The following is a 57,671-nucleotide window of genomic DNA, read 5'->3' on the forward strand; positions in this document are numbered from 1 at the left end:
GCCGTGATATAATATCAATTATTTTCTTTATTTTAGTTAAAGCTAACACACTAAAAATCAAAACAATGAAAAATCAAGACTTACCGAAAGGAAAAAAACTGAACAAAAAGCAATTAAGAAGCATCACAGGAGGATTAATGGACTGTATTGATCCCATGACCGGAGGATGTAGAAAAATCTCAATCGGCTGCGCACAATTACAATGCAGACCTATCATAGATCCTTTATAAAGAATCAAAAAAGCCGTTCACTCCTGAGCGGTTTTTTTATTTCGGTCATCAAATACAATTTTTGAATATTTTTTCTTCGACAAGTGAAATATATTAATATTTTTCATATCTTAGTTTTCAACTAACACACTAAAAATCAAAACAATGAAAAACCTATTTTTAACAAGTGGGAAAAAACTAAGCAAAAAACAATTAAAAACGATCGCAGGAGGCCTACTGAACTGCATGCAACCGGTTCTTTGCCCGAATCAGCCATGCGAACCTTCTTCAGATCCTTATGGATGTACCATCATTTCTAAGGTTTGTGCACAAAAAGAATGCAGACCGCAGCTTTAAGTTTAAAATTAATCAAGAATTAATTCAATTGAAAGCTATGAAAAATCTAATTTTAAACAGCGGAAAAAAGCTAAGTAAAAAAGAGCTTAAAACTATTTCCGGAGGTATGATCAATTGTATGGAACCTATTGTTTGTACAGAGTTTCCATGTGAACCTATTCCACCGGATGATCCAAGAGCATGTACAAAAATCTCTGTAGGCTGTGCACAAAAAATATGCAGACCACAACCGGAACCTGTATTTGAACCATAATCTTTATTATCCCGTTTACAAAAAACTAATTAAAATAAATCAAAGACTATGAAAAATCAAAATTTAAGCAACGGAAAAAAACTCAACAAAAGAGAACTAAGAACAATCGTTGGTGGAAAAGAAATGTGTATTGATCCTGCTACAGGAGAATGCAGAAAATACGGAAGAGGATGTGCTGAACAGCAGTGCCAGCTGATCATCATAGATCCTATCGAGCGAATGTTCTAAGGTCAAGAAATATTTTTAAAGAACCACTCTCCTGCAGGGTGGTTTTTTATGCAAAAAACGCTCCCCATATTTCGTGGAAGCGTTTTTCATTTATAACTAACTTTAATATATTCTTATACGTTGAATCTGAAGTGCATGATGTCACCATCCTGTACAATGTATTCTTTACCTTCTACAGAAAGTTTTCCCGCTTCTTTAATTTTCACCTCAGAACCGTACGTTAAATAATCATTGTACTTGATTACTTCTGCACGGATGAATCCTTTTTCAAAGTCTGTGTGGATCACTCCGGCAGCCTGTGGAGCTGTCCATCCCTGACCAATTGTCCAGGCTCTTACTTCTTTTACACCCGCTGTAAAATACGTCTGAAGCTTTAACAGATCGTAAGCTTTTCTGATCAAACGGTTTACTCCTGGCTCTTCAAGACCTAATTCTTCAAGGAAAATCTCTCTTTCTTCAAATGTTTCAAGCTCATTGATATCTGCCTCGATCTGTGCTGCCAAAACAACAACTTCTGCTCCTTCATTCTTAGCCATCGTTTCGATTTTCTCTATCCATTCGTTTCCGTTTTTGATCGAGTTTTCGTCTACGTTGCACACATATAATACCGGCTTTTTCGTTAAAAGCTGAATATCATCAATGATAGGCTGCGTTAAATCATTAACAGGAAATTCTCTTGCATTCTTTCCATCTTCAATGAACTTTTCTAAGTTTTGAAGGGTTTCATATACAAGGATATCGTCTTTCTTTCCAGACTTGATGAATTTTTTAGCTTTGTCAACTGCTTTTCCTACTGTTTCAAGGTCTTTCAGCTGTAACTCGATGTCGATAATTTCCTTATCTCTCATCGGATCTACAGAACCTTCAACGTGGATGATGTTACCGTTGTCAAAACATCTTAAAACGTGGATAATGGCTTCACACTCGCGGATATTCGCCAGAAACTGGTTTCCCAATCCTTCTCCTTTGCTAGCCCCTTTTACAAGACCTGCAATGTCAACGATTTCAACTACCGCAGGAAGTACTCTCTCCGGATTAACTAATTTCTCAAGCTCGAATAATCTCTGATCCGGTACCGATACCGTTCCTAAGTTCGGTTCTATGGTACAGAAAGGATAGTTCGCAGACTGTGCTTTAGCATTGCTTAAGCAGTTAAAAAGAGTTGATTTACCTACATTCGGAAGGCCTACAATTCCACATTTCATATTGTAAAATTCAAAGTTTAATGTTCAATGATACGATTTCAGTTCAAGGTTCTGGTCTTATACCTAAGGTTTCCCCTTATCAACTTTGGACCATTGAACTTTCAGCCTGCAAAGGTAGTGAATTTATGGGGAGATTCATAATAAAAAAATCTGCCAGTAATTCTGACAGATTTTTAATAATTTTAGTTCACCCATTGGTTTTTATGGATTCTCACCGGTCGCTTCCTGAGCCAGAGGAACGTCATTCGGTGCATTCTGTAATGTTTTATCTAAAGTAAATAACGATTCATCCGTAGCTCTGTCTCCCCCTGCAATTCTCAATTTATCAATCAGGTTGGCCGCCAGCGTTTCTTCTTCGATCTGTTCCTGAACAAACCACTGCATGAAATTCCAGGTTGCCCAGTCTTTTTCTTCTAACGCCATATCTACAATTTTATAAATCGCAGTGGTATTATCTACTTCATGCTTAAAGACGCCATCGAAACAGGCCGTTAAAGAATCCGGATCAGCCGGAGGAGCCGGAATGGTATCTACTTTCGGTTTTCCGCCTCTGTTCAGTACATATTCCATGAATTTGATGGAATGGTTTCTTTCTTCCTGCGAATGTCTGTAAAGGAAGTTGGCAATTCCTCCATATCCTTTGTCATCTGCCCATATTCCATAAGATAGAAAAACATGTGACGCGTGAATCTCTTTGTTCATCTGATCACTCAATGCTTTTTCAATAGTCGCTGAAAGTCTGTTGGTATTCATAATGCTATATTTTTGTGATTATGGAAATAATAATGCAAAAATGGTTCCGCCCGTGTTTCTTTTTTCTCCCAATAAATTTTAGACTGTTTTTAATCTGTTGATTTATATGCGATTAGATGTTTAATTTATAGTTATTCTAAAATAAATTGATCTCATTTCTTGAATGGGATTTGTATTTTTTTGATAAGCGCAAGTACGCAAATTATTTTCTGATTCGACTGTTTTAATACACTAATACTTTATCTCCATGAAAATTTTATATTGCCAGATGAATGTTTTATTCAAAGAAAAAACCAGTCCATTGTTTGAACTGGTTTAATTGTTTTTTTATTATACGTAAACGGTTTTTATTCGTTTTTTCCAGGCTGTTAAATCTAATTGACAATCGCGGACAATCACAAGGCGAATACTAACTTCCAGCCTCCTTCTTCCCTCTTCCAGCCTTTTAAAATTATTTTACCTTCTTCGCCATATAGTCGCTCTCATTTCCTAGCCTGTCAACTGCTTTGATGGCTACTGCATTTAGTTTTTTGCCGTCTTTAGATTTTGGGATGTCTTTTGAAAGGGTATCTAAAGTAAGGATTTCTGTTTCCCAAATTCCATTGTATTGGGTGAAAAGTACCCATTGAAATACATCACCGATATTCTTGGTGCTCCAGCTTGTTCTGGCTGAGCTTCCGCTGTCTGTGACAAATATCGTTGGGGTTTGTAATGGAATGGCTTTGATCCAGGATGTTTTTGGAATCAGTGCTTTTTCTTTGTAAGGTCCGTTTTTCAGGACAGGAAGCATATTTGGATTTTTTGTAAGCCCTGCAATACTCCAATGGATTTCTCCGGCATCATTCTTTAAAATCTGTCTGGACACTTCAATCTGATTTTTAATTTCCGTAGGTCGGTCCGATACTTTGATCTCCACTGTATTAAGTCCCGGCCACAAGTGACGGTTCATTGTATTTTCAGATTTCCACCAGTTTAACAGAGCTTCAAAACCCTGCCCTTTTGAATCGATCGGCCAGTAAAGCTGCGGTGAGAAATAATCTACCCAGCCTTTATTCAGCCATAATTTAGCATCAGCATACAATTCGTCGTACTGGGATGAACCAACGATTCCTTCGGGATATCCGGGTTTCCAGATTCCAAACGGACTGATTCCAAATCGTACATAATTTTTCTCTGCATGGATCTCTTTATAAATCCTTTCAACAAATTTATTCACGTTATCTCTTCTCCAGTCTGCTCTGGACAAGGTTCCGCCGCTTCTCAGATATTCATTCCAGCTTGCATTATCCGGAAAATCCGCGCCTCTGTTGTAAGTGGCATATGGATAGAAATAGTCATCGAAATGAACGGCATCAATGTCATATCTTTTCACAATATCTTTTACGACATTGGAAACGTGGCCCTGCGTTTTTGGATTGGCAGGATCGAACCAATACATTCCATTCCTTAATTTAATAACGACATCGGACAGCTTGTTCGCCATAGAAAGACTGTTGACAGCGCCTCCGTTTGAATGGTGAGCACGATAAGGATTTAACCAGACATGAAGTTCCAGGCCTCTTTTATGGGCTTCTTCGATCCAAAACTGAAGGGGATCATAATTTGGATAAGGAGCAGTTCCGGTCTGGCCGGTCAGAAAGTAAGACCAGGGTTCAATATTACTCGTATACAAAGCATCTGCAGAAGGTCTGATCTGGAAGATGGCTGCATTGAAATTATTGTCTTTCAGCATATCGAGCATGCTTATAGCTTCTGCTTTCTGCTGATCCACAGATAAGTCATTTCTTGAAGGCCAGTTGATATTGGCTACACTTGCAATCCATGCGCCACGAAATTCTCTTTTAACTTCGGGAAGAACGGTTCTGAAGTTTTCTTCCGCGGGAGAAATTGGAGTTCCTGGTTTTACTGTGGAAACCGGCTCTTTCGGTTTTGATATATTGGTATTGGGTTTTGCTGTATTCTTTGTTGGGGTTGCTTTTACGGTATTGTTCTGGACGGAGCAGCTGGCATATGATGCAAAAACTCCGGCTAAAACAGTAAGCTTTATGATATTCATTCTCATCGTCTGCAAACTACTTTTAAAATTTATTTTTTCTAAGAGATTATTATGCCAAAATAAACATTTTAAGACATAGTATAATAAAAAAGCCCCGAAAAATTCGAGGCTTTTCTAATATATAAGAATTTCTTATGCTTTCGCTGATCTGTCCATTCTTTTTCTTTCTTCTTCAGAAAGAACTTTCTTTCTCATTCTGATAAAGTTTGGAGTCACCTCAATTGCTTCATCACCCTGGATATATTCCATACATTCTTCAAGAGAGAATAAGATTTTCGGTGCAACACCTGTATCTTTATCTTTACCTGAAGCTCTCATGTTGTTTAACTGTTTTGCTTCAACGATGTTTACTACAAGGTCACCCGGCTTGTTTTGTTCACCGATGATCATACCAGCGTAAATTTCCTCACCCGGATCTACATAGAACTTACCTCTATCCTGTAATTTAGCGATAGAATATTCTGTAGCAGGACCTTGAGTTTTGCTGATCAATACTCCATTACTTCTTCCAGGAATCGCACCTTTGAAAGGCTTGTATTCTGTGAAACGGTGCGCCATAATAGCTTCACCAGCAGTAGCGGTCAACATTTGAGAACGCAATCCGATCAAACCTCTTGAAGGAATTTCGAATTCCATATGCTGCATTTCTCCTTTAGTTTCCATAATGTGAAGGTCACCTTTTCTCTGAGTAGCCAAGTCGATTACTCTTGAAGCAAATTCTTCAGGAACGTCTACTACCAAAGATTCATAAGGCTCACATTTTTCTCCATCGATTTCTCTAAGGATAACCTGTGGCTGACCAATTGTCATTTCATACCCTTCTCTTCTCATCGTTTCAATTAAAACAGACAAGTGAAGAATACCTCTACCGAATACTAAGAATGTGTTGGCATCATCAGTTTGTTCAACTCTTAATGCTAAGTTTTTCTCTAATTCTTTTGTTAATCTTTCTTTCAGGTGGTTAGAAGTAACATATTTACCGTCTTTACCGAAGAAAGGTGAATTGTTGATAGAGAACGTCATGTTCAATGTAGGCTCATCAATTGCAGTTCTTGGCAATGGTTCAGGATTTTCAAGATCTACGAATGAATCACCGATCTGGAAAGCATCAAAACCTACAACAGCACAGATATCACCTGCTTTTACTTCTGTAACTTTTTTCTTCCCTAATCCTTCAAAAACGTAAAGTTCTTTTACTTTTCCTTTTAAAACTTTACCATCTGCCTGAGCTAATCCGATCCACTGAGCTTCTTTGATTTCTCCTCTGATCACTTTTCCAATTGCAATTCTTCCTAAGAAAGAAGAAAAGTCAAGAGAAACGATCTGCATCTGTAAGTTTCCTTCCTCTACTTTAGGTTCCGGAACATATTGCAGGATACCATCTAATAATGGGAAAATATCCTCTGTCTGCTCTAATGAAGTGTTGAACCAACCTTGCTTGGAAGAACCGTAGAATGTTGGGAAATCAAGCTGCTCTTCAGTAGCCTCAAGATTGAAGAATAAATCAAATACCTGGTCATGAACTTCTTCAGGACGACAGTTTGGCTTGTCTACTTTATTGATTACCACTAATGGTCTAAGTCCTAATTCCAATGCTTTCTGAAGTACGAATCTTGTCTGAGGCATCGGCCCTTCAAAGGCATCCACCAACAAAATAACTCCATCCGCCATTTTTAAAACTCTCTCTACTTCCCCACCGAAATCGGCGTGACCGGGAGTGTCGATTACGTTAATTTTAACGTCTTTATAAGTAACAGAAATATTTTTAGATAGAATGGTAATACCTCTTTCTCTTTCAAGATCGTTATTATCCATTATTAATTCTCCACTTTCCTGATTTTCTCTGAAAATGTTTGTAGCATGAATAATCTTGTCAACCAAAGTCGTCTTCCCGTGGTCAACGTGTGCGATAATCGCAATATTTCTAATGTTTTGCATGAATGATTTTTACGGGTGCAAAAATAGTGATTTCTAATGAATAATAAGCAAGAATATAAATTAATTAACAAATTCATAATGAGCACATTCACCAGTTTACCCTGTTAAAGCTTTAAAATTGAAGATTTTAGAATTCCATTTAAATTGAAGATTAAGAATCTACCATTAGGTTTAAATGATTAATCTTATGAATATTTTTCCAAAAAATAAATACATATGGCCTGAATTAAAATAATTCCGCCCAATTTCAATAAAAAAGATTTTTTTGAAATTTTGTGCCTGAAAACAAGCATTCCTAAAATTGCTCCAACTGTTCCTGCAAGAAAAGTAAATCCTAAAAGTGTGCTTTCAGGAATTCTTCTTTTATGTTTGATGGAAAGTCTTTTGTCCCAGCCAAAAATGATGAAAGTAACCACGCTTGCGATAAGTAGAATGTAGATCATGGTACAAAAATAGTGAATTGGGTGATCTTTAGCCACCATAAAAAAAGCTGCTTTCATAAAAAAGCAGCTCTCCGTATTTGTATTGTATCTAACAATTATTTTTTAGCTTTCACGTCAACAGCGATCTCGATATCTTTGCTGATCATCCATTCTGCAGGATCTGCTTCTGAAGTACCGAATTTAATTCCCCAATCTGCTCTGTTTACCGTAAATTTAGCATTTACAGATGCTGTATTTTCCGTTACATCTACTTTAGCAGGGAAAGTTACATTGACTGTTTTTCCTGATAGTGTAAGGTTTCCGCTTACTGTTTTGTTAGCTCCTGCAACAGCATCTTTAGGTGCATCTTTCAAGTCTGTTACGCTTGTAATTTTGAAATCTGAAGTAGGATTCTTTGCGGTATCAAAGAAATCAGGATTTTTTAGGTGAGCTTCAAGTTCTGAAGGCTTTTTATCTTTTTCTGTTACTGAAGCTGGATCTACTTTGATAGAATTCATATCGATCACAAAGTTTCCGGCAGTTAACTGACCTCCTTCAATGCTCAGATCTCCTGATTTTACGTTAAGAGTTCCCCAACGAGGTGCCATACCTCCTTTGTGGAAAGCTTTCCAGTTTACTACAGAAGTAGCAACATCAACCGGCAAAACTTCACCTTTGCTTTCTGCCACTTTCTGTTCCGTAGCTGTAGCCGTAGTCTCTGCTGATTTTTCTTTATTACATGATGCTGCAAGCAATCCAACTGCTACCAATGCAATTACACTAAGTTTTTTCATATTGTTTATTTGTTTAGAAAATTGTTTAAAACTTTAAATTTAAGAATTTCAAATATAAAAAACGTTATTAACTGTCATCTTAACATACATCAAGAAATGAAAAATTTCAGATTTTACTATGCACAGCTAGCATATGAAGGGGAAACAACCGATTTAAGAATTCAAAATTCATTAACTTTATGCAGGTAAGACTCTCATGACAACTCACATGGAGATTACAATTTTGAGCCGGTTCCTATTAGAAAGTGAACTATATCGAAAATGTTGGTAGAGAAATTACTCATCATTAAATCAAATCAAAAAATATGAATCAACAGTTATTTGAAAAAGTAGATCAGTACATCGGTAATTTGTTTGCCCAGGAAGACAATGTTCTTCAGGAAACTATTCAGTCTTTGGATGATGCTTCTATCCCCCAAATCAGTGTAACGCCCACTCAGGGTAAGTTTTTACAGTTGATGCTGCTTAGCTGTAAAGCCAAACGAGTTCTGGAATTGGGTACTTTAGCAGCCTACAGCACGATATGGATGGCGAGGTCAATTCCTGCAGATGGTAAAATAATTACAGTAGAATTTGATCCTCATCATGCCCAGGTTGCCAGCCGGAATATTGCAAAAGCCGGGTTTTCAGATAAAATAGATCTGCGAACCGGCAAAGCGATGGATGTATTAAATGAACTTATTTCCAAAGGCGAAGAAGCTTTTGATTTTATTTTTATTGATGCTGACAAACCTCCCTATACCGAATATTTTGAATTAGCGTTGCAGCTTTCACATCCGGGAACGATTATTATTTGTGACAATGTCATCCGGGAAGGCAAAGTCCTGGATGAAAATACCACCGACGAAAGAGTGAAAGGAGTACAGCGGTTTAATCAAATGCTGGCCAACAACCCAAAAGTTACCGCTACGATTATGCAAACCGTCGGTGCAAAAGAATATGACGGAATGGCAATCGCTATTGTCAATTAAATTTCAGTCAGTTCATTTTCTTTAACGAAGAATAAACATTTAAGGCGGGATAACTCGCCTTTTTTTCATTCTAAAGACTTATTTTAGCCTTCCGAAAACAAAATAATGACGACCGTAACATTTATACAGCAACAGCTTAATATATCAGAAAAAAGCATCAACAATACCCTGCAATTATTGGCCGAAGACTGCACAATTCCATTCATTTCCCGCTACAGAAAGGATAAAACCGGGAATCTGGATGAAGTTCAGATCGAACAGATCTCAAAAATCAGCAAACAGTTTGAAGAAATTGTGAAGCGGAAGGAAAGTATTTTGAAATCCATTGAAGAGCAAAATGCATTGACTCCTGAACTGAAACAGAGAATTGAAGAAAGCTTTGATCTTCTTGAGCTGGAAGATTTATACCTGCCATTCAAAAAGCGCAGAAAAACAAAAGCAGATGCTGCCAAAGAAAAAGGACTGGAACCTTTAGCCAGAATCATTATGAGTCAGAAAAGCAATGACCTGCAGTTTCTGGCTTCCAAATATCTTAACAGTGACGTTCCTTCTGAGGAAGAAGCTCTTCAGGGTGCAAGAGATATCATGGCAGAATGGATTAATGAAAATATGTACGTCCGTAAAAACCTTCGCCGTCTGTTTCAGCGCAAAGCAATGATCACATCCAAAGCGGTGAAAGCCAAAAAAGAGGAAGAGGATGCACAAAAATTCACTCATTATTTCGAATGGGAAGAAAATCTCAACAGAACCCCGTCTCACAGACTTCTGGCGATGCTCAGAGCTGAATCTGAAGGTTTTGTAAAGGTTAATATTGGCATTGATAAGGATGAAGCGGTTGATTTCATTGAAAAAGCCATCATTAAATCTAATAATGAAAGTTCAGACCAGATCGCTCTGGCGATTAAAGACAGCTACAAACGACTTCTGGAACCTGCTATTTCCAACGAAGCTCTGCAGGAAGCCAAAGAAAAGGCAGATAAAAAAGCCATTGAAATATTTTCTGAAAACCTGAGTCAGCTGCTTCTTGCTCCGCCTTTGGGAGAAAAAAGAATTCTGGCGATTGATCCGGGATACAAAAGCGGGTGTAAAGTGGTATGCATTGATGAAAAAGGTGACTTATTGCATAATGAAACCCTCTACCCTCATGCTCCTCAGAACGAAAGCGGAATGGCGATGAAAAAGATCCGTTCTATGGTGAACGCCTACAATATTGAAGCGATTTCCATAGGAAACGGGACAGCCAGCCGGGAAACTGAGTTTTTCATCAAGAAAATAGCTTTTGATAAGCCATTACAGGTATTTGTAGTTTCTGAAGCAGGAGCATCGGTATACTCTGCAAGTAAAATTGCGAGGGATGAATTTCCATCTTATGATGTCACGGTTCGTGGTGCGGTTTCTATCGGAAGAAGACTGGCAGATCCGTTGGCAGAATTGGTAAAAATTGATGCGAAATCTATCGGTGTGGGCCAGTATCAGCATGATGTTGATCAGACTCAATTGAAAAACGAACTGGATTCAACGGTGATGAAATGTGTCAACTCTGTTGGAATCAATTTAAATACAGCCAGTAAATCTTTATTAAGTTACGTTTCCGGAATCGGGGAGAAAATGGCGGAGAATATTGTCAATTACCGCACGGAAAATGGTGCTTTTGAGGACAGAAAACAGCTTAAAAAAGTTCCGAGACTTGGCGAAAAAGCCTACCAACAGGCTGCAGCTTTTGTAAGAATTACCAATGCTAAAAATCCGCTTGATAATTCTGCTGTGCATCCGGAAGCTTATGGAATCGTGGAAAAAATGGCAAAAGATTTAGGTATCAAAACCAATGAACTGATTGCCAGCAAAGAAAAGACAGCCTTAGTGAAGCCTGAGAATTATGTTACGGAAGAAATAGGAATTTTAGGGATCAAAGATATTTTAAAAGAGCTGGAGAAACCTGGATTAGATCCAAGAAAAGCGGCTAAAGTATTTGAATTTGATCCTAATGTAAAAAGCATCAGAGATCTGAAAGCCGGAATGATCCTTCCCGGAATTGTCAATAATATTACGGCTTTCGGATGTTTTGTAGACATGGGAATCAAGGAAAGCGGACTGGTTCATATTTCCCAATTAAAAGACGGGTTTGTATCTGATGTGAATGAGGTGGTAAAACTCCACCAGCATGTCCGCGTAAAAGTGACGGAAGTAGATGAAGCCAGAAAAAGAGTTCAGCTAAGCATGATTTTATAATAATGCTGAAATCTGTTCATCACTATTAATCAAACAAAATAACACTACATTTTGAGCTATAAAAATTTAATTTTTGATTTAGACGGAACGTTTTGGGACCCCAGAGCAACGATCATCAAAATATGGAATGAGGTTTTAAATAAATATCAATTGATTCAAAAGGACCTGAAACCTGAGGATATGGATCAGTATATGGGATTATTGGCTGATAACATTTTAAAAGCGATCATTCCCGGTATTTCAGATCAAAAGGTTTATGAAGTATTATCTGAAATCGTAAGCATTGAAAATAAGGTGTTGCGCGTTGAAGGTGGTATTCTTTATGAAGGAGTTGGTGAAACCTTAAAGAATTTAGCAAAAACCCACAGCCTTTTTATTGTCAGCAACTGCCAGGACGGATATATTGAATCTTTTTTAGAGTACTATCAATTCAATAATCTCTTTGTGGATATTGAATCTTATGGCCGGACTAAAAAACCGAAATCAGAAAACATTCGACTGCTCATGGAAAGGAATCATTTAAGCATTGAAAACTCCGCTTATATTGGCGATACACAAACCGATTATGACTCTGCCACCTCCAATAATCTGCCTTTTATTTTCTGTGAATATGGTTTTGGAAAGCTGAGTGCAGGTAATTATAAGCCTGCTGTTTCGAAGTTTTCGGATCTTAAGAACTTTGTTTAAATATCATCAAAACTACATACAAATAAGGCTGCCCAAAAGGACAGCCTTATTTCTTTTAGATTTTTTAGAATTGTTCTACAGGAGGAAAGCCTGATAAATTCATGTAATTATTACGAAACACTCTAAGTGCTGTAGATGCATTTAAGAATCTGTATTCATTTCGGTAACCGTTCAATATCGTATTCCCTATAATTTCATAGGTCTCCTGAAAAGTCAGCTGTTGAGGATTAGTTCCTGCCGGTTCTACAAATTCAACAAAAATACCATATCTCATAGCATCACCGCTGCCTATCATTCTATTATATCTTAATGAAATCTCTTTATTTTTTGTCCCCCTTAAGGTAATCCCTGTTAAAAGATCTTCCAGACCTGAATTCTTCATTCCGGGATTTTCAATGGTGTTAAAATTGGCTGACAATAAATAATTATGAGCTTCAATCATAATTCCCGCTTCCTGAGTCGTTTTAATATTGTTATTACTAACTTCCACTCCTTTGGTGTCGGAAATATAGATTCCCGCATACGAGATATCATTGATAACATTATTGGAAACCACACCCAGATCTACAAATCTTATATTAATCCCGTGCTGGCCGGCATTTCTCACTACATTTCCGGAAACTACCACATTTTTTGCATAAAGCTGGGGAACCGCTGGTGATGTTGTATTATTAATTAAAATACCATCTCCACCTTCACCTGTGTTTTCAACAATGTTATTGGAGATTACAATATTATTACTGACATAACCTGCCTTATCTGAATTTTGAAGCTTAATTCCTACTTTCACGGTATTCCTCACTCTGTTTCCTGTCACCGTAAGGTTTGAAATACCAGAATCAAGGTACATCCCGTGCTCTAGCATAGTGCTTTCAATGTCGTTATCTGAAATACTTACAACATTAGAATTTTCTGCTATGTAAATACCCTGTGACGAATTTTCAAAATGGTTTTTAAAAATTGTGATATTTTTCCCAGCTACAACAATGCCCATATTATCTTTTCTGTAACCTTGTGTTGCCCAACCAAGGGGAAATTCATTTTTAACCCTGTTGAATCTAAAAATGAAATGCTCCACTCCCTCCCATCCTGACACGGCAGAATAAGTGAAATCTTTAAACATATTCTTTTCGATAATAAGATTTGTAGATTTGTGAGCCATAATACCTACATTTCTGGAACTGGGACTGCCTACATATTCATCTCCCTCTCCTTCTAAACTGAAACCTTCAATAGAGATATTGCTTTTATCCTCGCAGTTAAAAATTTCTTTGCTTTTTTCTTTCTGCTTTATCGTACACTTATTTGACAGGATTTTTTGGTTGCTCTGAAGATAAAGTGTCCCATCAATCTCAATGTACATTTCATCAAAGAATGTATTATATCCCAGAGCTAAGGCTTTGTTGATACGTTCTGTAACTGTTGGTGCCAGGATTCCGGCTTCTTTAATATTCCACCATAATACATTGACATATCCGGACCATTGTCTTTCATAAAAATCATTGTCTTTTTTTCGGTGGATAACCCCATCCTCAACGGCAGTCCCAATTTTTTTGTAAACAACAGCCTCGTGGGTGTAATTATCTACCAACTGCACAACGTCTTCGTTAGGATAACTATTACCCGGTGTGAAAAAAGCATTTGCGTAAATCATAAAATTTTGTTTTTTGGTTAAATTAATTGGTAAAATATTTCTTCTTTAATTTTACTAATGCAAATGTAGACGCGCGATACGACAGAAGTTGACGTGTTTTATTGAAGTATTATTGTTATTTTTGATTGGTCAGAAAAATTCAGGAAATAAGAAACCTTCTCTACCCACAAAAAACAAAGGCTGTACAGTAATCTGTACAGCCTTTTATATTTTCAGGATATTCTAAAACACAATTAAAAAATCGGTTAATAAAGTCTGATGTCTGATGTCTGAAATCTTGACTCTCTATTTATACTCCTTAGAATCCCTCTTCGGCTCTCTGGCTTCCGGCCATTTTACCGTTTCCCCTTTATCGTCCTTAGGCATTACTCTCCTTTCTCTGCTGGTAAATTCAGGATCTTCTGATGCCATATACGCTAATGCAGCCGTTAAAACCACATTGTTTTTCACCTCATCAAAAACTATTTTGTCATACGTATCTTTCGTCGTGTGCCATGTATACCCGAAATATCCCCAGTTCAATGAGCTTAAAGAAAATCCTGGAACTCCGGCCGCTACGAATGATGCATGGTCAGAACCACCGCCGCCGGGCATTCCGGGGAAATCTGTTTTAATGTGATCTCTCACGGTTTTAGGAACTCCATTCAGCCATTTTCCGATATAGCTGTAAGCATCTACGAATCCCTGACCGCTGATATTGATGACACGCCCCGTTCCGTTATCCTGATTAAATACAGCCTGTGTACCTTTCATAATCTGTGGATTATCAGCCACGAAACCTCTGGAACCGTTCAGCCCCTGCTCCTCACTTCCCCAAAGTCCTACAACGATGGTTCTTTTATTGTTCGGATAATATTTTTTCAGGATTCTCATCGTTTCAAGCATCGTAAGCGTACCCGTTCCGTTGTCTGTAGCCCCTTGTGCTCCGTCCCACGAATCAAGGTGGGCAGAAAGGATCACATATTCTTCAGGCTTTTCTTTTCCTTTAATGATCCCGATGGTATTAAAATTTTTCGCATCAGGAAGTATTTTAGACTGAGCTTCTACCTTAATCTTAGGCTTTGCTCCTTTTTCTGCCATTCTGTAAAGCATCCCGTAATCTTCCACATCGATATCAATCATTGGAATCTTTGACGTCTTAGCTCCGAAAATTCTGTTTGCTCCCATAATTCCGGTCCAGTTAGAAATAGCAATTCCAGCGGCTCCTGCTTTTTCTAAAGCTTCCGGAAGTGTATTGTTATCATAGCCAATATTTTTCACATAGTCACGGAAGTCTTTTCCGGCCTGTTCTTTTTCTGCTTTCAGTTTTTCGTACAGTTCCGGAGTTGCAAATTCTTTGATCTGCTCATCAGAACGTCCGATTTTCTGATATTGGGCCATAAGCACGATTTTTCCTTTTGCGGAAGGAAGCCACGCATCAAATTCAGCTTTAGAAGAAACCTTTGGAAGTACGATCACCTCAGCTTCAACGGCTTTTTTCGTTGCCGGACTCCATGCAAGCTGTGTTGCTGCCAGTGATTTCACACGTGGATATGTCATATCTACATGCGTAATCCCACGCTGCCATCCTTTCCATGTTCCGAACTGCTGAAGGTTGGATTCTATTCCCCATGAACGGAGTTTAGCCGCAGACCATTCATTGGCAGCCAACATTTCAGGAGTTCCTACAAGTCGCGGTCCGATACCGTCCAGAAGCTCATAGGCCATATTTTCCAGCTGAGAACTGGTGTTAATTTCATCTACAAAGCTTTTTACGATAGGGTCAAGTTTTTCTTTCGGATCTACCTTCACCTGAGCCCATGAAAATTGGGCAGCCAGCACAACTGCCGGTACAGCAAAAAATTTATTTATCTTCATAACATATATTGAATGCTTAAAGATAAAGGAATTTGTGGGAATAACGAAGGGAATTTGATGAGTTGATGGGATGATTTGGCGATTTAATAATGGGATGATGAGATGATGTGTTGGAGTAAGAAAGGAAAGGACGATCTGTATATTTGATCAAAAATTGATTATTAAAGGATGAAACGGATCAGATGTGAAGGTTGGGGAGAAAATAGGATGCTTATTTTTTGACGCAAAGTTTTATTATAACATCGCGTATTTTAAGAAAAACAAAGGCAAAAATAAATCTTCGATTGATTCGATGAAGCTGTTGAATAACACGTACACTTCATCAGCGACGCAGTCGGCCTCTTTGCTTTCCTTGAACTAAAAAGCACTTTTTATAGACCTTTGCATGAAAAAATTTCATAAGACTGCAAGCTATAAATGTTTTTGTCTGATCCCAGGTTTTTATTGGCTATGAAGACCTGATGAATGAAAAAATAAGGCATAAAAAAACCGGCTCAGTGAGCCGGTTTGGGAACGAATTATTTTTTAGCTTCTTCTACAGAAACTTTTCTGAATTCTTTGAACAATTTGCTAAGTTCTAAAGCTGATTTACGAGCTCTTGTACCTGCAGCTTTGTTTCCTTTTTCTGCTTGTTGGTTAGCCTCACTTGCAAACGCTTCGAATTCAGCGTTGATTTTTTCAATTAGTTCTTTCATTATTTTTAAAATTTAGGGTGCAAATATAGGTTTTATGGTAATTCCAGCCTAGCTTCGGCTAGAAAATTTTGACCTAAAATGCTATTTTTTTCTTCTTTTCCTCCACCGAACTGTCATTTTTTACATTTATGTTAAAAATTCATGTCTTTTATTAGGGTTAGCCGCTCTATAAAAGGATTATTCAAGCATTATATCATCCATTCGTCTTGTACATTTATTCTTATTCCAAAATTCTATGACTGTCATATATCCTTCATTGCAGCTGAATGGTGTTTTAGCTTCGTAAAATAAGATATTTTTAAGCCCCAAAATCTTACAAAATCGTCTGCTTCCTGAAATTGATGCTTCCCAGATAATAAAACAGCAGACTGAACAGCAATAGCGGCCCCAGCATGGTTAACCAGTTGATTTTGCTTCGTTCATTGTAATATTCCAATTGAAATTGTTTCCAGTTGATGCTTCCCGTCGGTTCGTTGGCAAATATTTTGGGATAAAACAAAAGCCTTTTGCCTTCATGGAAATGTTCCGCAGCCTGTGTAAACCTCAGCTGATCAGCCAATCCAGATCCTGTAAGATCACTGAGCTGAAACTGCATATGAATTCCGGGAACAAAATAAGAAAGTGTACGGCTCATTTTCTCTCTTTTCCAAAGCTTTGCTTTCAACTGAGCAGACTGACTTTTAGATTCATCATCTCCCATCTGCTGCATGGCATAATACCAAAGCCAGTTGAAACTTTCTTTCGGATATCCATAGGATTTGAACTGCGGATAATGTCTGTAAAATTTGTCTATAGTCGGTTTCTGATCCGTATCCCATTTTTCGTGATAAGCTTCCCTTTGTTCAATTGCCGTATCCAATGCTTCCGGTAAGGGATATTTGCTTAAAATAAAATGATTGAGAACGGCAGGAAGGATAACTGTAAGGACAATCCAGAAACACAAAAGCCCTGCAGCACCTGCTCTGGAACTTTTATTCCAGGAAACCACCCAGAAACTTAAAGCAAACCAAACGATAATATAAAAAAGCGAGACCAGAACAAAACCTGCTAATGCTCCATTAATCCTCAAATCCAGGATAGGAATGGCCAGAATAATCAGAAACAGTAAAACTCCGGTAATCACTGCAAAACGCACCATGAATTTTTTAAATAAAATCCTGAAAGGTGTTTGCGACTGTACGGACAGCAGAATCCAGGTGCTTTCCTCTTTCTCTTCAGACAGCAGATTATAACAGTAAGAAATAATCACCAGCGGAAACAGGAAAATAATTACAAATCCCAGATCCAGACTGCCCAGAAGCAGACTTACAGGATTCTGAAGATCCGTATCATACTTCTGCCCTTCCAGATTTCTGATGGTTAAGCTCTGTATGGAAGGATTGACATCTCTTTGCCCTATTGAAAGCGCATTCAGATTGTCTGTTGTATTAACCAATCCAAATTTCAGATAATATAATAAGAGTCCGAGGTCCTTTTCTATATAGCCCGTATATCTTTCAATATGTTCTTTCTGATAGATAGCCGTATGCTCAATATTGGCTTTCTGCTTCTCTATAAACTGCCTTCCCACAAAAATACTGACCAGTCCTGACAAAAGCAGGAACAGCATCCCCAGATAGGCAGACTGGGAACGGATGAAGTTCTTAAATAATAAAAGATACATGATTAATTTATTTTTATTGTTTTAGACATAAAATGAAGGACGAAAAGAAGCCCCAATGCCCACACCAGAAGGGAAAGCACAGAAGCCAATTCATTTTGAAACAGAGCTCTCTGTCCTATAAACCTATATTGAAAATCAGGAAGTTCTTTCCAGTGATCTTTGCTGATCGTGTAGGGTTTATCATTTTCCTGCTGCTTTTTATTGCTGATATTTTCCATCTGCAGTTTGTTCATGAGTTGCGCCAGTTGGTACCTGTACGCTTCCACCTGCTCCTGATAATTGATATAGGAATTAAAATCTGAGCCAGTCAATGCTGTCGAAAGGTCTTTAACCGCCTGAAAAGGATTCACAAAAGCCAGAGAACGGTTAATGCTGTTCTGCTCCTCATAAATATCAAGCTGCTTTTGCCAGTGTCTGTTATAAATTCCTGAGCTGATCTTTTCTCCTTCCGCCATGATATAGCCGCTGTAATTAAACGGCAATTCTTCCACTGTTTTCACCTGATAAGCCTGCAGAAGAGAATCTTTTATTCCTTTGTAATAACTGTCATTCGGATTGTGGCTGTCTCCGGTTTTTACCAGTTCATTTTCCACTTTGGTATCAAAATCGATCTTCGATGGCGCAGGATGCAGATACGCACCGAAAGCCTGTGCCGTTCTGGGAATAATCACGATAAACAGCAGCCACAAGCCGATCAGCTTAACTAAAGAAGATCTTGAAGTTCTGCTTACTGCGGATATCATTACACAAACGCTGCAGACAATAAAAAAGTAGATCAGATACGTTCCGCCGATCCAGAACAGACGAAGAAATTCATCAACCGCGCTTTTAAAACCTGTCAGAGAAAACCACATGACCGCAGACAGGATCATCACCGGAACAAAAACCAGTCCCACCAGACAAAGCAGTCCCAGTATTTTTCCGGCCAGCAGCTCTTTCCATAGTACGCCCTGGCTGATCAGTACTTTTAATGTATTATTTTCCCGTTCGGCCGAAATGCAGCTGAATCCGAGGAAAAATATAAACAGTGGAATCAGGGTTTGCAGGATCATTGCCGTACTTACCTCTCCGAAACGCAGCATTCCAGATGAAAATCCGGCTTCAGAAAAATTAACGGTATTCTGCTTGTGGGCTTCCAGAAATACTGAGTTTCCCATGTATCGTTCCAAACCGTAATCGAAAAAGCTTAAAGGATATCTTGCCCTGAAGATCAGATACCCGTAATGCGCCATTCTGTGAGGATGTTTATCCGGTTTGTTTTCCCATTGATGCCGTACATCAACCTGATGTTTTACCCTGGTATCTTCCTGCACTTTATAGTCCTGCCACCCCGTATAGGCAGCAAATACAAACAAGAGACTGAGGATCAACAGAAGAACAATGACCGCCTTATTCTGTAATGACTGTTTCCAAAGCTGTATTGAAATCAGACGGATAATATGTATTCTCATAATCTTAAGATTTAAAATTTATAAACTGCCGTAAGCACTGCGTTTCTTGGAGCTCCAGGAAACAGACGGAGATAATTCTGCGCGCCCAGCCAGTAAGTCGTGTTAAAAAGGTTATTGATATTGAGCGAAATGCTCACAGGTCCCTGTTTCGGAGTATAGTAAACAGCGGCATCAAAGATTGTATATTCAGGAACCAGGAAGGAACGGTTATACATCGGGACTTTGTTTCCACTGTACTGAAAGCCTAATCCCACCGCGATATCCTTCAGAAAAGAAGTCTCGCTAAAGCTGTATTTTTGCCAGATATTGGCACTGTGGAATGGAGTATTCTGTTTTCTGGCGCCTATCAATGCAGGATTGATATCGTCAATAATTCTCGCATCATTGTATCCGTAGGACGCAAACACCTGCCATGCCCGCGAAATATTTCCTATAATGTCCATCTCAAAACCGCGGCTTCGTTCCTGTCCTCTGGTTATCAGACGGTCCGGTTCAGCAGGATCATTGGCATTCAGAAGGATATTCCGCTGACGGATTTCGTAGAATGCGACATCAACATGAATTTTTTTATTAAAGAAATCTGCTTTCATTCCGACCTCTCTGGACTGACTTCTCAAAGGTTCAAAAGCTCTGCCTTCAGGAATAACTACCGGAGCCAGTGAAGCCGTATTCGACTGTGGCTGGAATCCTTCGATATAAGAAGCGTAAACATTGATCTGTTCATTCACATTATAGGTCAGACCAACTCTCGGGATCAGCTTACTGTCTTTGACTACGATTTCATTATTCTCTTTATAACGGGTAATATCCTGAAACCACTCCTGTCTGAGGCTTAGAAACAGATTAAAACGGTTCCATTTCATCTGATCCTGAATGTAAATTCCATGAGAACGTATCAAAGCCGGTGGCAGTGCAGCCTTTGAAAATATATATTCATCCGGATTTTTGATACTGTAGACCGGATTGGCCAGATTGAAATGCTCTACATTGGGTTTAGGCATGGTAATCCCGTTGACCGTCACCATCTGATAGTCACTGGCATTCTGTGGATTATAGGAAGAAGCTGTTTTCCCATTGGTCAGAAGATATCCTCTTGCCGTGTTCTGTGCTCCGCCTTTGTACTTATGCGTGCTGATGAAATCATAGCCAGCCAGAACTTTGTGTTCAATAGGTCCTGATTTAAGATTAAACACCAGATAAGCATTGAGATTATCCGTATTCCAGAACTGATTTCTCTGAACCATCTGCATTCCCGCCAGCGTTGGGATAGGCTTGTTATTGGCATCTACAGCAAAAGCATTTGTGGTTCTATGTTCCTGAAGGTCCTCTTTCCAGGTCTGCTTCATATACGATGCATTAATGCTGATTTTATCGGTAATCCGGTGTGTAAAATTGGACATAATGATCAGTTCCTTTGATTTAAAATAATCATTAATGGCTCCAAGATTAAAGCTGATCGGAGTGCTCCGGAGATCCGTCATCCCATTTACCGCTCCGAAAATAGGCTGACCTCTGTCTATTTTACCATTCAGGTCGCTGTAAATCATTTCTACGTTGATTGCGGTCCTGTCATTCGGGATATAGGAAATTGAAGGAGACAACAGAACACTCTTCTGGGACTGAATATCCCTGAAACTCTGAGCCTGCGCATACCCTGCATTCAACCTGTATAAAAGTGTTTTCTCTTTGTTCAATGGTCCGGTAAAATCGAGTGAGCTTCTTATCGTGCTAAAACTTCCTACACTCATGGTTACTTCCCGGCCTGGGGTTTTCAATGGCTTTTTAGTCACCAAAACGATGCTTCCTCCCGGATCCACACTGGAAAGAACGGCACTGGCCGGACCTTTTATAACTTCTATCTTTTCAAGGTTCGTCGTAATCGGCTGCATAAAATAATACTGCCTGGTCCGCATTCCATTGATGATCGTACCTTCTTCGTTCTGTGCAATCCCACGTATACTGAACTGGTTGTAATAGCTCACAGGCGTTACACTGCTGGCCATTTTCACGGCATCACCCAATTGAAAAGCCTGTCGGTCTTTGATCAGCTCCTTACTCACCGTAGAAATTGAAAAGGGAATATCTTTGTTCTGAACTCCAATTTTAGTGGCTGAGAAAGAATAATCACTCTGGTATTTTTTTGCTGCCCTGCCTAAAATTTCCACTTCCTGAATAGTTCCTACCTTATAGAGATGGATGACCAGTTTTTTGGTTAAAAACGTACTGTCCGCTTCAATCTGTTCGGTATAGGTATCATAAGATTCAGCATTGACACTGATTTCATAGGTTCCTTTTCTGACATCCGGTATGCTGAAATTCCCGTTGTCGGATGTCGTTTCATATCTGTTTTCATTATTTTTAATAATGATTCTGGCATTTTTAAGCCTCTGATGATAATCGCCAATCAATTCCCCGGACAATGTTTCCTGCGCACAGACCTTCACACTGGCGACGGCCAGTGCTGCTGTGATATACAAATATTTCATTCCGCGGTTCTTAAATGGTTTCCAGATAAATTTTCTGCAGCTCATCTGCAGTAACAGATTGAGCATCAAGAATGTGAACTAATCTCCCTTCTTTCATAATGCCGATTCGTGTTCCCACATTTACTGCATTGAAAATATCATGGGTAGCCATCATGATCGTTTTACCCTTTGCAGCAAGTTCTTTACATATTCTGGTGAATTCTGCAGTGGCTTTCGGATCAAGTCCTGAAGTAGGTTCATCCATTAAGATAAGGTCTGCACTTTTAGCAACAGCAATGGCAATGGCCACTTTCTGACGCATCCCCTTGGAATAGGCAGCCAGTTTTTTGTGATGTGCCTCCTTCTGAAGACTTGTCTTGTCCAACAATATTACCAGTTCTTCTCTGGAATACCTGAAACCTGCCATCTGACTGAAGAAATCTAAGTTTTCAATTCCTGTAAGATTAGGATACAGCTGCACGACTTCCGGAATGTAGGCTGTGAACTTTTTGGTGGTTTCTCCATTAACCTCCACCGGAACTCCTTTAATGAGAGCCTGTCCGGAACTTGCTTTTAAGAAACCTAAGAATATATTGATCGTTGTGGTTTTGCCAGCTCCGTTTTGTCCGAGCAGACAGAAAATTTCTCCTTTTTGTACGGATATATTGAGTCCGCTTAGCGCAGTGACATTATTGTACTGCTTACTAAGCTCAATAGCTTGTAATATTGACATGAAAATGTATTATGTAATTAAATAATTAAAAAAAGTTCAGCCCGCAAAAGCAGGCATTGGATATTTAAAATTATAATACAGCCGGTGGGCCTCTGTCTGAAAGGGAAAAAAGAGTGTAAGAAAATAGAAATTCGGGAGAAGAGAAGATCTTTCCCGTAATTTTTGATACAGAAAAAACAGTGGTGTAAATCTTTCCGAGTCCACCTTCACCCAACAGTTTATGGTGGCAGATAGGACACTTGGTATCGCATGACGAAAATGCCTTTTTGAAAATCTTTACATGCTCTCTTTTGGACTGCTGAAAAGTATTTCCTGCATTCTGACTGTGAAGAAAATGATGGTGAAGATATTCCGCCGGAGAAACAGCAAAAGCATACACAGCAATGAAAATTGCCGTCAGAAAGTGTTTAAAATGCCTTGTGACTCTCAATGGATAGATTTGCTGATTGAACTTGAATGCTGCGAAATTAAAAAATATTTAATTAACATCGGGTTTAAGTGACATCAATTTCAAAACTTTTCCGGGAAAGATTTTCTTTTCTGTTAAATTGTTCTCTAAATCTACAATTGATGTAAGAAATAAAAGACCTGAATTGTTCTACTCTGTAGAAATACCTTTAATCTTTCCGAAATATGATCAGACCACTCTGTTTTATTTTATTTTTCATTCCGTTGTATATCTTTTCACAGAATAAGATCAGCTATAAAGTGTATTATGACGAAAACCTCGAACAGAATGGTTTAAAAATTCAGGTAGATTATACTCAGAAAAAATCTTCGGAAACGACATATTTCTATTACCGTAATGAAAACTGGGGTGAGAAAAACCTGTATAATAGTGTAAATCTGCTGAAAGAAGACAATCCCGGTATCAGTTTCGAAACAAAGCCGGACAATGACGAAATAAAAATCCTGCACAAAGACAGCAGAAAGGTTTCTTTTGTGTACCATATTATACAGGATTTCAAAGATCCGAACCACCGTATTTTCAACCGTCCAAAGGTAAGGAATAATTTTTTCCATGTCATGGGCAAGAATTTATTCATCGTTCCTAAAACATTCACAGAAATGCCGGATGATCATGAATTTGAATTTTCGATTGAATGGATCGGCTTTCCTAAAGATTTCAAAATACACAATACTTTTGCAAGCCAGATAAAAAAACAAAAGATCAAAACAGTACTTTGGGAAGGCTTTTATCATTCCCTTTTTGTAGGTGGAGATTACCGGATTTATGATTTTAAAATTCATGATAAGCCGGTCTATTTTGCGATAAGGGATGAATGGAATAACGGATTTTCTGATGACTTTCTTTTTTCCAATCTTAAAAAAGCGACACAGGCGCAGCGGGATTTCTGGAAAGATTACGATCAGGATTATTTTACCGTGATCATGAGCCCAACCGTTTCTCAAAAAGACAGCTTATTTAAAGGCTACAGCACCAAGGGTTCAGCGATAAAAAATGCTTTTATGATCCAGGGAACCAATAATCCGTTTAACAATAAAAATGCTTATCTCTACCTTCTTCACCATGAACTGATGCACGACTGGATCGGAAACAGGATCAAAAACCAACATGAAGAACTCAATTACTGGTTCAGTGAAGGGTTTACGGATTATTACACCTATAAAAACAGGCTTAGAATCAAAGATATTTCATCCGAAGAATGGCTGAAACTTTTCAATGAAGAAGTGATCAAAAGTCACTGGAAAAATCCACAGCGGAATCTCCCGAATTACAAAATAAAAGATGAATTCTGGAAAAGCCGGAATGTAGAAAAAGTTCCGTACCGAAGAGGTTCTATCTTCGCTTTCTGGCTGAATAATCAGATCATGATCCAAAGCGGTCATAAAAAATCACTGGACGACCTGATGCAGGAACTTTTAAAAACCTGTACGGAGAAAAACCTGAAGTTTACGGACGAACTGTTTCTTGATCTTGTTCAAAAATATCTGGAGAAGGACCTGTCCTACTTTTTCCAGAAACATATCCTGAGCGGTGAAGACATTGATCTGTTCAGTGAAAAATGGATCAATGGTTTTGAGTTTAAAACAATAGATGGTATTCCACAGCTTCAGACGGATAAAAATACAGAAGTGAAATATATTTTATAACGGGTCAAGCCAAAAGACAGAGATGGATTTTTGGCGGCTTTCAATACTTCCCGCTCCCATCTTCCCGCCTCTTTTCTTCAAGCAGCTCGTTTACTTTTCTCCCTGCATTTTCCAACAATGCCAGACTATCCGGTGTGATCCGGTCTGCAAAAATGATCCGAAAATGGTGGCTGTATTCATCGGTTAATGAAAATGTATTTCCGGGCGTGAACAAAATTTTATTTTTGTCACAATAATCAAAGAATCTCTTCATATCAGTTTGTTCCGGGAGCTTCCCCCAAATGCTGTAACCTCCTTCAGGACTGTGAAAATAGCAACCTTCAGGAAAGTAATTGCGCAAAGCATTCAACAACTCAATAGCCTGTTTGTTCAACAACTTGCGAAATGACCGCAGATGCCGTTCATAGCTGGTTCCCTCAAGAATTTTCAGCATCAACTCCTGATAAACAGGAGCAACTGATCTTCCCAGAACAAACCTTGCCCTTTCCGAGCGAGCATAGAAACGTCCGGCATGCAGCCAGCCCAAACGAATGCCCGGTGCCAGCGTTTTTGAAAATGAAGAATACGTCATCACCAATCCTGAATCGTCAAAACTTTTAATGCAACGAGGCCTCTTATCTCGAAAATAAAGATCGCCGTAAATATCATTTTCAATAACCGGGACCTGATGCAAAGATGCGATGGCCAGGAGTTCTTTTTTAGCATCATCAGTCATCATAACACCTGTAGGGTTGTGAAAATTGGGTGTTAATACTACGGCTTTTATCTCATTCGAAGTGCAGACTTTCCTGAAATATTCTGTGTCAAAGCCGTTTTCATAATGCACGGGAATCTCGATGATTTTAAGGCCCAGATTCGCTACAGCCTCCAAAACTGAAAACACACACGGACTTTCAACAGCAACAATATTTCCGGGATCGGTTACCGCTCTTAAAGCAATAGTCAATGCCTGTAGTGCTCCGTCTGTAATGATAAGTTCATCTGGATTCATTAAACATCCGTGAGTTCCCATCTGCAGAGCAATCTGTTTCCTTAATTCATACAACCCGTTTGAAGGATAATAACGTAATAATGCAGCTCCTTTTTCGCGGATCACTTCCTGCATCGTTCTGAGGATCAGTTTTTGTGGAATGAAAAGATCTCCCGGCGCTGCCATATGGAAAGAACTGGATTCTGAAGGTTTGTTTCTGGCAGAGGTCAGCATCAAATTTTTGGCGAATATGGTGTCTCTCACAACAGGAATCAGATTTGTCCTGAACTGCAAAGTACGATCTTCTTCAACGGAGGACACGAAATATCCTGAACGGGGACTGCTTTCTATTAATCCTTTCATCATCAGATATTCAAAACCACTTTGAACTGAGCTTGTACTGAGCTGATATCTGTTTTTGATCTCCCTTACGGAAGGCAGACGTTCTCCTTTCAGCAAAATCTTATTTCTGATCTGCTCTTCTATAACCGATGTGAAAATTTCATATTTATAGGATCTCATCATTCTTTCATTAAACTGTACTGAACAAATTTACAAAATAAACAACTGTACCGATTAAATTAATGAAAACTGTATCCCTTTTAAATCCAATAATCTTCTAATTTTGAATAAAAAAGATTCATGAATATAATTTCAAAATTTACAGTGGGTTCTGAGGAGGGAATTTCTGATCTTATAACCATTATCGATTCTTCAGTCTATGCCCTGCACAAGGAACTGATACCTGAAGAGGACATCAAAAAATATATTAAAAACAATATTGATCCCAGAAAAATGATCAATGACCTGAATGATCTTTCCAACCAGCTGATCATTACCTATGCAGACGACAAACCGGTAGGTTACAGCATTATCAGAAGCGGAATGAGCCATCCTTCCCTTCCCGAAGATAAAAAAGCAACAGAAATAAGCTTTGTGATCCTCCAGGATTTTGATTCACCGGAAATCAGGGAATCGCTTTGGAAAAAAAGCAGATCAGCAGCCAGTTTTACGGATATTATCTGGATCAATATGATGAATCATGATCCACTTTTACCGTTTTTAAAAGAATCAGGGTTTACTGTAGCAGCAGATGCTACGGCGGGACCTTTTAAGCTTCCTTCTCAAATATTAAAGTTCGAAATCAGCAGAGGTTAGATATTTTTCTGCTCTTTAAAATATTTTGACACTATTATTTTTTAACCACAAAAGATGCAAAAGTTTTTTGTGGTTTTATTTTTTTTAATTCTCGCAGATTAATCAGATCATACAGATTGGGTTCAACATTTTTTAATCTCCTGCGGATCAAACGAATCAGGAAAGCTTTTGTGACTTTTGTAGTTTCATATTTTTCATCACAGATTTAACAAAATTGAGAAAAACTTTTGTCGATTATCATTACATAACAGAAATGGATCAGGATTAACGCCGTTTATGTATCTTTGATTTTTATAATTTCTAAATTTATGAGTGATCAGCTGGAAACCATCGAAGATTATTACAGACGTCTCAGAAAGAATCAGATGAAAATGTTCGATTCGGATGATTTCGAAACCGGAAAGTCGCATTTCAATGTTTCTATGCGGAAATACTGCAGCTTTAAAAGCCCCTACAACCGCCGTGACTACTATAAAGTGAGTTTTATTTTAGGAAAAGGTACATTTCAGTATGGGTCTCATGAACTGTATATCGACCGTCCTGCTTTATTTTTTCCCTCCCCTAATATTCCGTATTCATGGGAGTGTGACGGAGATCTTCAGGAAGGCTATTTCTGCCTGTTCAATCAGGAGTTTTTTAATGGAAATTCTGAATTTAATCTGTTTAAAAAGACTTCGCTGTTTAAAGAATGGAGTAAGCCAATTGTTTTTTTAACGGATGAACAGACTCAGCTGGCGACCCTTTATTTTGAGCAGATGTACAAGCTTAATAATTCGGCGTACCCGTTCCGTTGCGGAAGTATTAAAAGTCACCTCGCTTCTGTGATGCACCTGGCTTTGGAAATTCGTGTGGATGATATTAATCCCAATGAACTTCCTGCTAATATCCGTTTGTACCGCTTATTTGATGAGCTTCTGAACAAACAGTTCCCATTAGATTCCCCGGCCTACCCTTTGGCTCTGAAAACGGCTTCAGACTTTGCGGAACATCTTAATGTACATGTCAATCATTTGAATTCATCGGTAAAATCAGTAACGCAGCTTACGACGACACAAATCATTAAAGAAAAGGTATTCGAAGAATCTAAAAACCTTCTGAAATATACGAATTGGGATATCGCTGAGATCGGATACACACTGGGATTTGATCAGCCTTCCCATTTTAATAACTTCTTTAAAAAACATGCTGAGGTTTCTCCTTTGAAATTTAAAAACGCTTATTAAATCTTTGATTTTTGTAATTTTTACTTTGTCTTTTTAAATTGAACTGCCCTTTTCTTACCCTATTTTTGCATAGTAAAATAACGAACGAATATGTTGTTGAAAGAAGCATCTGAAAAAAGAATCAGATTAATCACTATTATGGCTTTTGTGTCGATCCCGCTTTCGGGCTTTGTCACAGATATTTATTTGCCTTCATTTCCCTCAATGGCCAAGGAAATGCAGGTTTCTGAAAAGGATATCCAGATCACTTTAACGTCTTATCTGCTGAGTTACGGGATCTCGCAACTTTTTGTAGGCGGTATTCTGGACAGTATCGGGCGCTACCGTCCTAAGCTGATCGCTCTGTTTTTACTGATCATCAGCAGTATTTTGATTACGATGACGGACAGTATTCTGTTGATCTGTCTGTTACGTATCCTTCAGGGAGCTGCAGTTTCCGTACTGGTTGTAGCTACCCGTGCTATTTTTGTAGACCTTTACGACTCGGAAAAAGTAAAGCATTATCTGAGCTATTTCACGATTGTCTGGTCGTGTGGACCAATTCTGGCTCCTTTTCTGGGTGGATATCTTGAAAAGCTGTTTAACTGGCATGCGAATTTTTATTTCCTGGCTTTTTATGCAGGTGCATTATTCCTGTTTGAATGGTTTTTCAGTGGTGAAAGCTTACCGGAAAAGAAGAAACTTAATCTTTCTGAGAACATCAGCCTGTACAAAATGATGCTGAAAAACAGAATCTTTATGTTGGGGATCATTATTTTAGGACTGAGTTATTCTATTGTTATGCTTTTCAATCTGACGGGTCCTTTTATTATTGAGAACACTTTTCACTTTACGCCTGTAGTTATAGGATACTGTACGCTGATCTTAGGGTTTTCATGGATGATCGGAGGATTTATAGGAAAACGAAGACTTAAATTAGATTTTAAAGCAAGAATTTTACAGCCTATTATTTTACAGCTGGTCTTAATTGCCGGACTGATCGCCACCAGTTTCTACGCAGAAAGCCTGTTTATCATGGTTCCTTTTGCCTTTTTCATTCACATTTGTTCCGGGATTCTGTTTACTTCGTTTTTCACAACGAGTATGCTCTATTTCCCTAAAAATGCAGGAACAGCGGGTGGACTGATGGGAGGATTGGTTTATGTGATCACATCTATTACAAGCTTTATTATATCAGTCAGTGGAACCGTCACGGAACAGGGCGGCCTTGCCTGGCGTTATCTGGCGATTGCCATTGTACTTTTGGGAATTATTCTCGTCATGCACCAGGCGGTTAAAAAAGAACAGGCAGAGAGTTAATCTCTGCTTTTTTTATGCTCTTATTTTTCTTCTGCATTTGAATTTATTATGATCATTTTTTTCTGTATAAATCTATAAAGTTGCTACAATCCTATGATTGATTCCACTCATACAGCTATTGGTGGATTATATTTTAGCATTGTTATGATAAGAATTAATATTGCAATGTCAAAAAAGAGAATTGTTGTAATTTTAATAAGTGATTAAGTTTATTTACAGAAAAATATTCATTCATAAAGACAACAAAACCAAACCATTAAATAAAAGAAGGGAATTAAATGTTAGAGACGATCAAAAAACAATGGAAACAGATTCTGGTCATCCTCATGTTGTACACAGCATGGAATATCGCGGTATTTTTGTTTCTCGTCAGGCTGCAGGGACTTGAGACCACCATGAAGCAGTTTGGAATCGGAAATCAGCTTTATGTCAATTTTACTCATACCATTATTAAGGGAACCATTGTTTATTATATCCTGATCTATCACCTGATCATTCCATTCATCAGGAACAGAAACGGGAAAAAATTTATTCTACGATGCATCCTGCTTTTTGTGGTACTTACCGCTTATGAATATGTATGGAATTTTACGGTATTAAAGACCGATCCTACGAGCAGCAGCTATGTTTCACCCAAAGTATTTTTCATTACCGCCGCTATCCTCGACTGCATTATTATACTCATCTCTTATTTCGTGGCTACACTCATAACATCCAATGAAATGCGAAAGCACAAAGAGGAACTGGAAAAGGAAAAACTCAGAGCAGAACTTGCTGCGATCAAATATCAGATCAATCCTCATTTTCTGTTTAATTCATTAAGTTTTATTTATACCAAAACCCTTAGAAGCAGTCCGGAGGCCGCTCATGCGGTACATCTTCTTTCTGAAATTATGAGCTATGCGCTTGATGACTGGGGAGAATTGGGAACGGTTCCTCTTGCGCTGGAAGTGGAGCATATGAAAAAGGTGATTGAAATGAACCAGATCCGGTTCAGTCATAATCTGAAAATTAAATATTACGAGGATATGCAGGCGAATGATGCTTACATTCCGGTTCTGGCATTCGTTACCCTTGTGGAAAACGCCTTTAAACACGGTGATCTGAATGATGAGAAAAACCAAGTCTCCATTGAACTCATTGCTACGAAAAGTAAAATATGCTTCCTCGTGAGCAATAAAAAGATAACAGGTCCTAAAGAACCTTCCAAGGGAATTGGTCTGAACAATGTGCAGCAGCGACTGCAACTGATGTATGGGATCAAGCATTCTTTTACCATCAAGGAAGATGAGAATTATTATTTAAACGAAATTATCATTAATCTATAAAATTATGATGAACTGTATTGTTGTAGACGATGAGGCTCATGCCATAGAACTGTTGAAACTGCATATTGAGCAGACTCCGTTTCTGAAACTTGCTGGCACCGCCACCAATCCTGCGGAGGCATTGCAGCTGCTGAACAGCACGGAAGTTGACCTTGTTTTTCTGGATATCCAGATGCCGGGTATGTCCGGAATTGAATTGCTAAAGGTATTGAACGGCCGTTATAAAGTCATTCTTACCACCGCTTTCAGAGAATATGCTCTCGATGGATTTGATCATCATGTAGTGGATTATTTATTGAAACCTATCTTTTTTCCAAGGTTTCTCATGGCTGTACAGCGGGCACAGGAAACAAGCTCCGTCCCTAAAACGGAAACGGAAGATTTCATCCTTGTCAAAACCGAGTACAAAGGCAAGCTTTTGAAGATCAAAATCAACGACATCATCTACATTGAAGGAAAAGGGAAATATGTCTGCTTCCACACGAAAGACGGAGAACAGATTATGGCTCTTTTGAATATCGGAGGCCTGGAAGAAAAACTACCGAGAGACCGTTTCAAACGGATCCATAAATCTTTTATCATCGCGATTCCATTTATCATCATGATTCAGGGAAATATGGTACAGCTGGAATTTACAAAAAACCAGATCCCGATCGGACAAACGTACCGCGATACTTTTATGACCCAGATGATGGACAAAGTACTCACCAATAAAGGAAGAGAAGAGCCAGGTCCCATTGATCCCATCCGATAAATCAATTAATAACCAACCACATAAAAATCTAACAATTTTAATTTACAAATCAAAAACAATGAAAAAATTATTCATCCAATCTATTGGAATCTTCGCCCTGGCCGCAGCTACATCATGCACACCATCTTATTTCGGAAAAACGTATTCACCGACGCAGAATGTAGATGTGTATTTCGATGCCGCCGATGTAAAAAAAGAACATGAAGTGATGGGAACAACAGATGTAGGCCAGGGATTTAATTCTCTAAATGCCGTACAGCAAAAAGTCATTGAACTGGGCAAAGCGCAAGGTGCAGACGGTGTCATTATGAAATTGACGGAAGAGGTTACAGGAAGCCAGAAAAGTGATTTCGGAAGTATGAAAAACGGAAGTAAAAACAATACGTATACCGGCGGATCTGTAACCACCAACATCAAAATTAAAAAAGTACTGGCTACTTTCATCAAATACAAGTAACCTATCCTTTCGTCAGGCTTCTCAACTGATGATTCCTTGCTATATAATGCAGGAACCTACTCATAAATCTTATTATTCTTTATCGTTTTCAATACCATAACCGCTGTATGCTACAGCCGGAAGGTTGAAATATTGGTAATGGATATGGGTTTGAGAGTTGGAGGGTTTGAGAGTTTTAGAGTAACGTTGTTGCTAGTTGACAGTTGCTGGTTTGAATCTCGAAACATGTCTGAAATCTAGACTTTGGATTCTTGATTCGGGCTTACTGACAACATAGTCGTTTTATCCTTTTTATCCAATGTTTTTTGATCCGGAGCTGTTGTGGCTCCGGATTTTGTGTTTATCCGTCTCAGTCCGATACTTCATTCAGAAAGATGTTTAAATCATCCTGTCTGCCCAGCCCTACTTTATTTTTTATTCTTGTCTTATACACTCTGATTGTGGCTGTAGTGGTATCTTCAAGGCTAGATATTTCTTTTGAAGAAAGATTCATTCTGAAATAGGTACAAAGCTTCAACTCTCTGGTCGTTAAAAACGGATAATTTTTTTTAAGTTTTTCCAGAAACATTTTATTCTCGATACTGCTTTCATTAACGAAATCGTCGTTTTTTTTATCGATCTGGATGAGATTGCTGATTTTCAAATGCAGATCTCTGAAAACCTGCTCGTACTCAGTATCCTTGGTTCTTTTGATTTTTTTTACGTTCTGTAAAAAAGCTTTTTCCGTTTCTATTTTTAAATTAAGATTCTGATGAAGGTTTTTAATCTTTTCTTTTTGAAAAAGAACATCCTGCTCAAGTATTTTTTTCTTTGTTTCAAGAATTTCTCTCTGTTTTTCAGCATCCTTCCGTTCACTTATTTTTTTTATCCATATATTGAAAGCAACGAGTCCGACGATGATGATCAGCAAACAACACATCGTCACGGTTAAAAGCTCTTTCTTCTTATGCGCCTTCATTTCATATTCATACCTTTCATTGGCAATGCTGATAAGATTTTTATTTAACAGATCTGATGTTTTTTGTATGCTTCTTCTATTTTCGTCATCAAATGTATGATTCAGCAGAACGAGTTTCTTTGATACGGCTTTCAGGGATTCAATGTCATTATTGCCAACATAATATTTCTGAACAATTTCATTGAGCGTAATTTTATTAAGGGTATTCTTCAGCAAAGGCTCGGTCTGAATAAGATGATCCACAATCTGTTTTTGCTTCGTTTTCTGATCTGTGAATGTATATAGATCAAAAAGCCTTTCAGCTACTTTAATCATATAGGTGTAGAGCTCTTTTTTGCCTCGGGAGTACTCAAATCCTTCAAGTAGTAATTGTTCAGCAGCAGGATAATCTTTTAATTTTAAATAATAAAGCCCCAAATTCCCTTTCATATTGATCAGAAAATCAGATTCCTCATTAGTATGATTCTTTTTACTTTCCAGAATCTCTATCCCTCTTTGGGTTTCCCGGACCGCATTTTCAAGACGACCAAGTTTGTGGTAGGCCAGTCCGAAATTATTATACATTGATGAGTTATAAAACCTGTCATCCGGTCTGAATTTTTTTAATGCCTCACTGAAATAATATATAGCAGCGTTGTAATCCTTATTATTATAATAAAGCCTTCCTTTCATATGGTAAAGGTGTCCCGTATAATACAGTGCGGATAAAGTCTTATTATATTCGATAGCCTTATCAATGAAATGCATTGCCAATTCAGGAGAAGTTTCTTCCAATCCGATCGCCACACTAAAATAGGATATCATGGAAATATATTCATACCTGTTATTATTGATTTTCAATAAATTATAAACAAGAGAAATCTGTCTGTTCGTATTATTACGGTACAAAAATAATTCTGCATATTTAGAACTAATCAGGTATTTCTCGTCCCCTTCTTTGTTAAATTTTTCAAGCTCTCTTTTCTGAATTACAGCAATTTTAGCAGCATCATCAACAATAGGTGTGATTTCCTGAGTTATCTTATGAAAATATACATTCCCGTCAGGCACAGGATAAAGAGACATCCATATCAATGATAAACCAATAATATATAACATTATCTTCATAAGTCGTAACGGATAAGCTTAATTTTTTTCTAATATATTGAAAATAGGTTATAAAAATTAAATCATTAAAAATTCAACACTATCCATTACACCCCAGCAAATTATATGTTATTTTCATCAATAATATAAATATTTAATTTTATTACTTAAAATAATCATTTATACCATTTAAATCTACAATGATATTGATTTACAAGAATTCATATTTAATATTTTAAAAAAATAACAGACTGTAAAACAGTATGTTAAAACTGAAATGCTAACACTTTTCTTTGAAATAAACAGTTTTTGCTAACAAGTTTTAATCTCTTACGTGACTTATAATTTCTTTCTATACATTTAATTTGCATCCGGGATTAAAAAAAACACAAAAACACAAAGACTCTCCTGATTCAGTTATTGAAAAAATAATAAACTGACGAAAAAAATTTACCCCAAAGTTCCTTCCTTATTTATTCCAAAGTTTTAGTTCCATAAGCTACGACCGGATACACCTGGCTTTTAATATTAATTGGTTGAAATAACAGATGACAGAGACTGGATCGGTTTCAAATCTACTTCAGATAAAAACTGTCAGAACTGAAAATATCAAATTATGAGAAAAACAATTATTGCTTCATTTATTGTACTGTTTTTTGCCGGATTCCATATGGCGAAGGCTCAGGACAGTGATGGAGACGGATTTATTAACGTTAATGACTTGGATGATGATAATGACGGAATTCCCGACATAAACGAAGGCTTCTGTACAAATTCTTTATTTGATGCAGGATGGTTTGGCAATTCTCCAACCAGTACTCAGAACCAGGATGGATTTTGGGCCTCCGCACCGGCTAATCCGGCATCAATTATCTACGGAGGAGCCCATAATAGCAGTGTGGTAAATACTGCAGCACCCTTCACCTTTGGACCGGGCTTAACATCTTCTACAAATGGCGGAACTCTTAGCCGCTGGTTTTTAACAGGGGTAAATGCAACAACTCTGGCATCAGCAAAAGCAGGAAATGATTATGCTCAGTATTCATTTACGACACCGGCTACGTTAACCGGCTACAGAGAATTTTCAAAATTTGGATGGGGAGATCAGAACGACAATGGCACTTACAAAGTTGGAATTGAAGTTTCAACAAACGGTTTTTCCAGTGCCGGAACATTGTTACTCCAGGATTTTCAGGTTGTAGACGGATCAGGATCCGGTTATGAATATAGCATAACAACCGCACTTATTAATTCAGTTAGATTATTACCTAATACTACTTACACTTTCAGAGTATATATATATGGAGCCGCTGCCACAGATACTACGGTAGCCTATGAAGATTTCCAGTTTGGAACATGCCTGTCTGCAGATACAGACACAGACGGAATACCAGATTTTTTGGACCTGGATTCTGATAATGACGGATGTTTAGATGCTGTAGAGGGAGATGAAAATGTTATCACTTCTATGCTGGTAACTGCAGGCGGTACCGTTACTGTCGGAACGGGCTCCACAGCAGCCAACCAAAATTTATGTGCAACAGGCAGTTGCGTCAACGCCCAGGGAATACCTAATCCGGTAAATTCAGGAGGTGCTGCAGATATAGGGAATGATGCAGGGCAAGGATCAGGATCTTCGCAAAATGCCTTGGCAAATGCATGCATCTGCTATAAACCTTCGGTCACATCAGGAATCGTTTTAAATACGTTACAGGGAATTACTTCGCTGGGAAGAGCAAAAGACAGCAGCAACTGGCCTATAGTACGAAATGGTGCGTGGATAGCCTTAGAGGCAAAAACAAAAGGATTTGTGCCCAACAGATTAACTACTGCTCAAAAAAACGCCTTGGTTCCGGCAGAAGGAATGATGGTATACGACACCACACTGGACTGCCTGAGTATTTATGACGGTTCAGGCTGGAAATGCTTTAACAACCAAACCTGTCCGGATATTTTATAAACAAAAAAGTACCACAATGAAAAATCTGCTGCTAATAAAAATAATGCTGCTATCCCTGAACTTTTCCGCCCAGGTTGCAATAGGAAAAACTACCATAACAAATACTTCCGTATCTCTGGAGTTTGAAAGTGCCAACAGAGGAATGATACTTCCCTGGGTAAGTTCAGCCCCGGGTGTTACTGGAGCCGTGAACGGAACAATGATTTACGACCTGTCTGATCACAAAGTAAAAGTAAAATATACTTCCGCCTGGAAAGATTTATCTGTTGATGCCACCGGTTCCACAGTAGATCCTTTGACCGGTGTTGACGGAGCCTTAATTCAAAATTCAGCCACTGAACGCGCTACTGCAAAAGTTGCTATCGGAACTCTCTCATCAACACCCGGAATTCTGGTTTTGGAAGACCCCAACAAAGCAATGATTCTTCCAAAAGTAGCCAATCCCCATCTCAATATCATCAATCCTTCTCCGGGAATGGTTGTGTTTGATACTGCGAAAAAGCTGCTGGCTGTATTTAATGGTAAAACATGGAGCTTCTGGAAGCCATGAATATAAAATAAGTTAATTAGAGTCTATTGTGTGAGTTCTTCGGCCGGTTAAACAAGCCTGTCTGTTATAGATGTATTGATTCTCCGGCTGAAGACTTTTTAAAGTTTTAAATGTTAAAAAACGGTAATGAAAAATTTTGAACATATCCATATCGGAGCCCTAATCAAACGAAGAAAAGAAGAATTGAACATAGATACGGATCGTATTTATAATTTTTTTAAAGACACTCATGAAAGTATTGAAAAAATGTATCAATCTGAGAAGCTGGACACAGATATCTTATTAAAATGGAGCAAGCTTCTGGAATATGACTTTTTCAGAATTTATTCTCAGCACCTTATTTTGTTTTCCCCATCTGCAGCGGGAGACAGGATTAAAAAATCGAAAACGCTTTTACCGCAATTCCGTAAAAATATTTATACACAGGAAATAATAGATTTCATTTTAGAGCTTGTGGAAACAAAAAAGAAATCAAAAAATCAGATTATCCTAGAGTACAGAATTCCAAAAGCAACTTTGTACAGATGGATTATTAAATACCAAAAACCGGCACAGTAGCCTTGTTTCAAGCAAAACATTTAACAAACAACTAAGAATGAAAAATTCATCTCCTGATTATAAACGCATTTATACCGATATTATCAACGAAAAGCTTCCTGAAAAGAGAGAAGCTTGCCAAAACATATTGAATAAAAAAGAATTATCTGTTTTAGACATCTTAAAATTAAATGCATTACTATTTAATACTAAAGAAAATAGCAAATCCAACCAGCAACTTCGTTCATATGATGAAAATACCATAGGTGAGATTTTAGAATACCAAAAGAAAAATAATCTCAGCAACACTCAGGTTGCCTCGCATTTCAAACTCAGCAGAAATACAATAACAAAATGGAAAAAATTATTTTCTGCGAAAAATTGACGTGATCTGTTTCTGATGATCTCAATTAATCCTTTTCCCATGAAAGGAAGGGAACCAGTCGTAAATTCAAACTTTCTCTTTTACAATAATTTCTAAAAAGTTCTAAAACCACTTCAAACAAAGACTTTCCTGAAAACTCTTTAAAATACTGAATCTAAATTAAGTAGAAATACTGAATAGCATGTACCTCATTCTGATTAATTTTGAGTAAACAAAAACTGAAAATTATGGATCGCTTAGAAAACAACCAGCCATTTCTCAAAAAGGAGATGGATTCTAAAACGGTATGCCGGAAAGTCTGAAAAGTACAGATTCCTCGTGACGAGGTGCTGAAGACATTTTAACCATCAAATTTTAACGAACTTATTAATGAGTATACTCTCACCAACGACGATTATTATTTCGACGTGTCTGCCTATGCCTCAGCAATACTTACCAGATTCAATTTTCAAACCTATTCATTGATAACCATAAAAACGATATATCATGCTTAAACGTAAAAAAGAAAGTCTTGAAAAAGGGAGTGAACTGCTCCGTAAGAGTTCACGAGAAAATCAGGGAACTCTGGCACAAGTAATGGACGGATACTCCAAACTTCTCATCGATGATCCTGTATTACCCTTTAAGGAGGAAAACCTGCAGGACATCGCCAACAATGTAGATTATGGAGTATTGGCAGCTTTGGACGGCACATGGGTAAGCTATAACGCCAATTACAATAAAAATATAGGCAAACCATCATTAGCAGGCGGAATCCATACGACAATTATGCCTTCACCCGGTACGAATTCCGGAACAATTCCCGGCAAATTCAGCTTTGATTGCGAAGAGTATATCGAAAAGCTGACATTTTCTCTTGTTCCCGGCGGTGTCCGTAACCGTGGTGGCGCCAGTGAATTATTCTGTGGGGCCGTAAAATATGAACAGACTATTATAAGTGTCAATAAAGAAGAAGGAAAACCAGATTTACAGTACGCCTCCATTCATGAGGAAAACGGAATGTATTTATGGCTGAGCGATGTCTACAATCATGCTGCCACTAAAGAATCCATTGAAAAAGACCGTGGTATTCATGCTTTTTCTGACGAAGATTTTAAAAATTACGGATATACAGGAGAATACAGAGATGAACCCCTGGTTCAGATATCTGCGGATGCGAATAATAAAAAGTATATCCTTTTAAGTGAGCTGCAGCCGGGCCAGGAATACTATGAAATCATTCCAGCTCAGGAGCTCAAGCCGGGAGACGGTATAAAAGGGCCTTATTTTATTCCTGACTACTCTATTTCAAGAAGCGGTGTGATTCCTCATGGCAGCACCATTACTTTATTGGGAGATATTGCACCGGACGGTAACAATTACTTAATCAATGGTTCTCCAAAGTTCCCATATGGCAATGCTGCGTGGCAGACCGATCACCTTGCGATTTCACAAACCATGGGCGGCGCGGGCGCAAGTGCTACACACCCCATCGATCTGGATCAGCCGGCACCAGCGTGGGTTCATGAAAAACTAAATGATCACAATGACAAAGGTTCCAATAAAATTTACACACAACGAATCCTTGCCAATGATTTATATCCGTATTCCGTACGACCGGATTTGCGTTTAAGAGATACTTTAAGCGGACAAAATGTGACCAACTACGTCCTTGTTCAGATGTCCTCAAAAATGAAGACCGGTTCTCAGGGAGGAATTTTAAATGTTCCTTTTGTCAACCGTTTTGTTCCTACCGTTGAAGTGGATTTCCGTCTGTGGATCGAAACCGTGATTGAAGATGGAAAAGAAATTCTTCAGCTACAGTACGAACAGATTGTATTTTTTGAATTTGATTTCGGAAATGATGGTGGAACGACTAGCTGGCCTCACATCCAGGTCAATACACTTCGTAAATTAGAAGATATCCCTGAAGACCAGAGACGTGTGATAGAAGAACAGTTCTTTGACATTAAACCTGCAGCGGCGAGCGACGCTGTTGAAACAGCCAATGCGGCTTCGGGATGTCCTTATCATAAAGGATAGAATTACTCAAAAAAAGAAAACTAAGGGGCAGATTATTGCCTCTTTTTTATTTCTCCGGCGATTATAAAAAGTCTAAATATATACCTATCCAGCAGAATATTACAGATTCTCATACGTCTGATCTACTAAGAAAGACACCGCTTTTTTGATTTTCTCGCGGCCCTCCTCCGTACTGAGGTCTATCCCACAAAAAACACTGCCGTTTAAAGCAGAATACATATTCAGATAATAAAGTCCTGAAATGATAATAGCCGATATGGCACGGAAATCCTGTGTCTTTTCTCTAAAATGAGGTTCGATAATGAATTTAAAAAGGCTTTCTCCGTTTTCCTCCTGTGCATTGGTCATGTTGTTTAATGCTTTTCGGGGTTCGGATAAGCGCCAAAGCAACAATTTCTGCAGTTCCTTATTTTTAAATACATAATCATACTGTTCGAGTAACATGGCTTCTGTAAATAATCTTCCTCCGCTTTCGAAATCCGGCACCATTTTATCGGTCGTTACATTACTCCAATAATCCTGAGATCTTATGTATTCGTCAATAAGACCGTTCATTCCGCCAAAATAGGTATAAATCATTTTTTTATCTACCCCGGCTACGGTGGCTATATCATTAACCTTTAGTCCCGCGTATCCTTTCGTTTTCAGGATTTTTCCAACCGCGTCCAAAAATTTCTTTTTACTGCGTTCCTTGTTTCGGATACTGCCTGCTGCTGATTTTCTTTCCATGATTAAACATTCGATGATACAAGTTTATGAAATTTTTAATTATTTTAGACACTTGTTAGTGTCTAATTTTATATATTTGCACAAACTAAGCCATTCCATATATAAAAAACTAATAACAATTCCGATCGCACTAGTGGCGTAGGTCAGTACAAAACAGCCTTCAGGCGCAAGGAAAATAAGATCCTTACTCCTTTCATATTATCCGGGGATATAATGTTTATGGGAAGTATAAAGGTTTCTTTTAAAGATTTTATCTTTTATCCTGATTCCGAAGGTTGTCCCACTGCTGATGATTAAAACACTAGCGATCTGAATTCCAGATTTCGAACAGGATCAGTCGGTATCACTTTTACAGCATCAATCCCAGCTGCTGCAGAAATGAATCAAGCAAAACTGAATGATTCTATCGTTAAATGGTTCTCTCAGTTTAAAAATGCTTCAGCCATCACCATTGAAAGAAGCAATTGAGAAATGAGATTTTGAAACAGCGAAAATGTGGTTGTACCCGTAACATAAAGACAATTTCGAACCAATTTACTAAGGTAAAAACACGCAATGTAAGCAGTATCATTAGAACCCTAATGGTGCTGTTTTTTTTATTTCCCGGAATCCTTTTTGAAACATAATCAAATGGAGGCACGCGAAACATTTTTCTCTCTCTCAAAACGATGCCTTTATCCGGACGAATATTTACGTTAAAAATAAAGATGCTACTTTCTACTGACAACCTCTTGTCACACCTACACCCTATTTTTGTTGGATAATTTAAAATATTCAAAAATGAATTTAGTATCCATACGCATTATCACGGCCAACATCGAAAATCTTGTGAAATTTTATGAGCAAATCACTGATATCATTGCTATACAGTACACTCCGGATTTTGCCGAACTTAAAACATCAACCGCAACCCTTGCGATCGGAAGCACAAGGACACTGCAGTTTTTTGGTGGAGAAAGTGTAGCACAACCCGCTGAAAACCGTACCGCAATCATAGAATTTTTAGTGGATGATGTAGATGGGGAATTTGACCGCTTAAAAAATGTTATTTCTCCTTACATTGTACAGGAACCGACAATCATGCCGTGGGGTAACAAATCAATGCTGTTCAGGGACCCTGATGGCAATCTGGTCAATTTCTTTACCCCAGTAACAAAAGAGTCGGTGGAAAAATTTACAACGAAGCAGGACTAAAATAGTGATAGAGCAAAAATATTGTTTCAATACTAAGGCTTGGATTTTATAATCTGAGTCTTTTTTTATTAATCTATTTTTTGACTGGGTTTTGAGCCTTTGTAAAAATTTATTTTAACGTTAGAAAAATAAAGATTCTACTTCTTCAGGTATCAAGATAATTCGTTTTGATACCACATTGTAATTGCATTTTCAACAAATAAAGAGTTTAATCATCAGAATTTGTAAAATAATTTGAATTATAGTGTAAATTGGAACAGGATTGGAAAGTAATTTAAGCTTAGCTTGGATTAAAGAATCAGGAGTAAGGAACTTAAATCAGGAATTCACCTGAATAATTTCCCTCTTCCGGCTTCCCTAGGAAATAAACACCAATAAAAACAATACAATGGAAAAAAAAATAATTTCGAAAAAAAGCGGAAAAAGAAAGAGAGTCGCATTGATCGTCATTGGGACTCTGCTTGTTCTGGGGCTTATTTTCCCGTTTGCCCTGAATATGTATCTCAAAAATAAACTGCCGGCGCTGGTGAATGAAAAAACACCTTATCAAATCCGTCTTACAGATTTCAATCTTAATCTTTTTAAAGGCGATATTTCGGCGAACTCAATAAACATTACCACTAAACAGACAAAAGATCCGGCCGTCACTCAGATCAACGGAAATATTAAAAGTCTGCGTATACAGAATTTTGGGATCTGGAAGGCTCTATTCAACAAATCTTATCATATTAAAGAGCTGCAGCTGATTGATCCTGATGTAAAAGTGATACTGGGAAAATCAAAAGAAAAAAAGGATGCGCCAAAGAAAAAAATCAATTTTGGAATTGAAAATATTCTGGTGACCAACGGAAATATTTCGGTGAAGGATAATAACAAAAAAGATGTGGCTACCGGAAAAAATATCAATATTAATCTGACGGAAATCAAACTGAGCGAAAATGTATCAAAAATCCCCGTTGAATTTAAAAATTTTAAGATTGATGCTCATGACGTATTGATTACTGTAAACGATTTTTATCAGATCTACGCCACAAAAATTGATGCAAAAAATAAACAGCTTCATATTTCCGAATTTCATCTGAAACCAATTGAAAGTCCTGCACTCTACAACGCTAAAAATGTCTTTGATCTGAAAATCAATCAGCTTGCTGCGGACAATTTCACGGTGAATAAGGATTCTTTGATCATTGAAAATGCAAAATTTGTAAAACCCCAACTGACCGTTACTTCAACCAACAAAAAAGAGGTCAAAGAAAATCCTAAAGAAGTCAACCTGAAGATCGGCATCAAAAATCTTGATTTCGGGCAGGGTTCCGTTCTTATTCAGCAACGGGACAAAACAAAAGTGGCTTCTGTAGATAATTTCCACCTGAATCTGAAAGATATTGTCTTCGACAAAAAAACAGTGAAGGAGAAGATTCCTTTTGCATTTTCAACCCACAATATTGAATTTGAAAACATCTATTTCAAAACCGATCCTGTGCAGGCGGTGAACATAAAAAAAATCACATCAAATGATTCTAATATTTTCATTAATGATATAGCGTTTACTGCCCTTGGAAAAAGTGCAGAGAAAGACGTTTTCAATATTAAAACCGAGAAAGTAGAAATATTGAACAACACCTCAAAATTTGCAGGACAGCAGCTTCAGCTTCAACTGGGAAAAATTAATGTGTACCGTCCCCATGTAGAAATCATTGCCGCAACTCATAAACCGAAGGTTACTAAAAAAAGCAATACTGCCACACCGGATCTGCTGGCCAATCTGGGAGCGCTTCATATTATAGACGGCACTTTTGTTCAGAAAAAAGCCGGTCAGGATAAAATGAAGATTGATAATTTTAACGTACAGCTCAATTCAGTTACTACCAATAAGGACATCCTGAAAGAATCAATCCCATTTCATAGTAAAAGCCAACTTATTACCGCTAAAAAAATCGATGTTGATGCCGGGAAATACTATCGCCTGAAAGTTGATCAGATTAAAAATACAGGAAAACTTACCGCTCTTAGCAACTTTGCTTTCCTTCCTAAATATTCAAGAGCCCAGTTTAACCGTTTAATCGCCGTTGAAGAGGATTTGTATACGATAAAGGCAAAATCTGTGATGATCACTGATAAAAATTCAACACTCGGGTCAAAAACAAGCATAGACCTCGATCAGATTATTTTTGACGGTATCGACTGTAATATCTATCATGACCTCGCTCCACCTGATGATATCGGGATAAGATATATGTTCAGTAAAAAGCTTCGTGATGTGAAATTCCCACTTTACATCAAAAATATAGACATCAAAAACTCACACCTTACCTACGAGGAAGTGGCAGAGAAGGCGAAAATCCCGGGTAAGCTTACTTTTGCTCATTTTAACGCGAAAATCAGAGACGTAAACAGTGCAAAGATGAAAGGGAAACCGACACTGGTGAAAGTAGATTCGAATTTTGACTTTTTTGGTGACGCCCCTACAGATGTGCATTGGCAGTTTGATGTTGCCAACAAAAATGATGATTATGCCATCAACGGAACTATACAAAACCTGTCTGTGCAAAATGCCAACTTATTTGTGAGACCTTATCTTAACGTAAGCCTTGATGGCCAGATTCATTATCTGAAATTTGATTATAAAGGAAGCAGTAAGCAAATCGGGGGTAATTTTTATTTTAAATACACCAATATGGAAGTCAACTTTTTAAATAAAAATACAGGTAAAGAAAGAAAACTGCTTAGTGCTGTTGCCAATATTTTTGTTAAAAATGATTCAAAAGGTGAACCCAATCATGTGGAAGTTGATGTAAAGCGTGATCCCAATAAGAGTTTCTTTAATACACTTTGGCAGGGAATTATGGAGGGGCTGAAGAAGTATTTGATTTAGAATTCTGGTTTTGGGTTTGAGAGTCGGAGGATTGGAGAGTTTGAGGGTTTGAGGGTTTCGGAACGTCTGATGTCTAAAATCTGACGTCTTGTATCTTGGTTCTTAGCTCTTGGCTTCACAATTGACTCTCTCAAACCCACCCATTTTATTTTTTCGAAATAAAACCGATCGCTTCTTGAATGTTTTTGTCTGCCAGCAGATCATTGAAATTGTCCTGTTTTGAAACAGTGATATCAGGAACGATATGTTCATAATAATTGCCGTTTCTATCACTGTCATAGGCTACACTTAAAATCAGTATCGTATCAAAAGGTAATCTGATATCAACATTGGATGTGGTCATTCCAAAGGTGGGTTCTCCTATTAAAATGGTATTGGGTCTGCCTTTAAATGCCAATGCCGTTACTTCTCCGGAACTGGCGGTTAGTGGGCCTGTAATAACGGCTACTTTCGCTTTGTCAATCAGTTCTCCCTTCGGATTTATATAAGACGATTTTTTAGAGTTACTTACATAATTTCCTTTTTCCAGCTTTACTCTAGAATTCTGTTTTTTATTGCGGTCTACAGTACCCCAAATATCGTTATCCCCCAATAAATCATATAAAGCAAGCAACATCGCAGCAGAGTTCCCACCTGTATTAAAGCGCAGATCAAGAACCCAGCCTTCTGTTTTATTTTTGGTTTTAAAATCAGCAATCTGATCATACATCGGCTGAGCTATTTTATGGACATTTTCAGGACTGAAATCCAAGAACGTGATATTCGGCATTAAGATATATCCAATATTTCCGTTCAGAGCTTTCACTTCAAAGCCGGGCTTGGTCGCAAATTTTTCTTTCCATTGGGCACTTAAATTATCCGTTGATGCTTTTACAGTTGTTCCATAGGATTTATTTTTATAAAAAACTTTGCAGTGTGTGCCTCCTATTTTACCAAATAACACTTCTGTTTCCTTTAATGAACTTTTAAAATCACTGTACTTGGTTAAATTCTGATTCGTTTCAGTTCCTACCTTTTTCCAATCTACATCTTTCCTGAGAAGATAATCAGATTTTAGCATGATCAGGAGTTTATCATAGAACACTTTTATACTGTCCTGTGAGGTCATTATTTTTTGTGCATTCAGATGGAATGATAAACCACAAATACAAAGCAATACCAATATTTTTTTCATGTTTTAGGCTGATAGTTATTAATTTTTATAATAATCCAATATAATTAATTTAAAAATACTCTATTCAATCTATTTTACTTTTAATTGAGGAAAAAAAGCGGCTTTTCCGGCGAATCTTAATGAGTTCAACATGAACTTTCGGCTTACCTCTTCCAATTTAAGGTCCTTAATTTTAATTTTTTCACTCATGAACACAAATTATTTAAATAAAATCATCATTAATTCAGCTCGTTTCATTTTTTATGCGCAACACAGCAAGAACATCCATTTCCAGCTGATCATCAGGATATTCCAAATGCAAAATATGAATCCGGCACTGAAAAAATGATATAAGATTTCAAAAAAAATAATAATAAATCTGAATAAAATAATTTCTTTTGTGCTTTAATCTTTATTTTCCTTTGATTTATTTTAGCTTATGGGTAAATTTGTATAAAAATAAAATTCATGAACTATACACTTGAGCTCAATACACAGGAACCTGGTTCCAATATTGTATTTAACACAATCGTATTTGATCCGTTCAAGGTTAATATAATTGAAAGATATGTGGGAAAGATGAATTTCCATCCTAAATTATCTTACGTCTTATTTAAAATCAGAACTCTGGATAATGAAATCATTAAAACAAGAGAAGGTAATGGAAGGGTAAAAATTAAAGGAGATCATTTTGAAACATACCAGAGACTGGTAAGAGTCCTGAATTCCTATGATTATAAAAACAAACTGATCAACCGAAAAGAAGCCGATCAGGATTATGTTCACTTCATTCTGAGTCTGGTGCTTGCCAATTATCAGCTGAGCTAAACATTTTTATTGATCGCCTTATTGCCATCCAAAAGCCGTATTCCGGCCCATAAATTTAGGTTAATTATTCATTTCAAACAGAAACCAATATACACCTATGGATCATAAAACAGTTTTGAAAAAGGCCAATGCAGCCATCTCGGAGGGTGATCACGAAACCTTCCTTGCTTATTGTGCCGAAAATGTTAAATGGACATTTGTGGGAGACCGGGTACTTTCAGGAAAAGACGAAATACGCCGTTATATGGCGGATACCTACAAAAAACCTCCCCAATTCAATGTAGAACATATGATTGGCGAGGGTAATTATGTAACGGCAGTAGGGACCATTAGCCTGATGAATGAAGACGGGCAATGGATCGACTATGACTACTGTGACATCTGGAGATTTGAAAACGGTCTAATGGCTGAACTGAAAGCTTTTGTCATAGAAAAAAAGTAATCCATGAATGAAATAAGACTGAAATCATTTTATTGTCTAAATCATTCAATGTATTTTATTTTTTACTGAAAGCAATCGCATCCACTTCAATCATCATATGATCCAGTGCCAATTTAGGAACCGGAATCAGAGTACTTGCCGGGAACGTATGTTTTCCCCATGTTTTATGCATTTCTTCCGTCCATATTTTAAGTTTTTCCTGATCATGATCAACAATGAGTATCGTGATTTTAAGAACATCCTTCACTCCTAATCCATATTCTGCAAGCACAGTCTGCAGATTCTTCAGAGAATACCTCACCTGAGTTCTAAAATCTTCGGATAGACTATGTTTCAAATCTTCTCCGCCGCTTTGCCCGGATATAAATACATATTGGCCTTCCCCATCATGGGTGATCGCATGAGAAAAAGCAAACGGAGTGGGATCAAAAAGAGTTTTGGGGTTTTTGTTAATGACAGATGGTGTGCTGATTTTATTGTGATCTTTACTCTGTGAAAAGGCAAGACATCCTATGCAGAAAGCAGACAGGGTAAATAATATACGCTTCATGATATTTTTTGTATTGAATTAATAAAGCAAATGTAGATTTCAACCTCTTTAAAACATTCAACATATGTTGACATTTTTACTTTTTATTGACATTACATTTGTTGAATTTTTAAACGCTGAATACAGAAATGGAAATGAAGGCCGGCAGATCTTGATGATGAAAATAAAAAACCTCCAAATCAATTTGAAGGTTTCATTCTTTTAGTGGAAATTAATGGATCTGCCAAAACTGATTCCCCACATTATTTATCCCATATTCTATAAAATATTCAGGAGAACATAAACCGTTAGATAACAGTTCCTCCTTTTTCCTGAAAATCTTTCTTAACGCGTGCATATCTTTCTAAATCTATCGGTCTGGAAGCGTTTTCTATAATACTTGACTTAAAGCCTAAATCCAAGGCATCATGGGCTGTATAATACACACAATAATCGGCGGCTACTCCGCAAACGGCCACCTCGGTAACGCCCCGTCCTTTAAGATAGTCGGCCATACCTGTAGATTTTTTTCTGCCATTATCAAAAAAGCCACTGTAGCTGTCAATTTCTTTATCCATTCCTTTTCTAAAAATAGCCTCAACAGCATCTGTTAAAAGCTCCGGAACCAGCTCTGCTCCTTTTGTTCCCTGGATGCAGTGCTCCGGCCACAATACCTGGTTCAGTCCGTTTAATGATATTTCTTCAAACGGTTCCTTCCCCGGATGAGACGTAACGAAACTTTTGTGACCTCTGGGGTGCCAATCCTGTGTGGCTACCACTAAATCATATTTTGACTGTAAGTCGTTGATTATTTGTACAATTTCATCACCCTGGTTAACGGCTAAAGCGCCTCCCGGCAAAAAATCATACTGTACATCGATAATAATTAAAGCGTTCATAATAAAGGTTATATGTTATTAGTTTATTTAGTGTGCGCGTTAAAATATCACACATTAGTGATACGTATTCCAAAAAATAAGACAGTTCACGCCCAGATCCGAAAAGAAATAACAAATCTTGAACCCGGCGGCCTGCCAGGAACAAATTTAATTATTATTTCCATATATGGTGATTTTTTTTAATGACAAATTGAAAATACATTATCAATGTATTGAACTGTATTTAAAATGGTTTATAATTTCATCATTTTAATCAAAAAAAAAGACCGCACCACTAGAAATCTAATGGTGCGGTATAGTATTAAGGGTATGGTCTTTTAGCCTTTCGCTTTTTCATCAGTGAAAAACTGGAAACCTTCTTTTTTCTCAATAAGTTGTAATGGGTATACTTTTGGATTGTACTCCCCATTTAATACTTCATTCAAAGCATGCTTTTTCGACTCGCCGAATGCAATAACCAGTATATTTTCAGCTTTATTAATCAATGGTGCTGTCAGTGTGATTCTGAACATTTCCTGAGGCTTCAGATAATAAGCGGACACCCACTTTTCCTGTTCATCCAAAACAGCCTCACCCGGAAACAGAGAAGCCGTATGACCATCATCTCCCATTCCTAAAAGGATAAAATCGAAAACTCCTTCATCCCCAAGAACATTTTTAATCTGTTCTTCATACTTTGCAGCATAATCTTCAGGAAGTATTCCGTCTTCATACATTGAGAAAATCTGGTCTTTATTAACTGGGACTTTATTCAGAAGTGTCTCGAAAGTCATTCTTGCATTGCTTTTATCATCATCCAAAGGAACCCATCGTTCATCCACCCAGAAAAAGTAGAGTTTGTTCCACTCAATTTTACCGGCATATTCCTCAGTCGCCAGCAAATTAAAAATGGCTTTAGGAGAGGAACCTCCACTTAATGCCACTACAAAACGGTCCTTTTTCTGAATCGATTGATTGGAAAGATCCACAAAGGTATCCGCTGCTTTTTTATATAATTTATCCAGATCGTCAAATATTGTGATATTCATTTTTTGTCTTATTTAAATTTATATTTTACACCCAGTTGTGCCCCTGTCTTTCCACCAGTGCAATACTCTCTTTCGGCCCCCAGCTACCTGCTTCATAGTTGGGAAAAGATGCATCTTTATTATCTCCCCAGGCCTCCTGTATGGTTTTGACAACATCCCAGGCTTCTTCTACCTGATCGGAACGCATAAATAAGGTAAGGTCTCCTATAAGCGCGTCCAGCAATAATGTTTCGTAAGCTTCAGGCGTATCTTCCTGGCAGGCAAAATTGTCAAAAATCATTTCAACAGGCTTTAAAACCAATGAAAGTCCCGGTTTTTTAGCCATAAACTGCAGGCGGATATCCATCAAAGGCTGAATATTGATAATCAACCTGTTGGCCGATAAATGTTGTGAACTTTCAGAAAATGTGGAATGCGGAAGCGGTTTAAACTGAATCGTTATATAAGAATGCTTCTCTTTCATTTTTTTCCCTGTACGAACGTAGAAAGGAACATCCTGCCATCTTTCATTATCCAGATAGAATTTTACAGCTGCGAAAGTCTCCGTATTGGAATCTCTGGCAATACCATCTTCCTGACGGTAGCCTTTAGCCTCCACTCCATTGACAGTTCCTTTTCCGTACTGTCCTCTTACGGCATAATGATCAACCTGATCAGCAGAAATTCTGCGAATCGACTTCAGCACATCCACTTTACGGTCTCTGATCTCACCGGATTCCAGTGAAGCCGGTGGTTCCATCGCAACCATACACAGGATCTGCAACAAGTGATTCTGAATCATATCCTTAAGCGCTCCGGTCTGCTCATAGAAAGCACCTCTTGTTTCAACGCCTACCTCTTCGGCAACCGTAATTTGCACTGATTCTATATGTTTACAATCCCATAACGGCTCGAAAATGGAATTTCCAAATCTGAACGCCAATATATTCTGCACGGTTTCTTTCCCCAGATAATGATCGATACGGTAGATTTGCTCTTCTTCAAAAGTCTCGGCCAGCAAACTGTTCAGCTCGATTGCGGACTGTTTATCATGACCGAATGGCTTCTCGATAATAATGCGGTCTTTTTTAGCATCAGAAGCCAATGATGAATTTTTGATATGATTGGAAATGGTGGAAACAAAATCAGGCCCGATTGATAAATAAAACAACCGGTTTCCTCTTGTTCCGTAAACTTTGTCAAAATCCTCCAGTTTCTCTCGTAGATTTTTGTAAGAACTTTCCTCATCAAGCTGATGCTGAAAGTAAGTAATGTGGGCCTGAAAACCTGCCCAATCTTCTGTAGTTATCTTTTTCCTTGAGAAATTTTCAAGATTTTCCCTGATGTAATTTTTAAAATATTCGTTGGTATTATCTGCTCTTCCCAATGCCAGGATATTAAAACCTTTAGGCATCCTGCCATCGATGTACAGATTATAAAAAGCCGGAAAAAGTTTTCTCTTCGCCAGATCTCCTGTAGCACCAAAAATAATGATCGTAGTTGGTTTCAGGACTTTATTTTCATTCATTTTTCCCAATTTTAATCGTTTGCAGTTTGCCATGACGTGTGAAAAACACCTTCCCTGTCCGTACGTTGATACGTGTGTGCTCCGAAATAATCACGCTGAGCCTGAATCAGGTTAACCGGCAGAGATTCGGTAGTATACGCATCAAAATACCCCAGGGCAGTCTGAATTCCTAAACTTGAAATTCCGTTTGAAGCGGCAAAAGCAGCCGTTTTTCGTAATGATTTTATTTTTTCTTTAACGATCAAGGAAATATCCTGATCCAGTAAAATATTGGACAAAAGAGGATCTTTGGTATATGCGGAATAAAATTTCTCCAACAGAACCGAACGGATGATACATCCTCCCCTCCAGATTTTCACCACATCTTTTAACGGAATCTGAAAACTATATTCTTCGGAAGCTTTTACCAGTAATGCCAAACCTTGTGCATAGCTGATCAACGTCGCCAGATATAAAGCATCACCCACTTCTTTAATGAATAATTCTGTATTTTCCGGGCTTGCAATTTCTTTTTCTGCATACAGCTGAGAAGCCTGAACTCTCTCTTCTTTATAGGCTGATAAAATTCTTGAAGTTACAGCAATATCAATAGTCGGGATAGAAACTCCAATTTCCATGGCCTGCTCAGAGGTCCATTTTCCGGTTCCTTTGGCTCCTGCTTTATCTAAGATCTGATCTACAAGATAACCGTCTGTCAACGAATCTTTCTGCTGAAAAATATCTCTTGTGATCTCGATCAGGAATGAATTCATTTCACCATTATTCCATTCTTTGAAAACCTGATATAATTGGTCGTTATTTAAATTGGCTCCTCTTTTCAACAAATCATATGCTTCGCTGATGAGCTGCATAATCGCATATTCAATTCCGTTGTGAACCATTTTCACATAGTTCCCGGCGGAGTCTTTTCCCATATAAGCTGTACACGCTTCATCGCCTACTTTGGCTGAAATGGCTTCCAGCATAGGCTGAATAAGATGGAAAGCTTCCAGATCTCCACCCGGCATGATGCTTGGTCCTGTCCTGGCTCCTTTTTCACCTCCGGAAACTCCCATTCCCATAAAATGAAGATTTTTTGCAGCCAAATCCGCGACACGTCTGTTGGTATCTTTGAAATAAGAATTACCTGCATCAATAACGATATCTCCCTTGCTTAAAAGCGGCGTAATACTTTCCAGTACCGCATCAACGGGTTTTCCTGCAGGAACCATAAGAATGATTTTCCTGGGCGTTTCCAAAGCAGATACAAAATCTTCCATGGTACCCGTTCCTTTTACTTTCATCTCTGAAGTGGCGCCGTCCTGTAGTTCTTTTACTTTCTCTCCATCAAGATCAAATCCGGCGATAGAAAAGCCGTTATCGGCAATATTATAAAGAAGATTGCGCCCCATTACTCCAAGGCCAATCATTCCGTAATCGTATCTTTCCATTTACTTTTTAATATGAATTCTGTTATACAGAGAATAAAATTACGTAAATGCCTATCAGGAAAAAAATAAATGGATAGAAAAAAATTCGTTAAAAAAAGAAGGCACAAACTCCTGAATTAAAATCAACCGTCTTAAACCTCATAAACAGCACAATATCAACAATATAAAAACAAGCTATTTTAGAAAATTCACTAAATAAGGATTTTTATAATTAATTTCATTGAAATGATCAAAAGTGACTATTCATTCAATTCAAAAAACAATAATGAAAGCGTCTTCATCAAAAGCATAACAAAAACAAAAGCCAAACAATGTGTTGTTTGGCTTTTATTTTTATTAGTTGTTATTTATGATGATCGGGAAATACATACCGGTACATCGGTAATCATTTTCTCATTTGCGTTCAGATTAAATACAACTTCAAAGAATTCATGATCAGTTTCCAAAATTGACGAAGTGAGGAATATCTGTTGTAAAACCGTTCATCGGCAGAATATTATTACGGTTGCTGTTAAAATCAAAAACCGAATTATTATCGAAAGGAACACGTGGATAATAGGTGAAAGAAATTTGAATCCTGTTGAAAACCAAGAACGGGTTATTGATTAAAACACCCACGCCTATTTTGGTGTTGGCAGTGGTTTTAAGCAGCTTATCATCAGGCATTCCCAACCAGCCTACAGCGGCAGTTAAGTATGGACTGAAATGAAAGTTCTTCCATGTTTTATTGACAAAGAGCTGAAGCTGGTATCTTAAAACCAATTTTTTAGTTCCTATAAAATCTGAATTGTAAACAGGGAATTCGTCAGCAGCAGAAAGATTGATCCTGTCTTTATAAGAATAATTATGCTGTGGATTTCCCAATGCTAAAGTCGGGGAAAAGAAATGTCTTGCTTTGGCAAATTTCCAGTCCATAAGATTGGTAAAATACGTTCCATCCAAACGGAAAGATTCGCGATTTTGGCTGTTTTCATTAAAAAATCTTCCAAACTCAGCTTTCACATTGAAATAACCGATCTTTATAAAATTACCATACGACGCTGAAACGCCCACATAAGGCATCACGTCTTTACTTCTTGATAAAGCTCCGGCAGTCAGATTAACGGTATTTCCGTACGCTACATCCTCCGGCAAATCATATTGAAAAATATTCTTCTGAACTGAGAAATTTCTGCGAATGAATCCTACAGACATCAGAAAACTGCTATAAGAGCTAAAATACTGATACTGGTCGATTCCGGGGCTGTCTTTGTATTGATAATTCTGGAATCTTCCTATTAAGGCAATATTACTGTTGACCCTTTCTTTAGAATCAGAAGAAACGGGAATCTGATAACCGCCCCATAAATCCTGGCTGTACACCTTGATTTGTACTTCCGGAAATTTAGTATCCTGAGCGGTCGGGAGTGCCACATTCCGCATGAAATATTCGAATGTAAATCCACCGGCCCATTTCGTCAGGGGTGAGAAAAAATCTCTTCTGACATTCAAATTGATTCTTTCATTTCTCAAAAAATCTCTTTCTCCCAGAATCTGAGCGTTGATATAAGAACCCCAGAGGTTATATGCAGTGTAACTTCCTAACAGATAATCCTGTTTTTCTTTGGAATCGTTTCTATACAGCAAATTCAATTCGTGGCCTAATCCCAACATATTTTCTTCGGTAACGCCCAAGCCTATTTTACTTCCTGAATAACTGACTCTGGGTTTTAAACTCCATGAATCCAGGACTTTTACCACCACATCAATAGAATCCTTGCTGGATGTACTGTCGGAAACGCTGATATTAACCCTGTTAATAAAAGGCATGGTTCTCAGCAAACGCTCAGATTCGTAGAGTTTCTGGGCATTGTACTCCTCGCCTTCCTTAAAAAGCAAATAATTATTAACGGTTGTATCTCTTGTATTGGCATGAAGGTGATTGGTGAACCAGTCATACCATTTGGTTTTTTCTTTTTTCTCTTTCGAACCGTATCCAAAGGGGTCAATGGTTTCTATCCTAATATTTCTGATGTGTTTTCCGTTATGAGTTTCCTGCAATAATTTCTCCGTGGTTGTCCTAACCGATGCGGAATCTGCTTGTCTTCGAAATATAAAACGGTGGATGAATTTGGTCACTTTCGTTTTATCTGAAAAGTTCTCTATTTTGTAATAAAGCGAATCCTTTTTCTCCTGCGCATTCAGAAGAGAAAAGCCACATAAAAGGAAAATTGAAACTGCAAGTAGTTTATTCGTCATAATTAAAGAATTCGATAAAGCTTTTGATATCAATTTGCAAGCCAATAGAAGCAAAAAATGAGGTTTTAACGTAAAAAATAAACTAGGTACCACAAAGCAGATTATATTTTACAGGCCTGACTTGTGATTAAGCTGCTGAATATGAAATTATTTTAGATTGAAACCTAAATATTTTTGCGCTAATTACCATTATGACACAGTTAAAACAGGATTAATCAAATCATTTATTAGAGGTAAGCTTCTTTTTTTTGGTCTTATTATTGAATAAGTTTTTAGTATCAATTCTCTTATTTGAGTGTATAAGCAAAATTCGGCAGACCTTAGATTGGTTCACCTCTATTTATCAGCATTATTCATTTATAAGACGTATCCTTCACCTCAATCTTAATACCAGTAAACAGCAATAAAGTTTAATCATTAAATATCACTATTATGGAAACTAAAGAAATTTCAAGAATTGCTCTTGGTGCATTTTTGATCACTGCAGGTATAGGTCATCTTACCTTTGCAAGAAGACAATTTCAGGCTCAGGTACCGGATTGGGTTCCTTTAAAGAAAGATGACACCGTTGTTTATTCGGGAATAGCTGAAATTCTTCTGGGTACGGCCATTATTGCAACTCCTAAAAAACACCGAAAAACTGTAGGTCAGGTTGTAGCAACATTTTTTGCTGCGGTTCTTCCCGGAAATATTGCTCAGTACAAAAACAGGAAAGATTCTTTCGGACTTAATACGGATAATCAAAGATTGGCCAGGCTTTTCATGCAGGCTCCCCTAATTGCCTGGGCTTTGAAATCTACGGATGAGTAAAAGCCAGTAAATATGACGATTTAAACGGGTAAATATAGCTGAAGACAGCATTTTTCAACACTGATTAAGATAACCAATTTTTAGTCAGTATCCTTACTGGTAATTATATTATCGTATCCACTTCTTTAATACATTTTTTCCTTTTACATATCCTTTTCCACCTTCCTTTAAATTCTTTAAAAAAAAGAACAAAAATTCATTTATGATTATTTAATTTTTATTTTTTCATCTATATCTTTGTCTCACCTTTAAATGATAAGATTTGCGTAAAAATAATCTCTTAATCTTGATTTTTATTTTTTTTAAAGTTTATAGTCAGAGATATAATATTCAATTATATAACACAGACAACGGACTTCCACAAAACAGTGTAAAAGATATCATAAAAGATAAATACGGATTTATCTGGCTGACCACCGAAAATGGAATTGTAAGATATGATGGCATAAATTTTCTGGTTTATAAGAATTTTCCTTTAAACAGTCAGCGCTTCACTTATTTCTATGGTTCTTCTGAAAAGGACAGTATTTTCACTAATGGTGACTATGGCAATACCATCCTTCTGCATGAAAAAAAAACGGCAATCTTTAAAAATAACCAAAGCAATCAAAATTTTATTTCTTACAATCATAATGATTATCTCCTGTATGGTTCCAATTACAACTATGGTGCTTCTCCGGATATCAACTATTATATGAAGCTAAAAAAAGGGATGTATTATATAAAAGAAAATTCCTTACTCTACAGACCCTACCTGGCCAAAAAAAAGGAAAACCTTGCCATAAAAGCATTCTACAAGAATATTATCAGAATTTTCGCAATTGATGAGTCGATATTTTATTTGGATTTTAAAAATCATCAGGTAAATCAGATAGAAAAAGGAAAAATGGTCAATAACCAAAATATTCCGCTACTTACCGATATCAAAAGTAAAATTTTTTGGAGCCAAATCAATAATCAGGTTTTTATTCTCAATGAAAACACCCTTTACACCTGTCATAACAAAAATGGGCAGCTGAAAATAGGTAAGCTCATTGAGATGAATAATGATATCAATAAAGATAATCTGTGCAGTATTTATTATGATGAATTTTACAAAAAACTTTATCTGGGAAGCAGTACGGAGGGGCTACAAATTATAAGTTTTTCAGAATTTATGACCTCCAAAAATTACGAATCAAAATCTCCTTCCGTATTTTATTCCACATTACCCTACGATAACTCTTCCGTAATCACGCCGGTTGGGGAGATTTACAACAGAAACGGACTGGTAAAAAAACTTCATTTTAAAGATGTCATTTCATTTTTTATGGGTTATGACGAAAACGCCAACATTATCCTCAGAAAAGAAGGAGATGCCATCATGTATCAAAAAGAAAATTTTTACACCCGCTCTACTTCTATCCCGATAAAGGATTTTTTTTTGGCTGATTTTTTCTTCGACGAAACCAGATATTATGCACTTATTGTAAAACCTAAAAAAAAAGGTACAAAAGGCTATTACGGAATGCTTGCAGTGTATAAAGGGAAATCCTTTTCTTCAATAGATAAAAAAATCATCTTTAGTGATGAGCCAACGAAATTTATCCGTCTTGACCAGAATAACATCCTGGTTGGTACCATAAAAGGTTTGTACAAAGTATCACTGAAAACAAATAAAGTATACAATTTAACCCTCAAAAAAGATATATCCGTCCGTAGTATCATACAATCCAGAAATGGGAACTTCTGGATAACAACGATAGGAAAAGGATTTTATCTGCTCAAAGGAAACCGACTGATTAAAATGCCTTATGATACTAATGGTAACATTTCATCATCACACACTATACTGGAAGACAGGAATGGTTTTTTTTGGATCCCTACCAATAACGGACTCTATAAAACATCAGAAACCCAACTTTTAAAATATGCTGATGATCATAAAAGCAAAGTAAATTATTATCGATATTCAAAAGATTCGGGTTTTAATACGAATGAATTTAATGGAGGAGGTAATACATCCGGTAATCAATTAAAAAATGGCGAGTTCGTTCTTCCTTCATTAAATGGTCTGGTTTTTTTTGATCCTCTTAAAGTTAAAAATTATTACCCCCAAAATATATACATCGAAAGAGCTCTTATTGATAATCGGGAACTTTATTTTAAAAATACTTTATATATCAATCAGGAAGCTGACCGCACCGAAGTATTAATTGATGTCCCCTATTACGCAAACCCTGACAATGTGATCATAGAGGCAAAACTGAACGACACCCCTCAAAAAAAATGGCAGCTTATAGGTAAAGACAGGAAATTCTATATTTCTAATCTGGGACATGGAAATTATACATTCATGGTAAGAATGCTTGTGAATGATCGTGGGAAATATGTCTATAAAAAAATAAATATTATTATTCCGCCTTATTTTTATCAGACTCTTTGGTTTAAAGTAATAGCTGTTTCAACCCTTTTACTGATATTAAATTTTCTGATCAGATGGCGAATCAGCTTTCTTAAAAAGAAAAATTATGAGCTGGAGGGAATAGTCAACCTTCGAACAAAAAACCTTTCTGACACGGTAGAAAAATTAGAAGAGACCAAAATA

The 57,671-nt window shown here is 37.5% G+C and carries 49 protein-coding genes (1 of these 49 only partly in view); 25 read left to right on the forward strand and 24 right to left on the reverse strand.

The window, feature by feature from the left end:
* The first annotated feature begins 65 nt into the window (after nucleotides 1-65).
* The 4 genes from LC419_RS21320 (at nucleotide 66) to LC419_RS21335 (ending at nucleotide 1,047) form a co-directional block, all read left to right on the forward strand.
* Nucleotides 66-230, forward strand: a complete 165-nt coding sequence (locus tag LC419_RS21320) for a bacteriocin (RefSeq protein WP_139259675.1) — start codon at nucleotides 66-68, stop codon at nucleotides 228-230.
* A 144-nt stretch (nucleotides 231-374) separates the two neighbouring features.
* Nucleotides 375-566 (forward strand): hypothetical protein, encoded by a 192-nt coding sequence (locus tag LC419_RS21325; RefSeq protein WP_223609235.1) that lies wholly within the window; start codon nucleotides 375-377, stop codon nucleotides 564-566.
* A 37-nt stretch (nucleotides 567-603) separates the two neighbouring features.
* Nucleotides 604-819 (forward strand): bacteriocin, encoded by a 216-nt coding sequence (locus LC419_RS21330; RefSeq protein ID WP_223609236.1) that lies wholly within the window; start codon nucleotides 604-606, stop codon nucleotides 817-819.
* Between the two features lie 48 nt (nucleotides 820-867).
* Nucleotides 868-1,047: a hypothetical protein gene (locus LC419_RS21335; protein ID WP_223609237.1), complete on the forward strand. Its 180-nt coding sequence runs from the start codon at nucleotides 868-870 to the stop codon at nucleotides 1,045-1,047.
* Nucleotides 1,048-1,160: 113 nt separating this feature from the next.
* On the opposite strand, the gene ychF is transcribed toward LC419_RS21335, so the two are convergent.
* From ychF to LC419_RS21365, 6 genes are all read right to left on the reverse strand, one after another.
* Complete coding sequence (gene ychF, locus LC419_RS21340; RefSeq protein ID WP_223609238.1) at nucleotides 1,161-2,252, reverse strand: redox-regulated ATPase YchF; 1,092 nt, start codon at nucleotides 2,250-2,252, stop codon at nucleotides 1,161-1,163.
* Nucleotides 2,253-2,453: 201 nt separating this feature from the next.
* Entirely contained in the window at nucleotides 2,454-3,005 is a 552-nt protein-coding gene (locus LC419_RS21345) for a ferritin (RefSeq protein ID WP_223609239.1), read from the reverse strand.
* A gap of 451 nt (nucleotides 3,006-3,456) precedes the next feature.
* Nucleotides 3,457-5,067 (reverse strand): glycoside hydrolase family 10 protein, encoded by a 1,611-nt coding sequence (locus tag LC419_RS21350; RefSeq protein WP_223609240.1) that lies wholly within the window; start codon nucleotides 5,065-5,067, stop codon nucleotides 3,457-3,459.
* A gap of 126 nt (nucleotides 5,068-5,193) precedes the next feature.
* Nucleotides 5,194-6,999, reverse strand: coding sequence for a translational GTPase TypA (typA, locus tag LC419_RS21355; protein ID WP_223609241.1), 1,806 nt, complete (start codon nucleotides 6,997-6,999; stop codon nucleotides 5,194-5,196).
* 185 nt (nucleotides 7,000-7,184) lie between these two features.
* Complete coding sequence (locus tag LC419_RS21360; protein WP_223609242.1) at nucleotides 7,185-7,499, reverse strand: DUF1294 domain-containing protein; 315 nt, start codon at nucleotides 7,497-7,499, stop codon at nucleotides 7,185-7,187.
* Nucleotides 7,500-7,537: 38 nt separating this feature from the next.
* Nucleotides 7,538-8,215 (reverse strand): YceI family protein, encoded by a 678-nt coding sequence (locus tag LC419_RS21365; RefSeq protein WP_223609243.1) that lies wholly within the window; start codon nucleotides 8,213-8,215, stop codon nucleotides 7,538-7,540.
* Nucleotides 8,216-8,520: 305 nt separating this feature from the next.
* Between LC419_RS21365 and LC419_RS21370 the strand changes: the two genes are divergently transcribed.
* From LC419_RS21370 to LC419_RS21380, 3 genes are all read left to right on the forward strand, one after another.
* Entirely contained in the window at nucleotides 8,521-9,186 is a 666-nt protein-coding gene (locus LC419_RS21370; RefSeq protein WP_223609244.1) for an O-methyltransferase, read from the forward strand.
* Between the two features lie 105 nt (nucleotides 9,187-9,291).
* Nucleotides 9,292-11,415, forward strand: a complete 2,124-nt coding sequence (locus LC419_RS21375; protein WP_223609245.1) for a Tex family protein — start codon at nucleotides 9,292-9,294, stop codon at nucleotides 11,413-11,415.
* A 51-nt stretch (nucleotides 11,416-11,466) separates the two neighbouring features.
* Nucleotides 11,467-12,102, forward strand: a complete 636-nt coding sequence (locus LC419_RS21380) for an HAD family hydrolase (protein ID WP_223609246.1) — start codon at nucleotides 11,467-11,469, stop codon at nucleotides 12,100-12,102.
* Nucleotides 12,103-12,166: 64 nt separating this feature from the next.
* Here the strand turns inward: LC419_RS21380 and LC419_RS21385 are convergent, their stop codons facing one another.
* The 8 genes from LC419_RS21385 to LC419_RS21420 all read right to left on the reverse strand — a co-directional run bounded on the left by LC419_RS21385 (nucleotide 12,167) and on the right by LC419_RS21420 (nucleotide 23,050).
* On the reverse strand, nucleotides 12,167-13,756 hold the full coding sequence (locus LC419_RS21385) for a right-handed parallel beta-helix repeat-containing protein (RefSeq protein WP_223609247.1): 1,590 nt from the start codon (nucleotides 13,754-13,756) through the stop codon (nucleotides 12,167-12,169).
* Between the two features lie 285 nt (nucleotides 13,757-14,041).
* Nucleotides 14,042-15,613 carry a M20/M25/M40 family metallo-hydrolase gene (locus LC419_RS21390; protein WP_223609248.1) on the reverse strand — a complete coding sequence of 524 codons (1,572 nt, stop codon included), beginning with the start codon at nucleotides 15,611-15,613 and terminating at the stop codon, nucleotides 14,042-14,044.
* 518 nt (nucleotides 15,614-16,131) lie between these two features.
* Nucleotides 16,132-16,308: a histone H1 gene (locus tag LC419_RS21395; protein WP_034747578.1), complete on the reverse strand. Its 177-nt coding sequence runs from the start codon at nucleotides 16,306-16,308 to the stop codon at nucleotides 16,132-16,134.
* Between the two features lie 313 nt (nucleotides 16,309-16,621).
* Nucleotides 16,622-17,971, reverse strand: coding sequence for a DUF3526 domain-containing protein (locus tag LC419_RS21400; protein WP_223609249.1), 1,350 nt, complete (start codon nucleotides 17,969-17,971; stop codon nucleotides 16,622-16,624).
* 2 nt (nucleotides 17,972-17,973) lie between these two features.
* Nucleotides 17,974-19,422, reverse strand: a complete 1,449-nt coding sequence (locus tag LC419_RS21405) for a DUF3526 domain-containing protein (RefSeq protein WP_223609250.1) — start codon at nucleotides 19,420-19,422, stop codon at nucleotides 17,974-17,976.
* 11 nt (nucleotides 19,423-19,433) lie between these two features.
* The gene (locus LC419_RS21410; protein ID WP_223609251.1) at nucleotides 19,434-21,908 is read right to left on the reverse strand and encodes a TonB-dependent receptor; all 2,475 of its coding nucleotides are present in this window, start codon (nucleotides 21,906-21,908) and stop codon (nucleotides 19,434-19,436) included.
* Between the two features lie 10 nt (nucleotides 21,909-21,918).
* Entirely contained in the window at nucleotides 21,919-22,620 is a 702-nt protein-coding gene (locus LC419_RS21415) for an ABC transporter ATP-binding protein (RefSeq protein ID WP_223609252.1), read from the reverse strand.
* Nucleotides 22,621-22,690: 70 nt separating this feature from the next.
* On the reverse strand, nucleotides 22,691-23,050 hold the full coding sequence (locus LC419_RS21420) for a hypothetical protein (protein WP_223609253.1): 360 nt from the start codon (nucleotides 23,048-23,050) through the stop codon (nucleotides 22,691-22,693).
* 203 nt (nucleotides 23,051-23,253) lie between these two features.
* On the opposite strand from LC419_RS21420, the gene LC419_RS21425 reads away from it, so the two are divergent.
* Nucleotides 23,254-24,735: a M1 family aminopeptidase gene (locus LC419_RS21425; RefSeq protein ID WP_223609254.1), complete on the forward strand. Its 1,482-nt coding sequence runs from the start codon at nucleotides 23,254-23,256 to the stop codon at nucleotides 24,733-24,735.
* Nucleotides 24,736-24,775: 40 nt separating this feature from the next.
* On the opposite strand, the gene LC419_RS21430 is transcribed toward LC419_RS21425, so the two are convergent.
* On the reverse strand, nucleotides 24,776-26,230 hold the full coding sequence (locus LC419_RS21430) for a PLP-dependent aminotransferase family protein (protein WP_223609255.1): 1,455 nt from the start codon (nucleotides 26,228-26,230) through the stop codon (nucleotides 24,776-24,778).
* 117 nt (nucleotides 26,231-26,347) lie between these two features.
* Here LC419_RS21430 and LC419_RS21435 point away from each other — a divergent pair, with 117 nt between their 5' ends.
* From LC419_RS21435 to LC419_RS21460, 6 genes are all read left to right on the forward strand, one after another.
* A complete protein-coding gene (locus LC419_RS21435) occupies nucleotides 26,348-26,863 on the forward strand; it encodes a hypothetical protein (RefSeq protein ID WP_223609256.1) in 516 nt (171 codons plus the stop codon).
* A 308-nt stretch (nucleotides 26,864-27,171) separates the two neighbouring features.
* On the forward strand, nucleotides 27,172-28,086 hold the full coding sequence (locus tag LC419_RS21440; RefSeq protein ID WP_223609257.1) for an AraC family transcriptional regulator: 915 nt from the start codon (nucleotides 27,172-27,174) through the stop codon (nucleotides 28,084-28,086).
* A gap of 90 nt (nucleotides 28,087-28,176) precedes the next feature.
* Nucleotides 28,177-29,385 carry an MFS transporter gene (locus LC419_RS21445; protein ID WP_223609258.1) on the forward strand — a complete coding sequence of 403 codons (1,209 nt, stop codon included), beginning with the start codon at nucleotides 28,177-28,179 and terminating at the stop codon, nucleotides 29,383-29,385.
* Nucleotides 29,386-29,663: 278 nt separating this feature from the next.
* On the forward strand, nucleotides 29,664-30,713 hold the full coding sequence (locus LC419_RS21450) for a sensor histidine kinase (protein ID WP_223609259.1): 1,050 nt from the start codon (nucleotides 29,664-29,666) through the stop codon (nucleotides 30,711-30,713).
* Nucleotides 30,714-30,717: 4 nt separating this feature from the next.
* Nucleotides 30,718-31,467: a LytTR family DNA-binding domain-containing protein gene (locus LC419_RS21455; RefSeq protein ID WP_223609260.1), complete on the forward strand. Its 750-nt coding sequence runs from the start codon at nucleotides 30,718-30,720 to the stop codon at nucleotides 31,465-31,467.
* 58 nt (nucleotides 31,468-31,525) lie between these two features.
* Entirely contained in the window at nucleotides 31,526-31,924 is a 399-nt protein-coding gene (locus LC419_RS21460) for a hypothetical protein (RefSeq protein ID WP_223609261.1), read from the forward strand.
* 349 nt (nucleotides 31,925-32,273) lie between these two features.
* Here LC419_RS21460 and LC419_RS21465 read toward each other — a convergent pair whose 3' ends face one another.
* Complete coding sequence (locus LC419_RS21465) at nucleotides 32,274-33,989, reverse strand: hypothetical protein (protein ID WP_223609262.1); 1,716 nt, start codon at nucleotides 33,987-33,989, stop codon at nucleotides 32,274-32,276.
* 595 nt (nucleotides 33,990-34,584) lie between these two features.
* Between LC419_RS21465 and LC419_RS21470 the strand changes: the two genes are divergently transcribed.
* The 5 genes from LC419_RS21470 to LC419_RS21490 all read left to right on the forward strand — a co-directional run bounded on the left by LC419_RS21470 (nucleotide 34,585) and on the right by LC419_RS21490 (nucleotide 39,422).
* Nucleotides 34,585-35,928, forward strand: a complete 1,344-nt coding sequence (locus LC419_RS21470; RefSeq protein WP_223609263.1) for a hypothetical protein — start codon at nucleotides 34,585-34,587, stop codon at nucleotides 35,926-35,928.
* A gap of 16 nt (nucleotides 35,929-35,944) precedes the next feature.
* Complete coding sequence (locus LC419_RS21475; protein ID WP_223609264.1) at nucleotides 35,945-36,478, forward strand: hypothetical protein; 534 nt, start codon at nucleotides 35,945-35,947, stop codon at nucleotides 36,476-36,478.
* A gap of 126 nt (nucleotides 36,479-36,604) precedes the next feature.
* Nucleotides 36,605-37,036, forward strand: a complete 432-nt coding sequence (locus LC419_RS21480; RefSeq protein WP_223609265.1) for a transposase — start codon at nucleotides 36,605-36,607, stop codon at nucleotides 37,034-37,036.
* A 37-nt stretch (nucleotides 37,037-37,073) separates the two neighbouring features.
* Nucleotides 37,074-37,400, forward strand: coding sequence for a helix-turn-helix domain-containing protein (locus tag LC419_RS21485; protein WP_223609266.1), 327 nt, complete (start codon nucleotides 37,074-37,076; stop codon nucleotides 37,398-37,400).
* Between the two features lie 486 nt (nucleotides 37,401-37,886).
* Nucleotides 37,887-39,422: a peroxidase, FMP-type gene (locus LC419_RS21490; RefSeq protein WP_223609267.1), complete on the forward strand. Its 1,536-nt coding sequence runs from the start codon at nucleotides 37,887-37,889 to the stop codon at nucleotides 39,420-39,422.
* Between the two features lie 99 nt (nucleotides 39,423-39,521).
* Here LC419_RS21490 and LC419_RS21495 read toward each other — a convergent pair whose 3' ends face one another.
* Nucleotides 39,522-40,151: a TetR/AcrR family transcriptional regulator gene (locus LC419_RS21495; protein WP_223609268.1), complete on the reverse strand. Its 630-nt coding sequence runs from the start codon at nucleotides 40,149-40,151 to the stop codon at nucleotides 39,522-39,524.
* A gap of 780 nt (nucleotides 40,152-40,931) precedes the next feature.
* On the opposite strand from LC419_RS21495, the gene LC419_RS21500 reads away from it, so the two are divergent.
* Together LC419_RS21500 and LC419_RS21505 are read left to right on the forward strand one after the other, a co-directional pair.
* The gene (locus LC419_RS21500) at nucleotides 40,932-41,345 is read left to right on the forward strand and encodes a VOC family protein (protein ID WP_223609269.1); all 414 of its coding nucleotides are present in this window, start codon (nucleotides 40,932-40,934) and stop codon (nucleotides 41,343-41,345) included.
* Nucleotides 41,346-41,733: 388 nt separating this feature from the next.
* Nucleotides 41,734-44,220: a hypothetical protein gene (locus LC419_RS21505; RefSeq protein WP_223609270.1), complete on the forward strand. Its 2,487-nt coding sequence runs from the start codon at nucleotides 41,734-41,736 to the stop codon at nucleotides 44,218-44,220.
* 145 nt (nucleotides 44,221-44,365) lie between these two features.
* On the opposite strand, the gene LC419_RS21510 is transcribed toward LC419_RS21505, so the two are convergent.
* The gene (locus tag LC419_RS21510; protein WP_223609271.1) at nucleotides 44,366-45,394 is read right to left on the reverse strand and encodes a S41 family peptidase; all 1,029 of its coding nucleotides are present in this window, start codon (nucleotides 45,392-45,394) and stop codon (nucleotides 44,366-44,368) included.
* A 447-nt stretch (nucleotides 45,395-45,841) separates the two neighbouring features.
* Here LC419_RS21510 and LC419_RS21515 point away from each other — a divergent pair, with 447 nt between their 5' ends.
* Both LC419_RS21515 and LC419_RS21520 read left to right on the forward strand, forming a co-directional pair.
* Complete coding sequence (locus LC419_RS21515) at nucleotides 45,842-46,201, forward strand: prevent-host-death protein (RefSeq protein ID WP_223609272.1); 360 nt, start codon at nucleotides 45,842-45,844, stop codon at nucleotides 46,199-46,201.
* Nucleotides 46,202-46,298: 97 nt separating this feature from the next.
* Complete coding sequence (locus LC419_RS21520) at nucleotides 46,299-46,643, forward strand: nuclear transport factor 2 family protein (RefSeq protein WP_223609273.1); 345 nt, start codon at nucleotides 46,299-46,301, stop codon at nucleotides 46,641-46,643.
* Between the two features lie 55 nt (nucleotides 46,644-46,698).
* On the opposite strand, the gene LC419_RS21525 is transcribed toward LC419_RS21520, so the two are convergent.
* From LC419_RS21525 to LC419_RS21550, 6 genes are all read right to left on the reverse strand, one after another.
* On the reverse strand, nucleotides 46,699-47,193 hold the full coding sequence (locus LC419_RS21525) for a RidA family protein (RefSeq protein ID WP_223609274.1): 495 nt from the start codon (nucleotides 47,191-47,193) through the stop codon (nucleotides 46,699-46,701).
* 287 nt (nucleotides 47,194-47,480) lie between these two features.
* A complete protein-coding gene (pncA, locus tag LC419_RS21530) occupies nucleotides 47,481-48,071 on the reverse strand; it encodes a bifunctional nicotinamidase/pyrazinamidase (RefSeq protein WP_223609275.1) in 591 nt (196 codons plus the stop codon).
* A 317-nt stretch (nucleotides 48,072-48,388) separates the two neighbouring features.
* Nucleotides 48,389-49,099: a 6-phosphogluconolactonase gene (gene pgl, locus LC419_RS21535; protein ID WP_223609276.1), complete on the reverse strand. Its 711-nt coding sequence runs from the start codon at nucleotides 49,097-49,099 to the stop codon at nucleotides 48,389-48,391.
* Nucleotides 49,100-49,124: 25 nt separating this feature from the next.
* The gene (zwf, locus tag LC419_RS21540) at nucleotides 49,125-50,606 is read right to left on the reverse strand and encodes a glucose-6-phosphate dehydrogenase (RefSeq protein ID WP_223609277.1); all 1,482 of its coding nucleotides are present in this window, start codon (nucleotides 50,604-50,606) and stop codon (nucleotides 49,125-49,127) included.
* A gap of 11 nt (nucleotides 50,607-50,617) precedes the next feature.
* The gene (gndA, locus tag LC419_RS21545) at nucleotides 50,618-52,036 is read right to left on the reverse strand and encodes an NADP-dependent phosphogluconate dehydrogenase (RefSeq protein ID WP_223609278.1); all 1,419 of its coding nucleotides are present in this window, start codon (nucleotides 52,034-52,036) and stop codon (nucleotides 50,618-50,620) included.
* A gap of 435 nt (nucleotides 52,037-52,471) precedes the next feature.
* On the reverse strand, nucleotides 52,472-54,274 hold the full coding sequence (locus LC419_RS21550; protein WP_223609279.1) for a POTRA domain-containing protein: 1,803 nt from the start codon (nucleotides 54,272-54,274) through the stop codon (nucleotides 52,472-52,474).
* Nucleotides 54,275-54,706: 432 nt separating this feature from the next.
* Here LC419_RS21550 and LC419_RS21555 point away from each other — a divergent pair, with 432 nt between their 5' ends.
* Entirely contained in the window at nucleotides 54,707-55,084 is a 378-nt protein-coding gene (locus LC419_RS21555; protein WP_223609280.1) for a hypothetical protein, read from the forward strand.
* A 286-nt stretch (nucleotides 55,085-55,370) separates the two neighbouring features.
* Nucleotides 55,371-57,671, forward strand: the 5' portion of a protein-coding gene (locus LC419_RS21560; protein WP_223609281.1) for a HAMP domain-containing sensor histidine kinase. It continues 696 nt past the right edge of the window; the window shows 2,301 of its 2,997 coding nt (coding positions 1-2,301); its start codon is at nucleotides 55,371-55,373; its stop codon lies beyond the right edge, outside the window.

Source organism: Chryseobacterium sp. OSA05B (genome assembly GCF_019970065.1).
Lineage (GTDB): Bacteria > Bacteroidota > Bacteroidia > Flavobacteriales > Weeksellaceae > Chryseobacterium.

Coding starts and splice junctions, on each gene's coding strand:
- LC419_RS21405 (WP_223609250.1), bottom strand. CDS start 19,422: ATGAGAATACATATTATCCGTCTGATTTCAATACAGCTTTGGAAACAG.
- LC419_RS21465 (WP_223609262.1), bottom strand. CDS start 33,989: ATGAAGATAATGTTATATATTATTGGTTTATCATTGATATGGATGTCT.
- LC419_RS21345 (WP_223609239.1), bottom strand. CDS start 3,005: ATGAATACCAACAGACTTTCAGCGACTATTGAAAAAGCATTGAGTGAT.
- LC419_RS21480 (WP_223609265.1), top strand. CDS start 36,605: ATGAAAAATTTTGAACATATCCATATCGGAGCCCTAATCAAACGAAGA.
- LC419_RS21320 (WP_139259675.1), top strand. CDS start 66: ATGAAAAATCAAGACTTACCGAAAGGAAAAAAACTGAACAAAAAGCAA.
- LC419_RS21500 (WP_223609269.1), top strand. CDS start 40,932: ATGAATTTAGTATCCATACGCATTATCACGGCCAACATCGAAAATCTT.
- pgl (WP_223609276.1), bottom strand. CDS start 49,099: ATGAATATCACAATATTTGACGATCTGGATAAATTATATAAAAAAGCA.
- LC419_RS21335 (WP_223609237.1), top strand. CDS start 868: ATGAAAAATCAAAATTTAAGCAACGGAAAAAAACTCAACAAAAGAGAA.
- LC419_RS21455 (WP_223609260.1), top strand. CDS start 30,718: ATGATGAACTGTATTGTTGTAGACGATGAGGCTCATGCCATAGAACTG.
- LC419_RS21400 (WP_223609249.1), bottom strand. CDS start 17,971: ATGTATCTTTTATTATTTAAGAACTTCATCCGTTCCCAGTCTGCCTAT.
- LC419_RS21430 (WP_223609255.1), bottom strand. CDS start 26,230: ATGATGAGATCCTATAAATATGAAATTTTCACATCGGTTATAGAAGAG.
- LC419_RS21385 (WP_223609247.1), bottom strand. CDS start 13,756: ATGATTTACGCAAATGCTTTTTTCACACCGGGTAATAGTTATCCTAAC.
- gndA (WP_223609278.1), bottom strand. CDS start 52,036: ATGGAAAGATACGATTACGGAATGATTGGCCTTGGAGTAATGGGGCGC.
- typA (WP_223609241.1), bottom strand. CDS start 6,999: ATGCAAAACATTAGAAATATTGCGATTATCGCACACGTTGACCACGGG.
- LC419_RS21415 (WP_223609252.1), bottom strand. CDS start 22,620: ATGTCAATATTACAAGCTATTGAGCTTAGTAAGCAGTACAATAATGTC.
- LC419_RS21370 (WP_223609244.1), top strand. CDS start 8,521: ATGAATCAACAGTTATTTGAAAAAGTAGATCAGTACATCGGTAATTTG.
- LC419_RS21445 (WP_223609258.1), top strand. CDS start 28,177: ATGTTGTTGAAAGAAGCATCTGAAAAAAGAATCAGATTAATCACTATT.
- LC419_RS21515 (WP_223609272.1), top strand. CDS start 45,842: ATGAACTATACACTTGAGCTCAATACACAGGAACCTGGTTCCAATATT.
- LC419_RS21440 (WP_223609257.1), top strand. CDS start 27,172: ATGAGTGATCAGCTGGAAACCATCGAAGATTATTACAGACGTCTCAGA.
- LC419_RS21470 (WP_223609263.1), top strand. CDS start 34,585: ATGAGAAAAACAATTATTGCTTCATTTATTGTACTGTTTTTTGCCGGA.
- zwf (WP_223609277.1), bottom strand. CDS start 50,606: ATGAATGAAAATAAAGTCCTGAAACCAACTACGATCATTATTTTTGGT.
- LC419_RS21510 (WP_223609271.1), bottom strand. CDS start 45,394: ATGAAAAAAATATTGGTATTGCTTTGTATTTGTGGTTTATCATTCCAT.
- LC419_RS21325 (WP_223609235.1), top strand. CDS start 375: ATGAAAAACCTATTTTTAACAAGTGGGAAAAAACTAAGCAAAAAACAA.
- LC419_RS21390 (WP_223609248.1), bottom strand. CDS start 15,613: ATGAAGATAAATAAATTTTTTGCTGTACCGGCAGTTGTGCTGGCTGCC.
- LC419_RS21435 (WP_223609256.1), top strand. CDS start 26,348: ATGAATATAATTTCAAAATTTACAGTGGGTTCTGAGGAGGGAATTTCT.
- LC419_RS21485 (WP_223609266.1), top strand. CDS start 37,074: ATGAAAAATTCATCTCCTGATTATAAACGCATTTATACCGATATTATC.
- LC419_RS21460 (WP_223609261.1), top strand. CDS start 31,526: ATGAAAAAATTATTCATCCAATCTATTGGAATCTTCGCCCTGGCCGCA.
- LC419_RS21450 (WP_223609259.1), top strand. CDS start 29,664: ATGTTAGAGACGATCAAAAAACAATGGAAACAGATTCTGGTCATCCTC.
- LC419_RS21350 (WP_223609240.1), bottom strand. CDS start 5,067: ATGAGAATGAATATCATAAAGCTTACTGTTTTAGCCGGAGTTTTTGCA.
- LC419_RS21505 (WP_223609270.1), top strand. CDS start 41,734: ATGGAAAAAAAAATAATTTCGAAAAAAAGCGGAAAAAGAAAGAGAGTC.
- LC419_RS21410 (WP_223609251.1), bottom strand. CDS start 21,908: ATGAAATATTTGTATATCACAGCAGCACTGGCCGTCGCCAGTGTGAAG.
- LC419_RS21375 (WP_223609245.1), top strand. CDS start 9,292: ATGACGACCGTAACATTTATACAGCAACAGCTTAATATATCAGAAAAA.
- LC419_RS21520 (WP_223609273.1), top strand. CDS start 46,299: ATGGATCATAAAACAGTTTTGAAAAAGGCCAATGCAGCCATCTCGGAG.
- ychF (WP_223609238.1), bottom strand. CDS start 2,252: ATGAAATGTGGAATTGTAGGCCTTCCGAATGTAGGTAAATCAACTCTT.
- LC419_RS21555 (WP_223609280.1), top strand. CDS start 54,707: ATGGAAACTAAAGAAATTTCAAGAATTGCTCTTGGTGCATTTTTGATC.
- LC419_RS21360 (WP_223609242.1), bottom strand. CDS start 7,499: ATGAAAGCAGCTTTTTTTATGGTGGCTAAAGATCACCCAATTCACTAT.
- LC419_RS21525 (WP_223609274.1), bottom strand. CDS start 47,193: ATGAAGCGTATATTATTTACCCTGTCTGCTTTCTGCATAGGATGTCTT.
- LC419_RS21490 (WP_223609267.1), top strand. CDS start 37,887: ATGCTTAAACGTAAAAAAGAAAGTCTTGAAAAAGGGAGTGAACTGCTC.
- LC419_RS21330 (WP_223609236.1), top strand. CDS start 604: ATGAAAAATCTAATTTTAAACAGCGGAAAAAAGCTAAGTAAAAAAGAG.
- LC419_RS21475 (WP_223609264.1), top strand. CDS start 35,945: ATGAAAAATCTGCTGCTAATAAAAATAATGCTGCTATCCCTGAACTTT.
- LC419_RS21550 (WP_223609279.1), bottom strand. CDS start 54,274: ATGACGAATAAACTACTTGCAGTTTCAATTTTCCTTTTATGTGGCTTT.
- LC419_RS21425 (WP_223609254.1), top strand. CDS start 23,254: ATGATCAGACCACTCTGTTTTATTTTATTTTTCATTCCGTTGTATATC.
- LC419_RS21495 (WP_223609268.1), bottom strand. CDS start 40,151: ATGGAAAGAAAATCAGCAGCAGGCAGTATCCGAAACAAGGAACGCAGT.
- LC419_RS21395 (WP_034747578.1), bottom strand. CDS start 16,308: ATGAAAGAACTAATTGAAAAAATCAACGCTGAATTCGAAGCGTTTGCA.
- LC419_RS21365 (WP_223609243.1), bottom strand. CDS start 8,215: ATGAAAAAACTTAGTGTAATTGCATTGGTAGCAGTTGGATTGCTTGCA.
- pncA (WP_223609275.1), bottom strand. CDS start 48,071: ATGAACGCTTTAATTATTATCGATGTACAGTATGATTTTTTGCCGGGA.